The 40,984-nt window shown below is 65.1% G+C and carries 41 protein-coding genes, 1 tRNA gene and 1 pseudogene; 27 read left to right on the plus strand and 16 right to left on the minus strand.

The window, feature by feature from the left end; translation table 11 throughout:
* Positions 1-135: 135 nt before the first annotated feature.
* The 8 genes and pseudogenes from trmB to DK874_RS10390 all read left to right on the plus strand — a co-directional run bounded on the left by trmB (position 136) and on the right by DK874_RS10390 (position 6,396).
* Positions 136-1,071: a tRNA (guanosine(46)-N7)-methyltransferase TrmB gene (gene trmB / locus DK874_RS10355; protein ID WP_114313953.1), complete on the plus strand. Its 936-nt coding sequence runs from the start codon at positions 136-138 to the stop codon at positions 1,069-1,071.
* Positions 1,072-1,085: 14 nt separating this feature from the next.
* Positions 1,086-2,447 (plus strand): bifunctional UDP-N-acetylglucosamine diphosphorylase/glucosamine-1-phosphate N-acetyltransferase GlmU, encoded by a 1,362-nt coding sequence (gene glmU / locus DK874_RS10360; protein WP_114313954.1) that lies wholly within the window; start codon positions 1,086-1,088, stop codon positions 2,445-2,447.
* Between the two features lie 94 nt (positions 2,448-2,541).
* A pseudogene (locus DK874_RS11910) lies at positions 2,542-2,751 on the plus strand (TatA/E family twin arginine-targeting protein translocase); the annotation flags it as partial.
* A 107-nt stretch (positions 2,752-2,858) separates the two neighbouring features.
* A complete protein-coding gene (gene tatC, locus DK874_RS10370; RefSeq protein ID WP_114313956.1) occupies positions 2,859-3,602 on the plus strand; it encodes a twin-arginine translocase subunit TatC in 744 nt (247 codons plus the stop codon).
* A gap of 33 nt (positions 3,603-3,635) precedes the next feature.
* Positions 3,636-4,700 (plus strand): bifunctional 3-deoxy-7-phosphoheptulonate synthase/chorismate mutase, encoded by a 1,065-nt coding sequence (locus tag DK874_RS10375; RefSeq protein WP_114313957.1) that lies wholly within the window; start codon positions 3,636-3,638, stop codon positions 4,698-4,700.
* A complete protein-coding gene (locus tag DK874_RS10380) occupies positions 4,701-5,642 on the plus strand; it encodes a 4Fe-4S dicluster domain-containing protein (RefSeq protein WP_114313958.1) in 942 nt (313 codons plus the stop codon).
* Between the two features lie 9 nt (positions 5,643-5,651).
* On the plus strand, positions 5,652-6,053 hold the full coding sequence (gene mce, locus DK874_RS10385; RefSeq protein WP_114313959.1) for a methylmalonyl-CoA epimerase: 402 nt from the start codon (positions 5,652-5,654) through the stop codon (positions 6,051-6,053).
* A 40-nt stretch (positions 6,054-6,093) separates the two neighbouring features.
* A complete protein-coding gene (locus DK874_RS10390; RefSeq protein WP_114313987.1) occupies positions 6,094-6,396 on the plus strand; it encodes a VanZ family protein in 303 nt (100 codons plus the stop codon).
* Here the strand turns inward: DK874_RS10390 and DK874_RS10395 are convergent.
* From DK874_RS10395 to DK874_RS10435, 9 genes are all read right to left on the minus strand, one after another.
* Entirely contained in the window at positions 6,350-7,033 is a 684-nt protein-coding gene (locus DK874_RS10395) for an SDR family NAD(P)-dependent oxidoreductase (RefSeq protein ID WP_114313960.1), read from the minus strand. The genes DK874_RS10390 and DK874_RS10395 overlap by 47 nt on opposite strands.
* A 3-nt stretch (positions 7,034-7,036) precedes the next feature.
* Positions 7,037-8,044 (minus strand): hypothetical protein, encoded by a 1,008-nt coding sequence (locus DK874_RS10400; protein ID WP_240307657.1) that lies wholly within the window; start codon positions 8,042-8,044, stop codon positions 7,037-7,039.
* Positions 8,041-10,551 (minus strand): LPS-assembly protein LptD, encoded by a 2,511-nt coding sequence (locus tag DK874_RS10405; protein ID WP_439144808.1) that lies wholly within the window; start codon positions 10,549-10,551, stop codon positions 8,041-8,043. Before DK874_RS10405 ends, DK874_RS10400 begins: the two co-directional genes overlap by 4 nt.
* Positions 10,548-11,591 carry an LptF/LptG family permease gene (locus DK874_RS10410; protein WP_114313961.1) on the minus strand — a complete coding sequence of 348 codons (1,044 nt, stop codon included), beginning with the start codon at positions 11,589-11,591 and terminating at the stop codon, positions 10,548-10,550. The genes DK874_RS10405 and DK874_RS10410 overlap by 4 nt, the downstream gene beginning before the upstream one ends.
* Positions 11,588-12,598, minus strand: a complete 1,011-nt coding sequence (locus DK874_RS10415) for an LptF/LptG family permease (RefSeq protein ID WP_114313962.1) — start codon at positions 12,596-12,598, stop codon at positions 11,588-11,590. Before DK874_RS10415 ends, DK874_RS10410 begins: the two co-directional genes overlap by 4 nt.
* 162 nt (positions 12,599-12,760) lie before the next feature.
* Positions 12,761-13,171, minus strand: coding sequence for a hypothetical protein (locus DK874_RS10420; protein ID WP_114313963.1), 411 nt, complete (start codon positions 13,169-13,171; stop codon positions 12,761-12,763).
* Positions 13,172-13,451: 280 nt separating this feature from the next.
* Positions 13,452-14,486, minus strand: coding sequence for an alcohol dehydrogenase family protein (locus DK874_RS10425; RefSeq protein ID WP_114313964.1), 1,035 nt, complete (start codon positions 14,484-14,486; stop codon positions 13,452-13,454).
* Positions 14,483-14,875, minus strand: coding sequence for an SCP2 sterol-binding domain-containing protein (locus DK874_RS10430; RefSeq protein WP_114313965.1), 393 nt, complete (start codon positions 14,873-14,875; stop codon positions 14,483-14,485). Before DK874_RS10430 ends, DK874_RS10425 begins: the two co-directional genes overlap by 4 nt.
* A gap of 80 nt (positions 14,876-14,955) precedes the next feature.
* Positions 14,956-16,881 (minus strand): DNA topoisomerase subunit B, encoded by a 1,926-nt coding sequence (locus tag DK874_RS10435; protein WP_114313966.1) that lies wholly within the window; start codon positions 16,879-16,881, stop codon positions 14,956-14,958.
* Positions 16,882-17,069: 188 nt separating this feature from the next.
* Here DK874_RS10435 and DK874_RS10440 point away from each other — a divergent pair, with 188 nt between their 5' ends.
* On the plus strand, positions 17,070-17,411 hold the full coding sequence (locus DK874_RS10440) for a hypothetical protein (protein WP_114313990.1): 342 nt from the start codon (positions 17,070-17,072) through the stop codon (positions 17,409-17,411).
* Here the strand turns inward: DK874_RS10440 and DK874_RS10445 are convergent.
* Both DK874_RS10445 and DK874_RS10450 read right to left on the minus strand, forming a co-directional pair.
* A complete protein-coding gene (locus tag DK874_RS10445) occupies positions 17,398-18,612 on the minus strand; it encodes a TaqI-like C-terminal specificity domain-containing protein (RefSeq protein WP_114313967.1) in 1,215 nt (404 codons plus the stop codon). The genes DK874_RS10440 and DK874_RS10445 overlap by 14 nt on opposite strands.
* Positions 18,613-18,633: 21 nt before the next feature.
* The gene (locus tag DK874_RS10450; protein WP_114313968.1) at positions 18,634-19,821 is read right to left on the minus strand and encodes a glycine C-acetyltransferase; all 1,188 of its coding nucleotides are present in this window, start codon (positions 19,819-19,821) and stop codon (positions 18,634-18,636) included.
* A gap of 188 nt (positions 19,822-20,009) precedes the next feature.
* Between DK874_RS10450 and DK874_RS10455 the strand changes: the two genes are divergently transcribed.
* The 7 genes from DK874_RS10455 (at position 20,010) to trpD (ending at position 26,904) form a co-directional block, all read left to right on the plus strand.
* Entirely contained in the window at positions 20,010-20,492 is a 483-nt protein-coding gene (locus DK874_RS10455) for a CsgG/HfaB family protein (protein WP_275887336.1), read from the plus strand.
* A gap of 89 nt (positions 20,493-20,581) precedes the next feature.
* Positions 20,582-21,244: a GntR family transcriptional regulator gene (locus DK874_RS10460; protein WP_114313969.1), complete on the plus strand. Its 663-nt coding sequence runs from the start codon at positions 20,582-20,584 to the stop codon at positions 21,242-21,244.
* Positions 21,241-22,164 (plus strand): proline dehydrogenase, encoded by a 924-nt coding sequence (locus DK874_RS10465; RefSeq protein ID WP_114313970.1) that lies wholly within the window; start codon positions 21,241-21,243, stop codon positions 22,162-22,164. The genes DK874_RS10460 and DK874_RS10465 overlap by 4 nt, the downstream gene beginning before the upstream one ends.
* A 12-nt stretch (positions 22,165-22,176) precedes the next feature.
* Positions 22,177-23,727 carry an L-glutamate gamma-semialdehyde dehydrogenase gene (gene pruA / locus DK874_RS10470; RefSeq protein WP_114313971.1) on the plus strand — a complete coding sequence of 517 codons (1,551 nt, stop codon included), beginning with the start codon at positions 22,177-22,179 and terminating at the stop codon, positions 23,725-23,727.
* A gap of 161 nt (positions 23,728-23,888) precedes the next feature.
* The gene (trpE, locus tag DK874_RS10475) at positions 23,889-25,277 is read left to right on the plus strand and encodes an anthranilate synthase component I (RefSeq protein ID WP_114313972.1); all 1,389 of its coding nucleotides are present in this window, start codon (positions 23,889-23,891) and stop codon (positions 25,275-25,277) included.
* Entirely contained in the window at positions 25,274-25,927 is a 654-nt protein-coding gene (locus DK874_RS10480; RefSeq protein ID WP_114313973.1) for an anthranilate synthase component II, read from the plus strand. Before trpE ends, DK874_RS10480 begins: the two co-directional genes overlap by 4 nt.
* On the plus strand, positions 25,915-26,904 hold the full coding sequence (trpD, locus tag DK874_RS10485) for an anthranilate phosphoribosyltransferase (protein WP_114313974.1): 990 nt from the start codon (positions 25,915-25,917) through the stop codon (positions 26,902-26,904). Before DK874_RS10480 ends, trpD begins: the two co-directional genes overlap by 13 nt.
* 74 nt (positions 26,905-26,978) lie before the next feature.
* On the opposite strand, the gene DK874_RS10490 is transcribed toward trpD, so the two are convergent.
* From DK874_RS10490 to DK874_RS10510, 5 genes are read right to left on the minus strand one after another with little or no spacing between them, the layout of a single operon-like run.
* Positions 26,979-28,205, minus strand: a complete 1,227-nt coding sequence (locus DK874_RS10490; protein WP_114313975.1) for an adenylosuccinate synthase — start codon at positions 28,203-28,205, stop codon at positions 26,979-26,981.
* A 10-nt stretch (positions 28,206-28,215) separates the two neighbouring features.
* Positions 28,216-28,884 carry a queuosine precursor transporter gene (locus DK874_RS10495; protein ID WP_114313976.1) on the minus strand — a complete coding sequence of 223 codons (669 nt, stop codon included), beginning with the start codon at positions 28,882-28,884 and terminating at the stop codon, positions 28,216-28,218.
* Complete coding sequence (gene hpt / locus DK874_RS10500; protein ID WP_114313977.1) at positions 28,881-29,426, minus strand: hypoxanthine phosphoribosyltransferase; 546 nt, start codon at positions 29,424-29,426, stop codon at positions 28,881-28,883. Before hpt ends, DK874_RS10495 begins: the two co-directional genes overlap by 4 nt.
* Positions 29,423-30,133, minus strand: coding sequence for a pseudouridine synthase (locus DK874_RS10505; protein ID WP_114313978.1), 711 nt, complete (start codon positions 30,131-30,133; stop codon positions 29,423-29,425). Before DK874_RS10505 ends, hpt begins: the two co-directional genes overlap by 4 nt.
* A gap of 2 nt (positions 30,134-30,135) precedes the next feature.
* Entirely contained in the window at positions 30,136-30,921 is a 786-nt protein-coding gene (locus DK874_RS10510; protein WP_114313979.1) for an enoyl-CoA hydratase/isomerase family protein, read from the minus strand.
* 45 nt (positions 30,922-30,966) lie between these two features.
* On the opposite strand from DK874_RS10510, the gene truB reads away from it, so the two are divergent.
* From truB to fusA, 11 genes are all read left to right on the plus strand, one after another.
* Positions 30,967-31,905 carry a tRNA pseudouridine(55) synthase TruB gene (gene truB / locus DK874_RS10515; RefSeq protein WP_114313980.1) on the plus strand — a complete coding sequence of 313 codons (939 nt, stop codon included), beginning with the start codon at positions 30,967-30,969 and terminating at the stop codon, positions 31,903-31,905.
* A gap of 1 nt (position 31,906) precedes the next feature.
* Complete coding sequence (gene ald / locus DK874_RS10520) at positions 31,907-33,016, plus strand: alanine dehydrogenase (RefSeq protein ID WP_114313981.1); 1,110 nt, start codon at positions 31,907-31,909, stop codon at positions 33,014-33,016.
* A 1-nt stretch (position 33,017) separates the two neighbouring features.
* A complete protein-coding gene (locus tag DK874_RS10525; protein WP_114313982.1) occupies positions 33,018-33,359 on the plus strand; it encodes an Asp23/Gls24 family envelope stress response protein in 342 nt (113 codons plus the stop codon).
* A complete protein-coding gene (locus DK874_RS10530) occupies positions 33,352-34,917 on the plus strand; it encodes a DAK2 domain-containing protein (RefSeq protein WP_114313983.1) in 1,566 nt (521 codons plus the stop codon). The genes DK874_RS10525 and DK874_RS10530 overlap by 8 nt, the downstream gene beginning before the upstream one ends.
* Positions 34,918-34,980: 63 nt before the next feature.
* Positions 34,981-35,805 carry a hypothetical protein gene (locus DK874_RS10535; protein ID WP_114313991.1) on the plus strand — a complete coding sequence of 275 codons (825 nt, stop codon included), beginning with the start codon at positions 34,981-34,983 and terminating at the stop codon, positions 35,803-35,805.
* 200 nt (positions 35,806-36,005) lie between these two features.
* Positions 36,006-36,434 (plus strand): 3D domain-containing protein, encoded by a 429-nt coding sequence (locus tag DK874_RS10540; protein ID WP_205387581.1) that lies wholly within the window; start codon positions 36,006-36,008, stop codon positions 36,432-36,434.
* Between the two features lie 18 nt (positions 36,435-36,452).
* The gene (locus DK874_RS10545; protein WP_114313984.1) at positions 36,453-37,574 is read left to right on the plus strand and encodes an ABC transporter permease; all 1,122 of its coding nucleotides are present in this window, start codon (positions 36,453-36,455) and stop codon (positions 37,572-37,574) included.
* A gap of 41 nt (positions 37,575-37,615) precedes the next feature.
* Positions 37,616-37,690: transfer RNA gene (locus tag DK874_RS10550), tRNA-Thr, on the plus strand.
* A gap of 204 nt (positions 37,691-37,894) precedes the next feature.
* Complete coding sequence (gene rpsL, locus DK874_RS10555; protein ID WP_019551715.1) at positions 37,895-38,308, plus strand: 30S ribosomal protein S12; 414 nt, start codon at positions 37,895-37,897, stop codon at positions 38,306-38,308.
* Positions 38,309-38,315: 7 nt separating this feature from the next.
* Positions 38,316-38,786 (plus strand): 30S ribosomal protein S7, encoded by a 471-nt coding sequence (rpsG, locus tag DK874_RS10560; protein WP_114313985.1) that lies wholly within the window; start codon positions 38,316-38,318, stop codon positions 38,784-38,786.
* 3 nt (positions 38,787-38,789) lie between these two features.
* Positions 38,790-40,865, plus strand: coding sequence for an elongation factor G (fusA, locus tag DK874_RS10565; protein ID WP_114313986.1), 2,076 nt, complete (start codon positions 38,790-38,792; stop codon positions 40,863-40,865).
* Positions 40,866-40,984: the final 119 nt, after the last annotated feature.

Consider the following 40,984-nt stretch of genomic DNA (forward strand, 5'->3'; position numbering starts at 1 on the left):
AAGAGGGTTTCTGCGTCAAGATAGTAGAGGGGGTGCTCACGATCGTTGCGCATGGCACCCCCCCTTATCTCTCATGTCTGCTAGTGGTGTCAAGTAGCAAACGAAGGGATTTGAAAACGCCTATAATCTTCCTCCGTGTTGGTGCGGCCTGCCCTACTTCCCTCTTGGCCCCCGAAGGTAGGGGATCTATTCGGTCGGGAAGGGCCTCTGGTCCTCGAGGTGGGCTTTGGCGATGGCCGTTTTACCGCGGAGCTGGCCAAGGCCCACCCCCACTGGCTCATCCTGGGGGCCGAGGTTTCGGCGGCCAGCGTCCAAAGGGCCTACCGGCGCCTGAAGCGCGAAGGGATAGGAAACGTGCGCCTTTACCACGGACAAGGCCCCTTCGCCCTACGGAACCTGGTGCCGCCGGGAAGCCTTAGACGGGTGATCGTCAACTTCCCCGACCCTTGGCCCAAAAAGCGCCACCAGAAGAAGCGCCTTTTGCAGGAGGGCTTTTTCCGCAGGCTTTCCACCCGGCTTGGGGAGGGCGGGGACCTCCTTCTCACCACCGACCACGAGGAGTATTTCCGCTTCGCCCTGGAGGAGGCGGAACGAACCGGGCTTTACCGGGTGGAGGTGAAGGACCCTCCCGAGGCCCATCTCCGCACCAAGTACGCCCTCAAGTGGCGGGAGGCAGGCCGCACCTTTTTCCATGCGGTCTTCACCAAGGTGGCCGAGGATCCCACGCCTTGGCCGCCCATAAGGAGGTATCAGGTGGCCCATGCCCTCTTAAGGGGAAATCTTCCGGAAAAGTTCGTCTTGGTTAAGGCCCCCGTGGTGGTTCCGGGCGGGGTGGCCGTCTTTTTGGAGGTGGCCCGGGGGGAGGAGGGCGTTTATGTCCTCACCCATGTGGAGGAGGAGGACCTCACCCAGGACGTGCTCTTGGAGGTGAGAAGAAGCGCCAAAGGGGTCTTTGCGGGGGTGAGCCGCTTCGGTAGCCCCCTCATCACCGAGGGGGTGAAGGCGGTGGTGCGGGCCTTGGTGCGGGAGCTGGAGGGGGTGGGCCTCGAGGTGGTTCAGGACCACACCTAGCCTAAAATGACCCTATGCACGCCCATGTGATCCTGGCCGCGGGGCAGGGGACCCGCATGAAGTCCCGCCTGCCCAAGGTGCTCCATCCCCTTTTGGGCAAGCCCATGCTGGCCTATGGGGTAGACACGGCCTTGGCCTTGGCTCCGGAGAAGCTGGTGGTGGTGGTGGGCCATGGGGCCGAACAGGTGGTGGAGGCCTTAAAGGGCTATCCGGTGGAGGTGGCGGTGCAAGGGGAGCAGCTGGGTACCGCCCACGCCCTCTTGCAGGCGGAAGCCTTCTTGAGGGGATTCCCTGGGCCCATTTTGGTCACCCAGGGGGATACCCCCCTTCTGCGCCCGGAAACCCTTAGGGCTCTTCTGGAGAGGGTAGAGGAGGGGGCGGGGATGGCCCTCCTCACCGTGGAGCTAGAAGACCCCACCGGCTATGGCCGCATCCTGCGCCAAGGGGAGGAGGTCTTGGGCAACGTGGAGGAGAAGGACGCTACCCCGGAGGTGAAGGCCATCAGGGAGGTGAACGCCGGAGCCTACGCCTTTGACGGCCTCCTCTTCCAGGCCCTTAAGGAGGTGGGGAACGAAAACGCCGCCCGGGAGTACTACCTGCCCGATCTTATCGGCATCTACCGGAAAAAGGGGCGGAGGGTGGTGGCGGTAAAGGGGGTGGCGGAGGAGGCCCTGGGGGTGAACACCAGGGAGGAACTGGCCCGGGTGGAAGGGGTACTCCTGCACGCCTTGCGCCGGGAGTGGATGCGAAGGGGGGTGCGGATGATCCTGCCCGAGAGCATCTACCTGGAGGCCAGCGTGGAACTGGCCCCCGATGTGACCCTTTGGCCGGGGGTGGTGCTTAAGGGTAAGACCCGGATCGGCGAGGGGGCGGAGGTGGGGCCCTATGCCATTCTGGAAGACACCCTCTTGGAACCCGGGGCCCGGGTCCAGGCCCACACCGTGGCCCAGGGGGCGGTGATCGGCAGCGGGGCCGACGCTGGGCCCTTTGCCCGGCTACGCCCGGGGGCGGTCCTTAAGGAAGGGGTCCACGTGGGCAACTTCGTGGAGGTGAAGAATAGCCTCCTCCACCCCGGGGTCAAGGCGGGGCACCTGGCCTACCTGGGGGATGCTGAGGTGGGGGAGGGCACCAACATCGGGGCCGGGGTCATCACCGCCAACTACGACGGCAAGCGCAAGCACAAGACCTTCATCGGCAAAGGGGCCTTTATCGGATCCAATAGCGTCTTGGTGGCCCCGGTGCGGGTGGGGGATGGGGCCATGGTGGGGGCGGGAAGCGTGGTCACCCACGATGTGCCCGAGGATGCCTTGGCCATCGCCCGGGAGCGGCAGCGGAACCTATTGGGCTATGCCCGCAAGAAACGGGAGGAGGGCTGATCCCAGCCCGGTGCCACCCCTTTCCCAAGGCCGGGGTGGGGAAGGATAAGAAAGGCTTCACCCTCATTTCAGGCCAGGTGGTAAACTGGGGAGTATGAACCTGGGCATGCCGGAAATCCTGGTGATCCTGGTGGTGGCCCTCCTCATCTTCGGGCCCAAGAAGCTTCCCGAGCTGGGCCGCTCTTTGGGCCAGAGCATCCGCGAGTTCAAGCGGGGGGCCCAGGAGATTCGCGAGGAGCTGGAGAAGAGCGTGGACATACGGGAAGATAAGGGCCCCGAAGGGGCTAGGCTGGCTAGGGAGGATAAGGGCCCCGAAGGGGCTAGGTTGGCTAGGGAGGAGCTTAAACCGGTGTCCGAGGCCCCTTCCAGCAAGGCCCCCGAGGTTTCCGAACCCCAAGAGGAGCGTAAGGTTTGAAGGAAGCACCCCTGGTTGAACACCTCGAGGAGCTCCGGACCCGCATCCTCTGGTCCCTGTTGGCCTGGGTGGTGGGCACGGGGGTGGCCTGGAGCTTCCGGGTCCAGCTCCTGGAGTGGCTGAAGAGGCCTTTGGACCTGGCGGCCAAGCAGAACAACATTCAGGTGAACCTCATCGTCTTGGATATCACCGAGCCCTTCTTGGTCTCCTTGAAGGTGGCGGCCTTTGGAGGGCTCGTTCTGGCCCTGCCATTTATCGTCTACCAGGTCTGGGCCTTCATCGCCCCCGGGCTTTACGAGCACGAGAAGCGTTTGGCGGGGCCCTTTTTGCTGGGGGCTGGGTTTAGCTTTGCCTTAGGAGCCCTTTTCGCCTACTACGGCTTCCTGCCCTTCGCCATCCCCTTCCTCCTGGGTTTTCTGGGGGGTGTCATCACCCCGCAGATCTCCATCGGCCGCTACATGGGCCAGGTTCTCATGATGATGACCGTCATGGGCCTGGTCTTTGAGATGCCGGTGGTGAGCTACCTGCTGGCCCGGCTCGGCATCCTTTCCTCGGCCTTTTTGGCCCGCAACTGGCGGATCGCCGTGGTCCTCCTCCTTACCCTGGCGGCGGTCATCACCCCCACGGTGGACGTGGTTTCCTTGGCCATCGTCACCGGGCCTCTTCTGGTCCTGTATTGGATTTCCGTGGTGGTGGCCCGGGTAGCGGAGCGGGCTAGGCCTAAAGAGGAAGCCGCTTGACACCCCAAGGGGCTTTGCCCCATAGAATAACCCATGGACGAGCGCATCCTGGCCCTGCGCAAAGAGGTGGACCGGGTGAACCGGGAGATCCTGCGCCTGCTTTCCGAAAGGGGGAGGTTGGTGCAGGAGATTGGCCGCATCCAGACCGAGGTGGGCCTACCCCACTACGACCCCAAGCGAGAGGAGGAGATGCTGGCCTACCTCACCGCGGAGAACCCCGGCCCGTTCCCTGCGGAAACCATCCGGAAGCTATTTAAAGAGATCTTCAAGGCCAGCCTGGACCTCGAGGAGCGCCAAGATCAGAAAAAGTTCCTCTACTCCCGCAAGCACAAGCCCGAGCCCACCCGGGTGCGGGTGGGGGAGGTGGTCTTTGGGGAAAAGCCTCTCCTCATCGCCGGCCCCTGCTCCATAGAGTCCGAGGAGCAGATGTGGGAAACGGCCCGCTTCCTTTCGGGTAAAGGGGTCAGGGTGCTAAGGGGTGGGGCCTTTAAGCCCCGGACGAGCCCCTATGGCTTCCAGGGCCTGGGGGTGGAGGGGCTTAGGCTGGGGCGCAAGGCGGCGGATGCCTTTGGCATGGTCTTCGTCACCGAGGTCATGGACACCCGGGATGTGGAGGTGGTGGCGGAGTATGCGGATATCCTCCAGATAGGGGCTCGGAACATGCAAAACTTCGCCCTCCTTAAAGAGGTGGGCCGCTCGGGCAAGCCCGTTCTCCTGAAGCGCGGGCTTGCCGCCACCATGGAGGAATGGTTCTATGCCGCCGAGTACATCCTTAGCCAGGGGAACGAGCAGGTGATCCTGGCGGAAAGGGGGATCCGCACCTTTGAGCGCTGGACGCGAAACACCCTGGACCTTTCCGCCGTGGCCTTGGCCAAGCAGGAAACCCACCTGCCGGTGGTGGTGGACGTGACCCACGCCGCCGGGCGCACAGATCTTCTAGCTCCCCTGGCCCGGGCGGCCTTGGCGGTGGGGGCGGATGGGGTGCACGTGGAGGTCCACCCTAACCCCAAGGTGGCCCTTTCCGACAACCAGCAGCAGATGGACTTCCGCCAGTTTGAGGACTTCCTGCGGGCCATAGAGGACCTCCTGGGAGCGTAGATGGGCTTTTTGGATAACCTCCTGAACGCCTTCCTCAAGGCCACCGACCCTAGGCCCCGTTACACCGAGGCCCGTTGCCTCCTCTACAAGAACAGCGTGGGGGGGTGTGACCGCTGTTACCAGGTCTGCCCTAAGGGAGCGGTGCATCTGGAAAGCTTCCGGGTGGAGCTGGATGAGGTACTCTGCACCGGGTGCGGCCTGTGCACGGGGGTGTGCCCGGGGGTGGCCCTGGAGTACCCTTTGGGGGGTATTCAGGAGGCCCTGATCCGGGGCAAGGGGCAGATCCGTTGCTCCAAGGCGGAGGGCAAGGGGGAGGAGGTCTTGTGCCTGGGCCGCCTGACCCCAGGGCTTTTGGCGGAGGCGGGAAGCCGCTTTGGCAGGGTTGTTCTGGCCCGGGGGGAGTGCGCTAGCTGTAGGATCGGGGGGCCTTTCGTGCCCGAGCACCTCCAGCGCATGGTGGAGGAGGCTCAGCGCTACCACCCCGTGGAGGTGGAAATCCTGGAGGGGGAACTCCCCGGGGAGAAGGTGGGCCGTAGGGAGCTTTTCCAGGCCCTTTTGGGAAGCGCCAAGCGCACCGCCGCCGACCTGGTGCCCGAGCCTCCCCTGGCCGCGGAACCGGAGGAGAAGGGCCTGCCGGCGGAGCTTCGCCTGCGCCTCCTTGCGGCCAAGCGGGCAGAGGAGGTGCGTTGGCCCAGGATCCGGGTGGAGGAGGGGTGCACCCTTTGCCCAGTCTGCACCAACGTCTGCCCCACGGAGGCGGTCTATAGGGTGCGGGAGGGGGAGGAGTATGTGCTCAGGCTCAAGGTGGAGGCGTGCACGGGGTGTGGGGCCTGCGTGGAAAGCTGCCCGCCCCAGGTGATCCGCCTCGAGGAGGCGGGCAAGGAAGAGATTTTCCAGGAACTTGAGCTTTACCGGGGGAAGCCCCCCTGGTACGACCTATAGAATCTTCCCATGCGACTTCATCACGTGGGCATCGCCGTGGAGGACTTGGAGGAGGCCAAAGCCCGCTACCTGCTTTTGGGCTATGGCGTGGTGGCGGAAGGGGAGGTGGCGGGCCAGGGGGTGCGGGTAGCCATGCTGAAGGGGGAAGGGGAAGCCCTTTTGGAGCTTTTGGCTCCCCTGGGCCCTGATACCCCGGTGGGGCGCTTTTTGGAGAGGCGGGGTCCTGGGCTCCACCACCTGGCCTTTGCCACCCCCCGAATAGAGGAGGAACTTGCCCGGCTTAAGGCGGAAGGGGCCAGGCTGGTAGACGAGGTGCCCCGGCCCGGCTTTGGGGGCCACCGGGTGGCCTTCCTCCACCCCAGCTTTGGCCTCGGGGTGCTTTGGGAGCTGGTGGAGGAAGAGGGTGCCTAGCCCCTGGCGCCTTCTGGCCGCCCTCTTGGCCCTGGGGGAGATGGGGCTACTCTGGTGGCTTTCCAGCCAGCCCGCCACGGGGGTGGGCCTGCCCCATCCTTGGGACAAGGGGGCCCACTTCTTGGCCTATGGGCTTTTAGGTTTTCTCCTGGGGGTAGCCCTTAGGGACTTCCGCCCCGCCTTTTTCCTGGCGGCCCTCTACGGGGTGGTGGACGAGTGGCACCAAAGCTTTGTCCCGGGGCGGGAGGCCTTCGGCCTAGACCTTTTGGCGGACTTCTTGGGGGCGTACCTGGGGGCTAGATGGGGGGGTAGATGGGAAGCTCCAAAAGCCTTCCCCCCCTAGCGGTGGCGGCCAGGAGGAGGGCCTCGGCCAGAAGTTCGGGGGTGATCCAGCGGCTAGGGTCGGCTTCGGGCATGGCCTTGCGGTTGGCCTCGGTGTCCAGGGTGCCCATGGGGTAGAGGATGAGGAAGCGCACCCCTTCCACCTCCCCTTGCAAGGAGCGGAGGAGGCTTGCCAGGGCGGTTTTGGCCACGGTATAGAGGGCCCTTCCCGGGCCAGACCCCGTCCAGGCGGTTCCGGCGGCGATGGCGGCGAAAAAGCCTTCCCGGCGGGCTTCCATGTAGGGCAAGGTGGCCCTTAGGAGGTTAAAGGTGGTGCGCAGGTTTAGGTCCAGAAGCCAGTCGTAAAGCCCGGGGTCCGAGTCCAAAAAGCGCCCGGCGGCGAACCCGCCCACGGTGTGCACCACCCCGAAAAGGGGGGTCTGGCCCTCCACAAAGCGTGCCAGGGCCTCAGCCTCCTCCAGCCGGGTGAGGTCGGCCACAAAGGTTTGGGCGCCGTACTCCTTTGCCCGTTCCGCCATCCTTTCCCCCCGGGGGTCGGAGAGGAAAAGCCGGGCCCCGCCCCTGTGCAGGGCGGGGATCACCGCCCGGGCCAAGGCGCCCCCCGCCCCCGTGACCAAGAAGGCTTTACCTTGGAGCATGCCTCATTCTACCGGGATGAAGGCCAGGGAAGTGGGGCTAAAGCCCAAACCTTGGTTGCGGAGGAAGAGGGGCGGGGAGGGCACCAGATCGTAGACTTCCAGGGTTTGCCCCTGCACCAGGTAAAGGTAACCGTCCTGGCCCACGAGCCCAGCGGTGTAGGTGCGGAAGGGCGGCTGCACGGGGGACTCTCGGGGAAAGAGCACCTGGAACCCTTGCCCATAGGCCACCCCTCCCCCCACGGGGTCCAGGGCCAGGCGGCTTTCTTGGGGAAAATCCCCCAGAACCTTGCGGCTTGAGAGGGACCCCCCTTCCAGGGTGTAAAGCCGCACCTCGGCCAGGGTGGCGGCAAGCCCGAGAAGCCGTCCCTGAAGGCGGTCTAGCTGGAGGTCATAGGGTCCTTGGCCCGCCTGGGGGTCCAGGGGTTTCTCCAGGCTGGGGGTGCCGGTGGGATTTAGGGCAGGACGGTAGCCCAGGGCTTGTTGGCTCATGTAGGCCAGGAGGTCCAGGGTTCCCTGGGCGAAGAGGGCCAGGCGCACCCCGGGGGGAAGGCCCGTGAGGTCCGCTTCCTCCAAGCCCCCCGTGCCCTCCAGGCTCCAGAGGAAGGCCCGGCCTGCCCTGGGGCAGTGGGCGAGGAGCTGGTTTTGCCCAAGCCGCAAATAGCCCTCCGAGCAGTCCACCCCGTTCGGGAAGGCCGCCGTGGTGGGGGAAGGCTGGGGTGCGGCGCCTTCGCTGAAGCCCTGGGTGGGGTAGGCCTCGAGGCGGTCGGGGAAGAGAAGGTAAAGCCTCTGGGATGCGTTGGTGTAGGCCAGGTCCTGCAGGCCTGGGGTGTCCCAGGTTTCCACGGGCGTGGCCGTACCCCCTTGGAGCTCCCGGGCCCGAAAGAAGCGCACCTCCCCCCCTCCCCCCATGGCCACCAGGGCAGGCAGGGGAGGCTCCTGGCTTCCCGTGCAGGCGCTTAGGAAAAGGGCCAAACTGCCCAAAACCAGGTGGGTAAGCCCTAACCGTTTCACCGGCCACCTCCCAGCTTCACGCCCTCCTCGGAAAGGAGAAGGCCCGCCGCCTGTCCCCCGTAGAGGAAGGCCAGGCCCACACTTCCCCTGGCGGCGTCCAGGGTGAAGCGCATGGCCCAGCAACACCGGTCCAGGACCAGGATAAACCGGGGCTTTAAGGGCTCCCCGGGAAGGTTCTGCGTGAGGAGGGCGGAGAGGTGAAGCTTGGTGTTCTCCCGGCCAAGGAAGGTGAAGGTGGGCCCGAAGTTGCGCAAGGCGAGGCCATACCCCTCGGGCCTTTGCGGTTGGCGCAGGTAGGTGAGGTTCCCCGAGAGGGAAAGCCCGGGGATGGCCCCTTCCCCCCTTTCGTCTGCGGGGGTGGGCTGCCAAAGCTCCATGCCCCCACTGAAGGTGGCGTCCTTGAGGTAGGTTTCCCGGTCCTCCACCTCGGGCAGGTGGAGGTTGGCGCTTAGGCGGAAGGACACCTCGGGCTGGGCCTGGGTAAGGCCAAGGCGCAGGTTCGTGGCCCTAAAGCCCTCCTGGTACCGGCCAGAAAGGGCCAGGTCCAGAAGGGGCCCGGGAAGGCTTCCCGAGCGGTAGCCCAGGGTGTAGGCCAAGGCTGTGGGGTCCCAGGTGGCCTGGAGGGAAAGGCTTTCCGGACCGAAAATGCCCTGCCCCTGGAGGCCCAGGGTGCCCTTCTGCCAGTCCCTAAGGGCCCTTAGGGTGTAGGCGGTGGTCCCTTCCCGTAGGGAGAAGTTGAGGTCCGTGGTGAGGGGGCCTTCCCCGTTAAGGCCGTGGCGGTGGCTGAGGTTCAGGCTTCCTCCGGGGAGGGCGTAGCCCGCCTGGAGGAGGAGGGGGTCAAAGAAGGTCCTTTGGTGGTCAAAGCGGAGGCTCGCCCTGAGGGAGAAGGGGTAGGGGGTGAGGCCCGCCTCCAGGCGGGTTTCCAGGGGGCCTTCCCCCTCGAGGCCCCGCTTGTGGTAGAGGATCAGCCCAAAACCCGGGTCCTGCAGGGAGGCTTGGGCCTCCACGGGGAGGTACCTTCCTTTCTCCAGGTCCCTGCCCCCCTTAAGGCTTAGGTTCAAGGGTCTTTCCTGGAAACCCAAGGCCAGGGTGGCCTGGTGGCTCCGCCTTTGCGGTAAGGCGTCAAAGCGGAAGGGGGTTTCCCCCTCCTGGATGCTTCGGAGATAGCCCACCTCCACGCTGAACCCACCCAAGCTTTGTCGCAGGCTGGCGGAAGTGGCCCAGTCGATCTGCCGCTCGTGCTCGCCATCGGGGTTTTGGGTGGTGTAGTAAAAGCCCCGGAAGCGGTTTTCCGCCCTGAAGGTGGCCCCAGGCCAAGGGTAAAGGAAAAGGCTTTCCGTGTGGGTGAGAAGAGCCCTTCCCGCCTCGGCATAGGGCCCAAGGGCCCGGGCGGAGCGGTTTAGGGGGTTGGTTTCCGCCAGGTAGCGGCCTACGATAAGGCCTGCTTGGACGCTGAAGGGGCCTTCCCGGAGCACGGGGCTTTGGGCCTCCGCCTCGGGTAGGCGCTGGAGGGTGCGGGGGGGCGGGGTAGTGGGGTCGTGGTCCCAAAAGCCCTCCGCCCTTACCAGGTAGCGCCAGTCCTGAGGGGTGGGGGTACCGGGCAAAAGGGCTTCCAGGCGGAAGCGGCTGAGTTTATCCCGGGTGTCGTCCCGCTCCAAAAGGGCGCTTAGGGAGAAGTCCTGCCGCTTTAGGGCGTACTCCCCCCGGTACTGGAAGGTATCCGGGGGGGTGTGGAGGAAGAAGTAGCGTTCCTTGGCCTCCCCGGTGCCGTAGTGGTCAAAGCCGAAGCCGTAGCCCCGGCCCTGGTAGTAGGAAAGGAGGGTGAACCCCAGGCCGAACTCGGCCACGTAGGGCAAGGCGGCCTTCAGGTAAAACCCGCCGTCGTCCTGGCCCACCTCAAACCGGGGTTGGCGCTCCGATAGGAAAAGGAGGAGGACCGGAAGCTCCAAAACGGGCTTTTCCTGAATCAGGAGCACCACCCCCCGGGCCACCACCCGGTCCCCCAGGTAAAGGACGATCTCCCGGGCACGGAAGGCGTAGTCGGGCACCTCTTGGCCGCAAGGGACACAGGGGGTGGCGTAGCCCCGTTCCAGGAGGATGGCCCCCGCCACCCGTTGGCAAAGGGGGCCGGTGAGGAGGAGGTCCTTGGCCTCGATGCGCACCTCGAGGGCGTCAAAGCTTTCGTCGGAGAGGCCTAGCTGGAGCTCCTCCGCCTCCACGAGCCTCCCCTCCCGGTCCCGGTAGCGTACCCCCTCCGAGAGGAAAAGGAGCTTTCGGGTGCGGAAATAGATCACCCTTCCCGCCTCAATGGCCTCCCCATCCCGTTCCAGGCGCACGGGACTGCCCGTGAGCACGTAGACCTCTTCGTCTCCTTCTTGCCTAAGCTCCAGCTTCTCCGCTTCCAGGACCTTCAAGACCTTCCCAGGATCCGGGCTTTGCCCCTGACCCTGGGCCCAGACAGGACTCCAAAGGCAAAGGAGGACCAGGGCCAGGGCAAGGACCTTCACCTCCGCCCTCCCAGGAAGAGAAGGAGGCCCAGGAGCCCGTAGACCAGGTTGGGCCCCCAGGCGGCCAGAAGGGGGTTTAGGGCGTTTTGCTCCCCCATGATCCGCCCCACGCTCCAGGTGGCGTAGTAGAAGAAGGTGAGGACCGCCACCCCCACAAGCCCCAGGCTCCTGGACCCCCCTAGGAGGTAAAAGGCAAGCCCCACGGCGAAAAGGGCGAAGATGAGGCTGGCGGCGGGTTCAGCAAAGCGGCGGTGGTAGGTGGTGGCCTCGAGGCCCGCCTTCACCCCCGCCTGCTTAAGCCTTTCCACCTCCTGTTTTAGCTCCCTTAGGGTCATGCGGTTGGCGGGGTTCTGCCAGGGCTCAAAGGTGAGGTCCTTAAGGACCAGCTCCCCTTCCTGGAAGTGGGTCAGGGTTCTGGGCCTGTTCCCCTCGTAGGTAACCCTTAAGCCCTTTTCCACCTGCAAGACCCCTCCTTGGAACCTTCCCTCCTCCGCCAGGACCACCTCTTCCTGCGAAAGGATTCTAAGCTTTCCGATCCTGTCCCGGGCCACCTCCCCCACGTAGACCACCCTACCCCTGGCGTCCTGGAAGGTGGTGCCCGGGGTGAGCAGGGTCCTGGGCTTTTCCAGCACCTGCCTGCGGAGGAGGTCCTGCCCCGCTGCCAGGGCCTTGGGCACCAGGCTTTCGCCCATGGCGAAGCCCAAAAGGGCCAGAATCCCTCCCAGGGCCAAGAAGGGGAAGAGGACCCGTTCCCGCCGGATGCCCAAAGCGAGAAGGGCTTTTAGTTCCGAGTCCTCGGCCAGGCGGGAGAGGAGGAAGAGGAGGGCGAAGAGGTAGGCTACGGGGGCCCCCCGTACCAAGGCCTCGGGGGTGCGGTAGAGGAGGTAGAGAAGAAGGGTGTAAGGATCCGCACCCTTGGCCACCAGGGGGGCCAGCACCTCGTAGACCGCACCTGCCAGGAAGAGGAGGACGATGATGGCAAGCCCCACGCTGAAGTGGGCCAGGACCTCGCGCAGGAGGTAGCGGTCCAGGGTCGTCATCTAAGCCTCCAGGTCAGGGAAAGGGCCAAGGCGGCGAAGAAGGCGTTGGGGAGGAAGGCCAGGAGGGGGTTCACGTCGTAGCGGGCAAGCTGGGCGCTCAGGGTCCAAAGCACGTAGTAGCCGAAGATGAGGAGGACGATGCTAAGGAAAGCCCAGGCGGCCTCCCGGAAGGAAAGGCCCAAGGCGGCCGCCACCAGGCCCAGGAAGAAACCCCCCAGGGCATCCGCCAGCCGGCGGTAAAAGGCAAAGCGGGCCCCGCTTTCCACCCGGCTTCGCTCCCAAAGCTCCCTCAGGGTGGTGGAGTCATAGGGATCGCGGGAGCCCAGGCTTTCCTTGGGGCGGAACTGGGTGGGAAAGGGGAGGGTGCCGGCAAAGGGCTTGGGCTTTCCCCCCTCCAGGACGTACCCGCGGAAGTGCCACCCTTCCTTGTCCCACACCCCTTCCTGGCCGCTATAGACCCGGCCCCCCTCGTCCACCACCCGGATGCCGTAAAGGCGGTTTTGCCCCACCTCGGGCCGGACCTCTTCCGCATAGTAGACTCCAAGGCCTTCCGCCGCGTAGAGCTGCTTGCGCAACACCCCGCTTAGACCTCCTTCCCCGTAAAGGAGCCGGGCCAGGTGTTGGTCGTAGGCCTCGAGGGCCCTGGGGCGAAGCTCCGCCAGGTTGAGGAGGTTGAAAAGACCCACCAGCAGGGCCAAAAGCGCCAGGGGTTTCAGAAGGGCCCAGGGGGGTACGCCGGCGGCGTAGGCCGCCTTCAGCTCCGAGCCTCGGATGAGGCGGGCCAGGCCCACCAGGATGGCGAAGACCAAGCCCAAGGGAAGGGCCAGGCTCAGGGTCCAGGGGAGGCGGTAGAGGATGAGGGTCAGGATGGCCCCTGCACCAGCCCCTCGGCTCAGGAGCACCCCGGAGAGGCTGGAGAGGAGATCAAAGGTGAGGAGGGCCACGAAGAGCAAGACCCCCACCAGGTAGGGGACCAGGACCTCTTTCAGGACATAACGGCCCAGCACCAGGCCGAGTATACGGGGCCAGGATGAGAAACAAGCGTGGGAGGCGGGAGAGGGGATTCATACCCTCTCCTCCTGTTGCGTTCTCTAAGCCGCAACGAGATGATGCCTACCGGAGGCCCTTTCCGGGGTCCCCGCCCTGGCGCAAGCCAGGGTGGGGTGGTATCAGTGGGCGATCACGTGGATCACGGGTAGGCCGAAGCGCTCCGCCTGGCTGTGCACGTCCAGGCGGAGCCAGCGGGAAAGCCCAGGGGGCAAGGTGGCCAGGACGATGGCCTGGTACTCTTCGGGATGGGCCATGAGCTCCTCCTCCAGGGCCAGGATGGGGGAGACGTCCCCGGGCTTGGCCTCCTCTATGGGAATGCCCTGGGCCTCGAGGGCGGCCTTGGCCGCTTCGGCTTCTTTCCTCGCCCGCTCCTGGATTTCGTTCTCCTCATAGACCCAGCCCCCAGGAGGCGCGGCGGGCACCAAGAGGACGAAGCGGGCCTCGGGGTCTTGATCCCGGATCTCTAAAAGTTTTTGCGCCAGCGCAGGGCTTTTGGCCGTGCGATGGGCCACCACCAGATACCGGGCCATGGACTTGACCTCCTTTCCCCTGCCTTAAGGGTAGCCCGGTTTCCGAGAAGGGCCGGGAGCAAGGTTACATTGTCAGAGCTTCTGCCCCAAATGCGAAACCCTTCCAGCTGGGCATCCTAAACCCCTAGATTCCCTGCCCAGCCGGTCCTAAGAAGGGGTGCCTGAAAGCTCACCGCCCCGTTGGGAGCGGGTTTTTCTGCATACCCCTTTACATATCGGTAAACCGTGGTATAATGAAGGAGTCAGAGGAAAAAGCCGCCTGCGGGCGGCGGTTTTGCTTTTAAGGCACCAGGGCCACCTTGGTGGCTTGCCGCTCGTGGAAAAGCCGGTACCCCTCTGGGGCCTCCTCGAGGGGCAGGCGGTGGCTGAAAACAAAGCTTCCCTTAAGCCTCCCCGCCCTTTGCAGGGCCAGGACCTCCTCAATCCAGCGGGGGATGTTGGCTAAGGCGCTTTTCAGGGTGATGCCCTGGCTGAAGGCGGAAAGCCAAGGGTATTCCAGCTTCTCCGCGGTGGGCACCCCTAGGCTGGACACGATTCCCCCGGGTCCGGCCAGGCGAAGGGCCAGCTTTAGCGCCTCCCCATCCCCGCCCACCGCTTCCACTACCAGGTCCGCTCCCAGGCCATGGGTTTCCTTCCGTACCCGGGCCAGGGGGTCTTCCGCTTTGGGGTTTAGGGGCAGGCTTCCTAGGGCCGTGGCCTTTTCCAGGCGGGATTCCTCCGGGTCTAGGGCGTAGACCCGTCCAGCCCCCAGGGCGTGGGCCACCATCTGGGCCATAAGGCCCACGGGCCCTGAACCCACCACCGCCACACTCATCCCCGGAGCGAGAAAGGGCCTCACCCCCCCGTAGGCGGTGGTGAGGATATCCCCCGCCAGGATGGCCTCCTCTGGGGGAAGGTCCCCAATGGGAAAGAGGCTATGCCGGGCGAAGGGAACCCGCACCCTTTCCGCCTGGGCTCCTTGGAGGTTGCCCAGGGCCAGGCCGAAGCCGTAGACTCCTCCCTTCAGGCAGGCGAAGTACTGCCCCTTGCGGCAGGCTACGCATTCCCCGCAAGCCACCTGGAAGCTTCCCACCACCCTTTCGCCCAGAGGGAAGGGCACCAAGGAACCCTTCTCCACGATTCGCCCCACGAACTCGTGGCCTAGCACGGTTCCCGGCAATACCCCGGCGATCTTGCCGTGGTAGATGTGCAGGTCCGAGCCGCAGATGGCGGCCAGCTCCACCTGGACGATGGCGTCGGTTTCCGCCTCCAGCTTGGGCTCGGGTACCTCCTCCACCGCCACCTGGAAGGGTCCGCGGTAGACGAGGGCTTTCATACCAACTCTCGGGCCACCTTGACCAGCTCCTGGGCGGCCTGGGCGTAAGGGGCCAAGGCGGCGATGGTACCCTTCTTCAATTCCAAAAGGCCTCGCATGAGGGCGGTGAGGGGCTCGAGGCGGCCCTCCAACACCTCCTGCCAGGTGGCCAGGTCGGCCTCGATGACGAAGTCGGCCTCCGCCTCCCCCTCCACCACCTTCACCCCCCGGCACGCCCCGTGCCACAGCTCCAGGACCACGGCCACCCCATTGGGGAACCCCAGGGCAGGATCCGGGCGCACCGCCAGGGCCAGGCTTCCCTCCCAGGTGGCGGCGGCCTTCCGGTAGGCCTCGCTTTCGTTCAGCTTCTGGCAGTAGGCTTGGGCCCAGGCTTCCTGAAAAAGCTCCATGGCTTCCCCCTTTGCTTACACCGAGTATAAACCCAGTCCCCTGGCCCTGGGTAGGGGGTGCTTAGGGTCTTCCGGCCAGGCTAGATGTCCAGCTCCGCGTAGCGGGCGTGCTCCTCGATGAACTCCCGCCTGGGGGCCACCTCCTGTCCCATGAGCTTCTCAAAGAGCTCGCTGGCCTCGAGGGCATCCTGGAGACTCACCCGTTTCAGCACCCGCTTTTCGGGGTTCATGGTGGTCTCCCAAAGCTGCTCGGGGTTCATCTCCCCCAGGCCCTTGAAGCGCTGCACCTCGTAGGTTTTGTCCCCCAGCTCCTTCAGGCGGGCGGAAAGCTCCTCGTCGGAGTAGAGGTATTCCACCTTCTTGCCCACCTGCAGGCGGTAAAGGGGAGGCTGGGCGATGTACACGTACCCCTTTTCGATCAGGGGCCGCATGTAGCGGTAGAAGAAGGTGAGGAGGAGGGTGCGGATGTGGCTCCCGTCCACGTCGGCGTCGGTCATGATGATGATCTTGTGGTAGCGGAGGCCCTCCAGGTCAAAGTGGGCTCCCAGGTGGCCGTCCTGACCCTCCCCCAGGCCCCCAATCCCCACCCCGATGGCCGCCACCATGGCCCGCACCTCGGCGTTTTTCAGGGCTTTGGAAAGCCCGGCCTTTTCCACGTTGAGGATCTTGCCCCTCAGGGGCAAAATGGCCTGGAAGCGCCGGTCGCGGCCCTGCTTGGCGCTCCCCCCAGCCGAGTCCCCCTCCACGATGAAAAGCTCGGCTTCCTCAGGGTTTTCCGTCTGGCAGTCGGCCAGCTTTCCGGGGAGGTCGTCGGACTCCAGGGGGTTTTGCCTTCGCACCAGCTCCCGGGCCTTCCGGGCGGCTTCCCGGGCCTGGGCGGCCCGCAGGGCCTTCTCGTAGACGGTCTTGGCGATGCGGGGGTTTTCCTCGAGGGCCTCCAGGAACTTCTCGTAAACCACCTGGCTTACCGCGCTTCCCGCCTCGAGGTTCAGAAGCTTCCCCTTGGTCTGGCCCTCAAACTGGGGCTGGGGTAGCTTCACGCTCACCACCGCGTAAAGCCCCTCCAGAAGATCGTCCCCCGTGGGCTGGGGACCCTTTTCCTTGTTGAGCCCTGCCTTCTTGGCGTACTGGTTCAGGGCCCGGCTGTAGGCGGATTTAAAGGCGGTGAGGTGGGTGCCCCCATCCCGGGTGGGGATCATGTTGGCGTAGGTGAGGATCTCGGCGGTGTAGCCCTTGGTGTGGATCAGGCCCACCTCCACCTCCACATCCCCTTCCTGCCCCCGGAAGAGGAAGGGCTTTTCGTAAAGAAGCTCCTCCTCCGCTGCCAGGGCCTTGGCAAAGGAGGCCACGCCGCCTTTGTCCAAATAGACGTCCTCCCGCCCATGGATCAGGTCCCTAAAGACCAGCTTGAGCCCCGCCACCAGGTAGCTCACCTCCCGGAGGCGGGCCCTTATCTTGCTGGGGTCAAAGGCTTGGTTCCCGAAGATGAGGGGATCGGGCTTAAAGGTGACCCGGGTGCCCCTTTTCCCCTTGGGGGCCGGACCCACCACGGCAAGGGGTTCGGTAACCTCCCCTCGGCTGAAGGCGATGCGGTAGTGTTTTTCCTCCCGGAAGACCTCCACCACCGTCCATTCGGAGAGGGCGTTGACCACGCTGGCCCCTACCCCGTGCAGGCCCCCAGAAACCTTGTAGGCGCTGCTGTCAAACTTGCCCCCGGAGTGCAAGGTGGTGTAGATCACCTCCACCGCGGGCTTGCCCTCCTCGCGCATCACGTCCACGGGAATGCCCCGACCGTTGTCCTCCACGGTGAGGGAGCCATCGGGGTTTAGGGTGGTGACGATCTCCGTGGCATAGCCAGCCAGAGCCTCGTCCACGGCGTTGTCCAGGATTTCCTTGAAGAGGTGGTGGTACCCCTCCACCCCCGTGCCCCCGATGTACATGGCGGGGCGGTGGCGTACCCCCTCTAGGCCTTTGAGTACCTTAATGGCGGAAGCGTCGTAGCTCACCCCCTTAGTATACCACAGGGCGTGGCCTGGGAGTTTTGCCTTAAGGATGGGCTTTGGCGGGATGCGCCTTTTCCCAGCTTCCTGTGTTCATTACCGATTACTGGCCTTGCCTCGGACCCGCACCAGCCTGTAGGATACCCGCCGTGCCGGCCCTGGTTTTCCTTCACTCCCTTTTGGGTGTGGTCCTAATGGTGGCGGTGCTGGGCTTAGCCCTGGTGGGGATCCGGGGTTTTTTCCGGCCCTTGCCGGCACCCTTCTACCGGATTCTAAGGGGTGCCGCCTGGGTGGCCATTCTTCAGGTGGTCCTGGGGTTCGCTCTCCTTTGGGCGGGCCTGAGGCCCAAGGACAGCCTGCACCTTCTTTACGGGCTTCTTCTGGCTGCGGGGCTGCACTATCTGGGGGGCCTCGAGCCGGGGGGCTGGTTCTACCGGGGCCTGAAGGAACCGCCCAAGCGCCCGGAGCTCTTTGTGGCTTTGGGCCTCCTCTTCGCCGTGGGGCTGGTCCTTCGCGTCCACTTCACCGGGCGGTAGCCAAGGGCAGCCGGTCCAGGACCAAATCCTTGGGTACCGGCACCTTTTCCAGCATCCCCCGGGTGAGGTGGGGCACCACTTCCCGGTAAAGCCCCCGGTAGTAGGCCTGCATCTCAGGGCTATTCAGGTAGGCCACCAGGCCCTCCGGGTCCAGCTTTACCCCCTCCTTGGGCAGGAGGTGGAACTCCTCCCGCCAGGGATAACACTCCTTATCCCAGGCGGCCACCACCCGGTAGTGGCGGGTGTGGGCCACCACCAGGTGGCCCGTGGCGTAGAAGGGCTTAAGGAGCCCCACAGCCTCCTTGGGAAAGTAGAGGCCGGAGTGGGGGGTTTCGTAGTCGATCCAGCCCGGCTTCAGGTTCCTCCCCGTGAGCACCGGCACCAGGCCGGGGCCTGGGGCGGTCCGGGTCAGGGGGTGGGCCTTGATCTCGGGGCTACGGGCGGCGAAGTGGATCCCGAAGACCTCCCCCAAAGGCACCCCTTCCCGCTCCATGGCCAGGGCCTGGGGATCGGGGAAGCGGATGGGCTCCCCTTGCCAGGAGGGGTCCTCGAGAAGGGGTATAGGGTTCATGAGAAGGGGCTCTTCGGCGTCATAGAGCCTCAAGCCCCTTCCCTCCTTGCGGAAACGGATCACCGTGGCCACCACCTTGGCCTCCGGAAAGGGGCGGCCCAGGTAGTAGACCTCCACCTCCCCCTCCCGGGCCAGGAAGGCCCTTAGCCTCCCAAACTCCAAAAGGAGCATCCATGAGGCAGGGACTACAAAGACCAGCATCCCCCCTGGGGCCAAGAGCCGCACCCCCTTCTCCAAGAAGGCCCCGTAGAGGTTGTAGCGCCCGTGCCAGGTGGCAAAGCGCTTTCGGTAAAGCCCGCGCCTTTCCGCGGGGAGCCTGGCCCCGGCCCCCAGGGCGCCGTATGGGGGGTTCCCCAGGATGAGGTCAAAGGTTCCGTCCGGCTCCCAAAGGAGGAAGTCCGCCACCTGGCCTTCGGCCCACGGGGGCGGGTCAAAGGCCAGGGGGTCCACCTCCACCGCATGGAAGCGGTACCCGGTGCCGTGCGCTTCCCGGAAGGCCCGGAGGAAGGGGGCGTGGGCGGCGGCGGGCTCCAGGACCTTCCCCCCCTTGGGGGCCTCCGCCAAGGCCACCATGAAGGCCACCAGGGAGGGAGGGGTAAGGACCCGGCCCAGGGTGCGGCTTACCGGCATGGCAAGGGCGCCCAAGGGGGGTTAGCGGATGACCCCAAGCTTCCGGCCCACCTTGGCGTAGGCCTCGAGGGCCTTGTCCAGCATCTCCTGGGTGTGGGCGGCGGTGACGATGTTGCGGATGCGGGCCTTTCCCCGGGGCACGGTGGGGAAGCCGATGCCCACGGCGAAAACCCCCTCTTCCAGGAGGAGGCGGCTGGCTTCAAAGGCCAAGGGGGCTTCCCCGAAGAGCACCGGGGTGATGGGGGTTTGGCTTCCCAGGGTGTCGTAGCCCAGGCGGGCCAGCTCCCTCTTGAAGTAGCGGGTGTTCTCCCAGAGCCTTTCCACCCGTTCCGGTTCCTTTTGGATGAGCTCCAAGGCCCCCAAAAGGGCCCCCACCACCGCCGGGGGGTGGCTGGTGGAGAAGAGAAAGGGCCGGGCCTTGTTGATGAGGAGGTCCTTGAGCTCTGAGGCTCCGGCGGCGTACCCCCCCACCACCGCCCAGGCCTTGGAAAGGGTGGCCACCTGGATCACCTCGGGGTCCTGGTGGAAGCCGAAGTGGTGCACCGTACCCTTGCCCATCTCCCCCAAGACGCCGCTTCCGTGGGCGTCGTCCACGTAGACGATGGCCCCGTACTTCTTGGCCAGGGGCACGATGCGGTCCAGGGGGGCGATGTCCCCGTCCATGGAGAAGACCCCGTCGGTGACGATCAGCTTGAGGCCTTGGGTGTCGTGGGCCTTGAGGAGTTCCTCCAGGTGGGCCACATCCCCATGGCGGTAAACCAGGCGGGTGGCCTTGGTGAGGCGGAGGCCGTCGATGATGCTGGCGTGGTTCAGCTCGTCGGAGAAGACCAGGTCCCCTTCCTGCAACAAGGCCCCCAGCACCCCCTGGTTGGCGGTAAAGCCTGACTGCAGGACCAAGGCGCTTTCCGTGCCCTTGAAGCGGGCCAGGGCCTCCTCCAGCTCCAGGTGGTAGGTGAAGGTGCCGGCGATGGTGCGCACCGCCCCGCTTCCCGCCCCCCACTTTTCCAGGTACTGGCGGGCCTTTTCCTTCAGGTAAGGGTGGTTGGCGAAGCCCAGGTAGTTGTTGGAGGCCAGGTTCACCACCTCCCGCCCCTCCACCCGGGTGACGGGTTCCTGGGGGGCCTCGAGGACCTTGGGGCGGATGTACAGCCCTTCCCGCTTTAACCTTTCCAGTTCGCTTTCCACGCGGGCGCGCAAGGATAGGCTCATGGCCTTATCTAACCCCGTGGATGGATTTATGGCAAGCCATGCGTGGGTAGGGGCACGTGATAACCAAGCCTGGCGACTGGAAAATGATACCGAGCGTTTAGAGCAATGGGCACGGCTTCACCAGGTTTAGCACCGTATCCTGGAGGAGTTCGATGCCCTGCTGCACTTTGACTGGGCCCTAGCCTTTCATTGTCTATGAGCGCTCGGTTCTTGAACAGTTGCAAAAAGAAGCCGGGATTGGCAATCAAGTTCAACAACTTCAAGGTGCTGAGATCCTCATAACAGGGACCATCACTGCCTTCGAACCCGATTCTGGTGGAACCCGCGGGGGTGGAGGGGGATTGTTGGGTGGTTTATTAGGAGCAGTCACGGGTAGCCAAAAGAAAGCGTATGTGGCTGTAGATTTTCGTGCGGTAGATGTTCGTACCGGAGCGGTGGTCGCCGCTTTCCGTGTGGAGGGAGAGGCTTCGGACACGGATTTTGGCGGTTTGCTTGGCGCCTTGGTGCCTGGGGCGGCCCTCGGTGGAGCTCTGAGCCAATATCAGAAGACCCCTATGGGCAAGGCCCTCGCGGTTATGGTTGGCAAAGCGGTAGAGGAACTGATACGACGGATTCCCTCTTCTTACTTCAAGTATGGCCCTGACGGTCAACCGGTGCCCCAGAAAGGCTGAAACAACGTACGGGGATTGATAGGGGCAGCCACTTTGGTGGCTGCCTTTTACTTGACAAGGCAAGCCTTGTGGGGCATCCTGTATACAGGATGCAGACGTTAGGCTTCCGCCGGCCCAACCAGGTGCGGGAGGCGGTGTATCGGCACCTGAAAGACCTCCTTCTCTCCGGGCGTTTCGCCCCCGGGGAAAGGCTTTCCGAGCCCCTCTTGGCCCAGGAGCTGGGGGTTTCCCGCACCCCCGTGCGGGAGGCCCTCATGCGCCTTGCTGAGGAGGGCCTGGTGGAGCTGGTGCCGGGCCGGGGGGCCCGGGTGCGCATCTTCAGCCCGGAGGAGGTGGAGGAGGTCTACGGGGTGCGGGCCCTTCTGGAGGGGGAGGCGGCAAGGGAGGCGGCCCTTAGGGCCACCCCTTGGGAGATCGCGGACCTCGAGGCCCACCTCAGGGCCATTGACGAGGTCCCCAAGGAGGACTACCCCGAGCAGATGCGCCGGGATTTGGAGTTCCACCGGGCCTTGGTGCGGCTTTCCGGCAATAGGACCCTCTACCGCCTTTACGAGGACCTGCTTTCCAGCCTGGCCCTAGTGAGGGGTGCCCTCCCCACCCTCTCCCAGGAGGAGGCTACCCGCAAGGAGCACCAGGCCATCCTAAAGGCCCTGAAGGGGCGGGACCCGGAAGGGGCCAAAAAGGCGGTGGAGGCCCACGTGTACCGCTTCCGCGACCTGGTGGTGGCCAGGCTTAGGAAAGGAGGGGTATGAACCTGGACCTCATGTATCGGCAGGCGGTGCTCTCCGTGGCGGAAAACCCCAGGGTGGAGGCCCTGATCAAGGGGCGGGCTAAGAGCCTGGTGCGGCGCTATGTGGCGGGGGAGACCTTGGAGGAAGCCCTTTTGGCGGCGGAGCGCCTCGAGGCCCAAGGGGTCCACGCCATCTTGGACCTCCTGGGGGAGATGGTAAGAAGCGAGGAGGAGGCCCGGGCCTTCCAGGGGGGCATCCTGGAGCTGGTGCGGAGGGTGGCCGAGTACCCTTGGCCCAAGTACATCTCCTTGAAGCTCACCCAGCTGGGGCTGGACCTTTCCGAGGCCTTGGCCCTGGAGCTCCTCCGGGAAATCCTGAAGGAGGCTGAGCCCAAGGGGGTCTTCGTGCGGATAGACATGGAGGACTCCCCCCGGGTGGAAGCCACCTTGCGCCTCTACAGGGCCCTGCGGGAAGAGGGCTTCAGCGGGGTGGGACTGGTCCTGCAAAGCTACCTGTTCCGCACGGAAAAGGACTTCTGGGAGCTCCTTCCTTACCGGCCCAACCTGCGCCTGGTCAAGGGGGCCTACCGGGAGCCCAAGGAGGTGGCCTTTCAGGATAAGCGCCTCATCGACGCTGAGTTTTTGCACCTGGGAAAACTGGCCCTTAAGGAGGGGCTTTACGTGGCCTTCGCCACCCACGACCCCCGGCTCATCGCCGAGGTGAAGCGCTACACCGAGGCCATGGGCGTACCCAAGGATCGCTTTGAGTTCCAGTTCCTCTATGGGGTGCGTTTCCAGGAGCAAAGGCGCCTGGCGGAAGAGGGTTACACCGTGCGGGCCTACGTGCCCTACGGCACCCACTGGTACCCCTATCTATCCCGGCGCATCGCCGAAAGGCCCGAGAACCTGGGATTAGTGCTAAGAAGCCTCTTAGGGGGCTAAAGGAGGTACGGCATGACGGTGGAGCCTTTTCGCAACCAGCCCATAGAGACCTTCCAGACGGAGGAGGCCAAGCGGGAGATGCGGGAAGCCCTTAGGCGGGTCAGGGCCGAGTTTGGCCGCCACTATGGGCTTTACCTAGACGGGGCCTGGGTGGACACCCAGGAGAGGATCCTATCCCTTAACCCCTCGGCCCCCAGCGAGGTGGTGGGGAGCACCGCCAAGGCGGGGGTAGCCGAGGCGGAGGCGGCCCTGGAGGCGGCCTGGCGGGCCTTTAGGACCTGGAAGGACTGGCCCCAGGAGGACCGCAGCCGCCTCCTCCTCAAGGCGGCGGCCCTCATGAAGAGGAGGCGGCGGGAGCTGGAGGCCACCTTGGTCTACGAGATCGGCAAGAACTGGCTCGAGGCCAGCGCCGAGGTGGCGGAGGCCATAGATTTCCTGGAGTACTACGCCCGCCAGGCCCTCAAGTACAAGTACCCCTCGGTGGAGGTGGTGCCCTACCCCGGGGAGGACAACGAAAGCTTTTACATCCCCTTGGGGGCGGGTGTGGTCATCGCCCCCTGGAACTTCCCCATCGCCATCTTCACCGGCATGATCGCCGGGCCCGTGGCCGTGGGGAACACCGTGGTGGCCAAGCCTGCGGAGGACACGGTGGTCATCGCCGCCAAGGTCTTTGAGATATTCCACGAGGCAGGCTTTCCTCCCGGCGTGGTGAACTTCCTGCCCGGCAAGGGGAGCGAGGTGGGGGCCTACCTGGTGGAGCACCCCCAGACCCGCTTTATCAACTTCACGGGGAGCCTCGAGGTGGGGCTTTGGATCCACGAAAGGGCGGCCAAGCTGGCCCCGGGCCAGCGCTGGATCAAGCGGGTCTTCCTGGAGCTGGGCGGCAAGGACGCCATCGTCGTGGACGAGACCGCCGATTTTGACGCCGCCACCGAGGGCATCCTCATCTCCGCCTACGGCTTCCAGGGGCAAAAGTGCTCGGCAGCAAGCCGCCTCATCGTCACGGAGAAGGCCTTTGAGCCTTTGATGGAAAGGGTGTTGCGGCGGGCGGAGCGCCTGGTGGTGGGCCCTGCGGAGGAGAACCCCGACCTGGGCCCCGTGGCCAGCAAGGCCCAGGAGGAAAAGGTCCTCTCCTACATGGAGATCGGCAAAGGGGAAGGCCAGCTGGTCCTGGGGGGGAAGCGCCTGGAGGGGGAGGGCTACTTCCTTGCCCCCACCATCTTCACCGAGGTGCCCCCCACGGCCAGGATTGCCCAGGAGGAGATCTTTGGCCCCGTGCTTTCCGTGATGCGGGTGAGGGATTTTGGCGAGGCCCTCGAGGTGGCCAACAACACCGTATACGGCCTCACCGGTGGGGTCTATTCCCGCAAGCGGGAGCACCTGGAAAGGGCAAGGCGGGAGTTTCACGTGGGCAACCTCTACTTCAACCGCAAGATCACCGGGGCCTTGGTGGGGGTCCAACCCTTTGGCGGCTTTAACCTTTCCGGCACCGACACCAAGGCCGGGGGGCCCGACTACCTTCTCCACTTCCTGCAGATGAAGACGGTGGCCGAAAGGTTCTGATGCGGCCTTGATGCCCGGCTCCCCCTGGACGCTAGGGGGGGCTTGGGCTATCCTGGGAGCATGAGCCCCCTTCCCGCCCTTTGGTGGCCCGGTTAGGCCCCGGGGCGGATGGGCGTGTTTCCCCGGGGCTATAGGCCCCGGGGCTTTTTGTAAGGAGAGGCATGGAAACCATCAGGCCCTTTCGCAAAACCCTCCTGGCGGACCTGGAAACCCCGGTGACCGCTTACCTGAAGCTTTCGGAAAAGGCCCCGGTGAGCTTTCTTCTGGAGTCGGTGGAGCGGGGAAGGCAAAGCCGCTTCTCCATCATCGGGGTAGGGGCAAGGCGCACCTTTCGCCTAAAGGATGGGGTCTTCACCATCAATGGCCAACGGGTGGAAACCCAGGACCCCTTGCGCACCCTTTACCAGGCGGTCCATGCCCCTTTAGAGCGCCACCCCGACCTGCCCCCCTTCTTTGGGGGGGTGGTGGGGTATGCCGCCTACGACCTCATCCGCTCCTACGAGCGCCTGCCCTCCCTTAAGCCGGATGACCTGGGCCTTCCCGACCTTCTTTTCGTGGAGCCCGAGGTGGTGGCGGTCTTTGACCACCTGAAAAACCTCTTGCACCTGGTGGTCCCCGCGCAGGACCTGGAGGAGGCGGAAGACCGCCTCCTTTGGGCGGAAAAGAGGCTTAAAGGTCCTCTGCCGGGGGTACCTGGGGAGCGCCCGGGGGGAAGGGCCCGCTTTGCGCCCGACATGAGCCGGGAGGAGTACCTAAAGGCGGTGGAAAAGGCCTTGGACTATATTCGGGCTGGGGATATCTTCCAGGTGGTCCTCTCCTTGCGGCTTTCCTCCCCCCTCACCGTGCACCCCTTTGCCCTGTACCGGGCCCTTAGGAGCGTGAACCCAAGCCCCTACATGGGCTATCTGGACCTGGGGGAGGTGGTCTTGGTCTCGGCAAGCCCCGAAAGCCTCCTCCGCTCCGACGGCCGCAAGGTGGTCACCCGGCCCATCGCCGGCACCCGCCCCCGGGGGAAGGACGAGGAGGAGGATGGGAGGCTTGCGGAGGAGCTTCTTAGGGACGAAAAGGAAAGGGCTGAGCACGTGATGCTTTTGGACCTTTCCCGCAACGACATTGGCCGGGTGTCCGCCTTCGGCACGGTGCGGGTCCTGGAGCCCATGCACGTGGAGTACTACTCCCACGTGATGCACCTGGTGTCCACGGTGGAGGGCATTTTGGCCGAGGGCAAGACCCCTTTGGACGCTTTGGCCAGCGTGCTTCCCATGGGCACGGTCTCGGGGGCCCCCAAGATCCGGGCCATGGAGATCATTGAGGAGCTGGAGCCCCATCGTCGGGGGCCCTACGGGGGAAGCTTCGGCTACCTGGCCTACGATGGGGCCATGGATGTGGCCTTAACCTTGCGTACCTTTGTCATCGCAGGGGGAAGGATGCACGTGCAGGCGGGGGCGGGCATCGTGGCGGACTCGGTGCCGGAAAGGGAGTACGAGGAGTGTTGGAACAAGGCGAAGGCCCTTTTGAAGGCGGTGGAGATGGCGGAGGAGGGGTTATGAGGGTGTTGGTGATCGATAACTACGACAGCTTCACCTACAACCTGGTGCAATACCTGGGGGAGCTTGGGGCAAGCCCTGTGGTGTGGCGGAACGACCAGTTTGCCCTCGAGGACGTGGAGGCCCTAAACCCCGACCGCATCCTCATCAGCCCTGGCCCCTGCACCCCCTTGGAGGCGGGGCTTTCCCTCCCCCTCATCGGGCGCTACGCCCCCCGCTACCCCATCCTGGGGGTCTGCCTGGGCCACCAGGCCATCGGCATGGCCTTTGGGGGCAAGGTGGTTCCGGCCCCGGTGATCATGCACGGCAAGGTGAGCGAGATCCACCATGACGGCACCGGCCTCTTCCGCGGACTTCCCAGCCCCTTTCCCGCCACCCGCTACCACTCCTTGGTGGTGGAGGAGGTTCCGCAAGACCTCTTGGTGAACGCCTGGGTGGTAGAAGAGGGCCCCGAAGGGGCTAGGTTGGCTAGGGAGGAAAAGGGCCCCGAAGGGGCTAGGTTGGCTAGGGGGGAGGCGGGAGGAAGGACGGTGATGGGCTTCCGCCACCGCCAGTATCCCACCCACGGGGTGCAGTTCCACCCGGAAAGCTACCTTACGGAGGTGGGTAAGATCATCCTCAGGAACTTTCTGGAGGACCCATGGAGGCAGTGAAGAAGGCGCTTTTGGGCGAGGTGCTGGGCGAGGAGGAGGCCTATGGCCTCATGCGGGCCATGATGTCGGGGGAGGTTTCCCCGGTGAAGGTGGCGGGGGTGCTCACCGCCATGGCCTTAAGGGGGGAGACCCCTTCGGAGATCGCCGCCATGGCCAAGGCCATGCGGGAGGCGGCCTTGGCCCTAGAGGTGAACCGCAGGCCCCTTTTGGACATCGTGGGCACCGGGGGGGACCACAAGGGGCTTTTGAACCTCTCCACCCTGGGGGCCCTGGTGGCGGCCGCGGGAGGGGTGGCGGTGGCCAAGCACGGGAACCGGGCGGCCAGCTCCAAGGCGGGCTCGGCGGATCTCCTCGAGGCCCTGGGGGTCAACCTGGAGGCCCCGCCCGAGCGGGTGGGGGAGGCCATTGAGACCTTGGGCTTCGGCTTCCTCTTTGCCCGGCTTTTCCACCCCGCCATGCGCCACGTGGCCCCGGTAAGGGCCGAGCTGGCTATCCGCACCGTCTTTAACCTCCTAGGTCCCCTCACCAACCCGGCAGGGGCCGACCGGTACGTGCTGGGGGTCTTTAGCCCCCGTTGGCTTACCCCCATGGCCGAGGCCTTGGAACGCCTGGGGGCCCAGGGGATGGTGGTCCACGGGGAAGGGGCGGATGAACTGGTCCTCGGGGAGAACCAGGTGGTGGAGGTGGGGAAGGGGGCCTATGCCCTCACCGCCGAGGAGGTGGGGCTTGAGCGGTTCCCCTTGGAGGCCCTAAAGGGGGGGTCTCCGCAGGAAAACGCCCAGCTGGCCACAAGGATTCTCAAGGGCGAGGAAAAAGGCCCCCACGCCCAAGGGGTGGCCCTGGCGGCGGGGGCGGGCTTCTACGTGGCGGGCAAGGCAGCCTCCCTGCGGGAAGGGGTGCGGCTTGCCCAGGAGGTCCTGGTCTCCGGGGAGGCCTACGGGCTTTTGGAGCGGTACGTGGCCTTCTTAAGGGGGTAAAGTGCGATTGGCAAAGGGCTTGACCGGGGCCTCCACCTGGACGAAGGCCCAGGTGGGGTGGCGTGACGGGGGTATTAGACCCAGCTCACCGCCCCGAAGGTGTCCTCCCTCCTGGGGCTGGTGGAGAAGAGGACCACGGGCACCCCGGTGTACTCCTCAATGAGCTCTAGGTAGCGCCTTAGGGAAGGAGGAAGCTCCTCCCGGCTTCGCACCCCGGCAAGGTCCCCCCAGCCCTCCAGCTCCAGGTAGCGCACGGCCTCGGGGCTCGCCTCCCCGGGCCGGGCCCCGTCCAGGTACTCCACCGCCACCCTTACCTTTTCCAGGCCGGAAAGCACGTCCAGCTTGGTGATGGCTAGGCCGTCAAAGCCATTCACCTCACAGGCGTACTTGAGGGCCACCAGGTCCAGCCAGCCCACCCGCCGGGGCCTGCCCGTGGTGGTGCCGTACTCCCCGCCCTTTTCCCTAAGGTGGTGGGCTAGGTCCCCATGAAGCTCTGTAGGGAAAGGGCCCTCTCCCACCCGGGTGGCGTAGGCCTTGGCCACCCCGTAGACCTTGGTGATGGCCTTGTGGTTAAGCCCCGTGCCCACCAGGATGCCCCCCACCGTGGGATGGGAGCTGGTCACGTAGGGGTAGGTGCCGTAGTTGAGGTCCAAAAGGGTGGCCTGGGCCCCTTCAAAGAGGAGGCGCTTGCCCCGCTTGAGGGCTTCCCGCAGGAGGCTCCCCGTGTCGGCCACGAAGGGGGCCAGGATCTCCCGCATCCGGTAGAGGTCGGCTAGGGCCTTTTCCTCCGTGTCCCAACCGGCCTCCCGGGTGGAGTTGGGCTTTTCCAGGAGGAGGCGGCGCACCCGTTCCCTTAGGACATCCTCCTCTAAGAGGTCCCCGGCTCGGATGCCCACCCTTCTTGCCCGGTCGGAGTAGGCGGGGCCTATGCCCCGGCCGGTGGTGCCCACAAAGTTGTGGCGGCTTTCCACGTGCTTGTGGTGGGGAAGGACCAGGTGGGCCCGTTCGGAAACCCGCACCTGGGGGTTAAACCCCTCCTTCCTTAGGGCCTCGAGCTCCTCCTGGAAGCGGAAGGGGTCTATCACCATGCCATCCCCCAGGATGTTCACCGCATGGGGGTGGATGACCCCCGAGGGCAGGAGGTTCAGCTTAAACACCCGCCCCTCGGCCACCACGGTGTGGCCGGCGTTGGCCCCCCCTTGGTAGCGGATCACATAGTCGGCTTCCTGGGCGAGGGCGTCCACCACTTTCCCCTTGCCCTCGTCCCCCCACTGGGCTCCAATGATGGCGACTCCCGGCATCCCCTAAAGCTTACGCTAAGCGGAAGGGGTTGAAGTCCGTGTCCCGGTCGTAGACGTCAAGCCCCTCCACCCGCTTGAGGAAGCCCACCACCCCGTAGGTGGCGGGGAGCATGAGGGCCTCCACCCCCACCTTGAAGACATAGTTGGAAAGGAATACGGCAAGGAGCACCTCCGGGGGGAAGACCCCATAGAAGGCCACCAGGAGGAAGATGCCCGTGTCCAGCCCCTGGCCCACCAGGGTGGAGGTGAGGGCCCTTAGCCAGAAGAAGCGCCCCTCGGTCTTCACCTTCAGCTTGGCCAACACGTAGGCGTTGGCGAACTCCCCCACGAAGTAGGCCAGGAGGCTTCCCAAGACGATCCTGGGGGTAAGGCCCAGAAGGAGGCCAAAGGCCTCGGCGAAGCGCTGGCTTTCCCCGTCCTTGGGGGCGGGGAGGGCGGCCACCCCTTGGAAGGTGAGGGTGGCCAAGAGGAGGGCGAAAAATCCCAGCCAGATCACCCGGCGGCTACGCCGGTAGCCGTAGACCTCGGTGAGCACATCCCCGAAGATGTAGGCCAAGGGGAAAAGCAGGGTGCCGCCGTCAAAGGTGAAGGGCCCTAGGATCACCAGCTTGGTGGAGGCCACGTTGGAAACCAAGAGGACGGCGGCGAAGAGAACGGCAATGAGGTCCAGGTACTTCATTCCTCCTCCGGACGAAGGGATGTGATAAAGGGCAGGTTGCGGTCAAACTGGGCCCGGTCCAGGCCGTAGCCATAGACGTAGGCGTCCTCAATCTCAAAGCCCAGGTAGTGGATGGGCACCTCCACCTGACGGCGGCTGGGCTTGGAGAGGAGGGCCGCCACCCGCACCGAGGCGGGTTTGCGGGCCTCGAGGTAGTCCAGCAAGTAGGAAAGGGTAAGCCCCGTGTCCACGATGTCCTCCACCACGATCACATCCCGGCCATGGATGGGAAGGCGCAGGTCCTTTAGGAGTTCCACCTCGCCGCTTGTGCGGTAGGCGTTGCCGTAGGAGCTGATGGAGATGAAGTCCAGGGTGAGGGGAAGGGGGATGGCCCGCACCAGGTCGGCCATGAAGATGAAGGCCCCGTTCAGCACGCAGATGAGGTGCGGGGTTTTTCCCTGGTAGTCCTGGGCGATCTGGGCTCCCAGCTCCTTTACCCGGTTTTCTATGGCTTCGGCGGGGATCTGCACGGGTCCGTTTCCCGCGGTGAACATGGCCCTCATTCTACCGAAGTTTCCTGGAAAAGGGCCTCTACCTCCTCCGGCGAAAGCCGCCGCCACTTGCCCGGGGGAAGCTGGCCCAAGCGGATGGGCCCCACCTGGAGCCTTAGGAGGCGCTTTACCGGGTAGCCCACCTTCTTCAGCATCCTGCGCACTTCCCGCTTCCGGCCCTCCGCCAGGGTGAGGAGGGCCCCCCCCGGGGCGGGGCGGCAGGCGATGGCCCTAGCCAGGCCATCCTCCAGCTCCACCCCCTCTAGAAGCCTCTGGCAGACGGACCTGGGCAGGGTACCCCTTTCCGTGTAAACCCGGTAGACCTTCTTGACCCCATACCGGGGATGGGTGAGGCGGAGGGTCAGGCTCCCGTCGTTGGTGAAGAGGAGGAGCCCCTCGGAATCCCGGTCCAGGCGGCCTATGGGGTGGAGACCGGGGATAGGGGGCAGGAGGTCAAAGACCGTCTTTTGGGCGTGGGGGTCATGGCGGGTGGTGGTGTAGCCCCGGGGCTTGTTTAGGGCCAGGACCACCCTCTCGGCCAAGGGTTCCACCCGCTTGCCGTCCACCTCCACCACGTCCTTTGGGCTCACCTTCTGTCCCAAGGTGGCCAAGGCCCCATTCACCCGCACCCGGCCCTGGCGGATCAGCTCCTCTGCCTTCCTGCGGCTCGCCACGCCCGCCCGGGCCAGGAAGGTCTGGAGGCGCAAGGGTTTTTCCATGCCTAAAACCGGGGTTTTCGCTTTTCCCTAAGCGCCCTTAAGCCCTCTTCCAGCTCCTCCCCTTGGAACCCCAAAAACTCCAGGGCCAAGGAGACCTCAAAATGGGGCAAGAAGGTGCGGAACCAGTGGTTTAGGGCGTGCTTGGTGAAGCCCAGGGCCTCCTTGGGGCCTTCGGCCAGGCGGGTGGCCACCTCGAGGGCCTTCGCGTACACCCTCTCATCCTCCACCGCCAGGGCCACCAGGCCCAACCTTTCCGCCTCCTCCCCGGTGAGGGGTTCGCCCAGGAGGAGGTGGTACTTGGCCTTGGCCATGCCCAAAAGAAGGGGCCAAAGGAGGACCGCATGGTCCCCGGCGGCCACCCCAAGCCGCAGGTGGCCGTCCAGAAGCCTGGCCCCCTTGCCCGCCACCACCACGTCGCTGGCTAGGGCCAAGGCCAGCCCCGCCCCCACCGCCACCCCTTCCACTGCGGCCACCACGGGCCTGGGGAAGTCCAGGGGTCCTAGGACCAGTTCCCGGGCCTCCCAAAAGACCCGCAAGAGGGCCCGGTGGGAGGCCCGCATCTCCTCAATCAGGGCGAAGGAGCCCCCGGCGGAAAAGACCCCACCCTCCCCCCTTAGGAGTACGGCCCTAACCTCTTCCAGCTCCCGGAGGTCCCGCCAGATCCGGGCCAGGTCCCGGTGGGCCCCTGGGCCCAAGGCGTTCAGCTTCTCACCCTTCAGGGTGATCTCCAGCACCCCGGGCCGGGGCCAGGTGAAGGCGAGGCTGGGGTAACGGCCTTCCAGGTCCATGCCTCCATTCTTCCCCCCACCGGGTGGTGATACAATCCCCTAGGCATGGCCCTCTATGCGGTGGACAAGCCCCTCCACCTCACCTCCCATGATGCGGTGGAGGAGGCGAGGCGCCTTCTCTCTACCCGCCGGGTGGGGCATACCGGCACCCTGGATCCCTTGGCCACGGGCCTTCTCCTTCTGGTTTCCGAGGAGAGCACCAAGCTGGTTCCCTTCCTCTCGGGGGAGGAGAAGGAGTACATCGCCTGGGTTTCCTTCGGGGCCACCACCCCCACCTTGGATGCGGAAGGTCCCATAAGCGAGGAGGCCCCGGTGCGCTTTGACCGCAAGGACCTGGAGAGCGTGCTCCCTTCGTTTTTGAAGCTGAAAGAGCAGGTGCCTCCCCTCTACTCCGCCATCAAGGTGGGGGGCAAAAGGGCCTACGAGGCCGCTCGGGAAGGGAAGCCCTTGGAGCTTGGCCCAAGGCCGGTAAAGTACCTGGAGGTGGAACTCCTGGCCTTGGACCTCGAGCCCATCCCCCATCCCATTGCCCCCTCGGCCAAGGGCTGGCGGCTTGCGGAAAAGGGTGGGCGCAAGGTGGAGCTTCCGAGGCCCTTGGGGCCCTACCCTACCGCGGTGATCCGCTTGGTGGTGGGCCCCGGCACCTACGTGCGGGCCTTTGCCCGGGACCTGGGGGAGACACTCAGGACCAAGGCCTTTCTCTCCGGGCTTGTGCGCACGCGCATCGGCAAGGTGGGGTTGGAGCGGGCGGTGAAGCTTTCCGAACTCTCCCCGGAAAAGGCCATCCCCGAGACCGATATCTTGCCCTTTCCCGTGGTGGAGCTTTCCCACACCGAGGCCCGGCGCGTTCTGGAAGGGGTTCCCTTGCCCATCCCCGCCCTGGGCTATGTGGCCTTGGTGGATTCCCGAAGAAGGCTTCTGGCCATCGCTGAGGGCGACGGCTTCAAGCTCAAGATAAGGCGTGTCTTTGTAAAGGAGGCGTAGTATGGTGATCGGCGTACCCAAGGAGATCAAGACCCTGGAAAACCGCGTGGCCATGACCCCGGGTGGGGTGGAGAGCCTGGTCAAAAGGGGGCATACCGTTTTGGTGGAGCGGGGGGCGGGCGTGGGTTCCGGCCTATCCGATGCCGAATACCAGCGGGCAGGGGCCAGGCTGGTGAGCCGGGAGGAGGCCTGGGGGGCGGAGATGGTGGTAAAGGTAAAGGAACCCCTTCCCGAGGAGTACCCCTTCCTGCGACCCGGGCTTATCCTCTTCACCTACTTGCACCTGGCCGCGGATCGTACCCTCACGGAGGCCATGCTGCAAAGCGGGGTCACGGGTATTGCCTATGAAACCGTGCAACTTCCCGATGGTTCCTTGCCCCTCCTGGTACCCATGAGCGAGGTGGCGGGGCGCATGGCCCCCCAGGTGGGGGCCCAGTTCCTGGAGAAGCCCCATGGGGGGCGGGGGGTGCTTCTGGGTGGGGTTCCCGGGGTGGCCCCGGCCAGCGTGGTGATCCTGGGGGGTGGCACCGTGGGCACCAACGCCGCCAAAATCGCCTTGGGTATGGGGGCCCAGGTGACCATCCTGGACGTGAACCACAGGCGCCTTCAGTACCTGGACGATATCTTTGGGGGCCGGGTGGTCACCCTCACCGCCACGGAGGCCAACATCAAGAAGAGCATCCAGCACGCCGACCTTCTCATCGGGGCGGTGTTGGTGCCGGGGGCCAAGGCTCCGAAACTGGTTACCCGGGACATGCTCCCCCTTATGAAGGAGGGCTCGGTGATCGTAGACGTGGCCGTGGACCAGGGGGGGTGTGTGGAAACCATCCGCCCCACCACCCATGCCGAGCCCACCTACGTGGTGGAGGGGGTGGTGCACTATGGGGTGGCCAACATGCCAGGGGCGGTGCCCAGAACCAGCACCTTCGCCCTCACCAACCAGACCCTGCCCTATGTGCTGAGGCTTGCGGAGAAAGGCCTGGAGGCCCTCCTGGAGGATAGCGCCCTCCTCAAAGGATTGAACACCCATAAGGGGCTTCTCACCCACCCCGGGGTGGCGGAGGCCTTCGGCCTGCCCTATACTCCCCCCGAGGAGGCCCTGAGGAGGTAGGATGCCAGGACGGGTGACGGTAACCGAGGGGGCCTTGGCCTCCTTGTTGGCCCTGGCGGCCCACGAGGTGCCGGGGGTGGTGGGGATGGCCCCGGCGGGGCTTAAGGAGCAGGTGGTGCGCATCCTAGGCCGGCAGGAGGCCAGCGAGGGCGTGGTGGTGCGCCAAGACCCAGCCCACCCCGGGAAGTACACGGCCGATTTCTACGTGGTGGTGGCGGTGGGGACCCGCATCCCCACGGTGGTGGAGTCCCTGGCGGAGCGGGTGGCTTTTGCCGCCAAGAGGCTTGCGGGGGTGGAGCTTTCCCAGGTGCGGGTGCACGTGGTGGGGGTGGGGCGTGGCTAGCCTGAGGCCTGAGGAGCTGGCCGAGGCCTTCCGCTACGCCACGGACTGGTTTTCCGTGTTCGTGGAGGAGCTCAACGCCCTCAACGTCTACCCGGTTCCCGATGGGGATACAGGGACCAACATGCACCTTACCCTCCAGTCGGCCCGGCGGGAGCTGGACCTGGCGGACACCTCCAAGATGCCCGAGGTGGCCCGGGCCATTGCCTACGGGAGCCTTCTTGGGGCCCGGGGAAACAGCGGGGTGATCCTTTCCCAGATCCTGAAGGGGTTCAGCGAGGCCATCCGCCAAAAGGAGGTGCTGGATGCCCCCGCCCTGGCCGAGGCCCTGCGCCTGGGGGCGGAAACCGGCTACAAGGCGGTGATGAAGCCGGTGGAGGGGACCATCCTCACCGTGGCCCGGGCTGCGGGGGAGGGGGCCATAGGGGAGGCCCTCGAGGAAGTCCTGGAAAATGCCCTTAAGGCCGCCCGGGAGGCCTTGGAAAAGACCCCAGAGCTCCTTCCCGTTTTGAAGCAGGCGGGGGTGGTGGACGCTGGGGGTGCGGGGTACGTGCGCTTTCTGGAGGGTGTCCAGGGGTATATCCGGAGACTTCCCCTGCCCGAGCCCCCTAAGGTGGAGCGCTACGCCCAAACCGCCTTCGCCACCGAGGAGTTCGGCTACTGCACCGAGTTCCTCATGGAGGGGGTGGAGGTGCCCATTGAGAGGATCCGGGAGGCGGTGGCCCCTTTTGGGGACTCCCTTTTGGTGGTGGGGGCCGAGGGGTACGTGAAGGGGCACATCCACACCGACGACCCCGATGGCCTCCTGGCCACCGTGGCCCGCTTTGGCCGCATGGTGCGCACCAAGGTGGAGGACATGACGGAGCAGCACACGGAGATCCTGGCCATGGCGGGGGCGGGGGAGGAGGCTCCCCCTCCCACGGGCCTAGTGGCCGTGGCCCTGGGGCATGGGCCCACCCGGGCCTTCCGTAGCCTAGGGGCCCGGGTGGTGGCGGGGGGGCAGACGCAAAACCCCAGCGTGGAGGACCTGCTGGCCGCCATCAGGAGCGTGGCGAGCCCCAAGGTGATCCTTCTTCCCAACAACCCCAACGTCTTCCTGGCGGCGGAAAAGGCGGCGGAGCTGGCCAAGGGATTGGGCAAGGAGGTGCACGTGCTCAAGACCCGCACCCTGGGCCAGGGCCTAGCGGCGGCGGTGCGCTACCTTCCCGAGCTGGAGGCGGAGGAGCTCCTTCCCGAGATGGAGGAGGCCATGAGGGGGGCGGTGACCCTCGAGGTCACCTGGGCCAGCCGGGATGCCGAGGTGGACGGGGTTAAGGTCTTGAAGGACAAACCCATCGGCCTCTTGGATGGGAGGCTGGTCCTGATGGGGGAAACCCCAGAGGAGGTGTTGGAGGGCCTCCTCCGCCTGGCCGGGGAGGGCAAGGAGGTCCTTACCCTTTTCCTAGGCCCCAACACCGAGAGGGAAAGGGCGGAGGAACTGGCGGGCAAGTTCCCGGGCCTGGTGGTGGAGATCCTCCCGGGAGGCCCCGACCTTTACGCCTACCTGGGGGTTTTGGAGTAGCTAAAGGAAGCCTAAGCCCTTTCCCCCCTTTCCCGGGCTATGCTGAAGGGAAAGGGGGGTTTTATGTGGCGGATGAGCAAAGGGGTGTTCCTAGGCTTGGCGGTTCTTGCCCTTGGCGCCTGCAACCTCCAGGGCACCCCGCCGGTGAGCGGGGAGCTATCTGTGGGGGGGTACGTCATTGCCCCACTTCCCCCTGCCCAGGAAATCGGTGGGGAGCTCCGCCCGGGGGTGAGGGTCTACCGCATCCTCCTTTCTCAGGATGGAGCGGTGCAGGTGAGTGCGGTTTCCAGCGATTTGCAACTAAGGGCCAGGCTCCGCCTGGTGCTTTTGGACGACAAAGGGGTGGTGCAGGCGGTGAGCGTGGCCCGCAACTGGTTCGCCGCCCGTTTGGAGCTTACGCCCCTTTCCCTGCGGCCCCAGATTACCACCGACCCCGGGTACCGCCTGAACTTTAAGGGGCAGAAAGACCAGGTCTTTTACCTCCAGGTGGAGAACTACGCCTTAAGCCAGGACCAGGTAACCCTGTACGCCGATCCCTTCACCCCCAATTCGGCGGGAACTCCCAACCCTAATGAAATCGGGGAGCCCTTTACCTCAGGGACCAAGCAAGGGGCCATAGAGTTTGTGGACGAGTTTGACCGATACAACGTTTCTTCTGCCACAGGGTACCTCAGGTTCACCTATTCCGGCCCCCTAGACCTGGTGGCCCTCCTTTACCTCTCCCCTCAAGACCCTAGCCCCTTGGTCCTGGACCCGGTGAGGAACTGCGCCCCCGTTTCCCCGGCCACCCTTTTGGTGGTGCGGGATCGGGACCTTTCCCGGGCGGGGTTTGACGAGGAGAATAGCGGCCGGTATCGCCTGGAGATCTCCTCCACCCCCTGCCCCTAGGGTTTGGGTGGGAGCAGATTGAGGGCTAGCTAAAGGGCCTTAAGGCTTTTCTAATCTTGTATTTTCCGATAACGTCCCTTGGCGGGGCAGCCGCTTAGTGATCGGAATGGTTCCATGACCCTTGGGGGCTGGCTTGGATGAGCCGGCCCCCTCATCCTTCTCAGGAAGCTAAAGGGTTTACCCGCATACTCAAGGGCGCTATGCGGGGTTTCCTGGTTTTGCTCCTCTTCGCCCTGGCCGTTGCCGGGGCTTGGGCCCAGTCTGGGGTACGAAGGAGCATGCTCCTCGAGGCCACCGCCTACACCTCCAGCGTGCGGGAGACCGACTCCACCCCCTTCATCACCGCCACCGGCATGCGTACCCGCCTGGGGGTTCTGGCGGTGAGCCCCGACCTCCTCAAGGTGTTGCCCTACGGCACCAAGGTGCGGCTTCGGGACCTGGGTTCGGTCCATGGCCGCGGCCGGGGGCAGTTTGATTACCTCTTCCGGGACCGGGTCTTCGTGGTGGCCGACGTGATGCACCCCAGGATGCGGGAAAAGGTGGACGTTTGGCTTCCCGACCGGGCCACCGCCTTGCGCTTTGGCCGGAGGCTGGTGGAGCTGCAGGTGGTGGAGTACCCCAGGCGCTAAAGTCCGTATCCTAAGGGCGTGCGCTTTGCCCTTTTCCTCGCCCTGGCCCATCTGCGGCGCAGACCCCTGCAGACGGGGCTGGCTCTTTTGGGGGTAGGGGTGGGGGTGGCGGTCCTCCTCACCGCCCTTTCCCTCACCAACGGTTTTGTAAGCGGCCTGGTGCGGGCCACCTTGAAGGCCTATCCCCACTTGGTCCTCTTTAGCCAGAGCGAGGAGCTGCCTCCTTTTCCCGGGCGGGATCATCCCGGGGTGGAGGCCTACGCCCCCTTTGCCGCCACCAAGGCCCTTTTAACCCGCCCGGCGGAGGGCGCCCGGGGCCCGGGGGTGGACTTCGCCACCCTGGTGGGCCTGGGCGAAGGCGGGGAGGCCCTTTACCCGGAGCTGGGCCTAAGGCTGGAGCCCGGGGGCATCTACCTGGGCTCGGCCCTGCAGCAGTCTTTGGGGGCCTTTGTGGGGGATAGGCTTTACGCCATGTCCGCCACCCAGGAGCGGGTGGAGCTTAAGGTTTTGGGGGCTTTTCGTACCGGTAACTATCTCCTGGATTCCGCCTACGCCTTTGTGGACCTAAGGACGGTGGAAAGGCTTTCCGGGATAAGGGCTCAAGGGTACCAGGTGCGCCTCAAGGACCCCTGGCGGGCCAAGGAGCTGGGTGGGGAACTGGCGGGTACCCGCTTCTTCCCCCAGGCCTGGCAGGACACCCAGCGCACCCTCTTGGAGCAACTCTCCTTGCAGAAGAGGGTTTTGGGCATCCTCATCTTCTTGATCGTGGCGGTGGCCGCCCTGGGGGTGGCCAACCTCTTGGTGCTCAAAGTGGTGGAGAAGACCCCGGAGATCGCCCTCCTTCGGGCCATGGGCGCCTCCAGGCTCACCGTGGGCTTGGTCTTTGCCCTCGAGGGGGTCTTTTTGGGCGTGGGCGGCGTGCTTTTAGGCAACCTCCTCGGCTATCTCCTTTCCCTTTACCTGTCCCTCCGCCCGGTGGACCTTCCCGGGGAGCTTTACTTCCTCACCCACCTGCCCGTGGAGATGCGCCTGTCCGACTTCCTCTGGGTGAGCGGCGCAAGTCTGGCCGCCACCTTTCTTTCCGCCCTTTTGCCCCTCTTCCGTGCCCTCAGGGTCCAGCCCGGGGTGGTCTTGCGGTAGTTGCGCGAAAGGGGACTCCTGCCCTAGACTCTTTAGGGCGGGCCGGTGTAGCTCAGCGGTAGAGCAACCGCCTCGTAAGCGGTAGGCCGCCGGTTCAAATCCGGCCACCGGCTCCAGAACCCCCCAGCCCCTCGAGGGCTGGGTTTTTCTTCGCCCCCCGGCTTGCCAAAAGAGGCTTAGCCCTGTACACTAATCAAGTTGAGGGCCCTCAGGGCCAGCCCCTGGCCCTGAGGGTGGTGCCCTGTATGGGCAAAAGCCGGGGGAAGATGGCTCCCCCGGGTGGATCTTGAGAACACGGGGGCAAGTCCAAGAAGAAGGGAGTGGTGGCACTGCCGACGATCAACCAGCTGGTCAGAAAGGGCCGCGAGAAGGTCCAGAAGAAGAGCAAGGTTCCGGCCTTGAAGGGGTCGCCTTTCCGCCGGGGAGTGTGCACCGTGGTGCGCACCGTAACCCCCAAGAAGCCCAACTCCGCCTTGCGTAAGGTGGCCAAGGTGCGCCTTACCTCCGGGTACGAGGTTACCGCCTACATTCCCGGCGAGGGGCACAACCTGCAGGAGCACTCCGTGGTCCTCATCCGGGGTGGCCGTGTGAAGGACCTGCCGGGTGTGCGCTACCACATTGTGCGTGGGGTCTACGACACCCAAGGGGTGAAGGACCGCAAGAAGAGCCGCTCCAAGTACGGGACCAAGAAGCCCAAGGAGACCAAGGGCGCGGCTCCGGCCAAGAAGAAGTAGGTGAACTATGGCACGGAGAAGAAGAGCAGAGGTACGCCAACTCCAACCCGACCTGGTCTACGGGGATGTGGTGGTGTCGGCCTTCATCAACAAGATCATGCGGGAGGGCAAGAAGAACCTGGCCGCCCGCATCTTCTACGATGCCTGCCGCATCATCCAGGAAAAGACCGGGCAGGAGCCTTTGAAGGTCTTTAGGCAGGCGGTGGAGAACGTGAAGCCCCGGATGGAGGTGCGTTCCCGCCGCGTGGGTGGGGCCAACTACCAGGTGCCCATGGAGGTCTCCCCCAGAAGGCAGCAGTCCTTGGCCCTGCGCTGGCTGGTCCAGGCGGCCAATGCGCGTTCCGAGCGGGGGGCTGCCGTGCGCATCGCCCATGAGCTCATGGACGCAGCCGAGGGCAAGGGCGGAGCGATAAAGAAGAAAGAGGACGTGGAGCGCATGGCCGAGGCCAACCGCGCCTACGCCCACTACCGGTGGTAAGCCATGGCGGTTAAGGTAGAGTACGACCTAAAGAGGCTCCGCAACATCGGCATCGCCGCCCACATCGATGCCGGTAAGACCACCACCACCGAGCGCATCCTCTACTACACCGGCAAGATCCACAAGATCGGTGAGGTTCACGAGGGTGCGGCCACCATGGACTTCATGGAGCAGGAGCGGGAACGGGGCATCACCATCACCGCCGCCGTGACCACCTGCTTCTGGAAGGACCACCGCATCAACATCATCGACACCCCGGGCCACGTGGACTTCACCATCGAGGTGGAGCGCTCCATGCGGGTTTTGGACGGGGCCATCGTGGTCTTCGACTCCAGCCAGGGGGTGGAACCCCAGTCGGAAACGGTTTGGCGCCAGGCGGAGAAGTACAAGGTTCCCCGCATTGCCTTTGCCAACAAGATGGACAAGACGGGGGCCGACCTTTGGCTGGTGATCCGCACCATGCAGGAGCGCCTGGGGGCCAGGCCGGTGGTGATGCAGCTTCCCATTGGCCGGGAGGACACCTTCTCGGGGATCATCGATGTCCTCAGGATGAAGGCCTACACCTACGGCAACGACCTGGGTACGGATATCCGCGAGGTGCCCATCCCCGAGGAGTACCTGGCCCAGGCCCGGGAGTACCACGAGAAGCTCATCGAGGTGGCCGCCGACTTTGATGAAAACGTGATGCTCAAGTACCTGGAGGGCGAGGAGCCCACCGAGGAGGAGCTGGTGGCGGCCATCCGCAAGGGCACCATTGACATCCAGATCACCCCCGTGTTCCTGGGTTCTGCCCTTAAAAACAAGGGCGTACAGCTCCTTCTGGATGCGGTGGTGGACTACCTCCCTTCCCCCTTGGACATCCCCCCCATCAAGGGCACCACGCCCGAGGGGAACGAGGTGGAGATCCATCCCGACCCCGAGGGTCCCCTGGCGGCCTTGGCCTTCAAGATCATGGCCGACCCCTACGTGGGCCGCCTCACCTTCATCCGGGTTTACTCCGGCACCATCACCTCCGGCTCCTACGTGTACAACACCACCAAGGGCCGCAAGGAGCGGGTGGCCCGGCTCCTAAGGATGCACGCCAACCACCGGGAGGAGGTGGAGGAGCTTCGGGCCGGGGACCTGGGGGCGGTGGTGGGCCTTAAGGAAACCATCACCGGGGACACCTTGGTGGGTGAGGATGCGCCTCGCGTCGTCCTGGAGTCCATTGAAGTCCCCGAGCCCGTCATTGACGTGGCCATTGAGCCCAAGACCAAGGCGGACCAGGACAAGCTTTCCCAGGCCTTAGGCCGCCTGGCGGAGGAGGACCCCACCTTCCGCGTTTCCACCCACCCCGAGACCGGGCAGACCATCATCAGCGGGATGGGGGAGCTCCACCTGGAGATCATCGTGGACCGCCTGAAGCGGGAGTTCAAGGTGGACGCCAACGTGGGTAAGCCCCAGGTGGCCTACCGCGAGACCATCACCCGCCCCGTGGACGTGGAGGGCAAGTTCATCCGCCAGACCGGTGGCCGTGGCCAGTATGGCCACGTGAAGATCAAGGCCGAGCCTTTGCCTCGAGGCTCGGGCTTTGAGTTCGTCAACGCCATCGTGGGTGGGGTGATCCCCAAGGAGTACATCCCTGCCGTTCAGAAGGGGATTGAGGAGGCCATGCAGTCGGGCCCCCTGATCGGCTTCCCCGTGGTGGACGTGAAGGTCACCCTCTACGACGGCTCCTACCACGAGGTGGACTCCAGCGAGATGGCCTTCAAGATCGCCGGCTCCATGGCCATCAAGGAGGCGGTGCAGAAGGGGGATCCGGTGATCCTCGAGCCCATCATGCGGGTGGAGGTCACCACCCCTGAGGAGTACATGGGCGACGTCATCGGCGACCTGAACTCCCGCCGGGGCCAGATCCTGGGCATGGAGCCCAGGGGGAACGCCCAGGTGATCCGGGCCTATGTCCCCTTGGCGGAGATGTTCGGCTACGCCACCGATCTGCGTTCCAAGACCCAGGGTAGGGGCTCCTTCGTCATGTTCTTCGACCACTACCAGGAAGTTCCCAAGCAGGTGCAGGAGAAGCTCATCAAGGGGCAGTAAGGATGCCTTTCGGGTAGGCCTTAGGGCCTACCCCGCATGGAGAAAGGAGAGCGAAGATGGCCAAGGGCGAGTTTATCCGTACGAAGCCTCACGTGAACGTGGGGACGATTGGGCACGTG

This window comes from Thermus caldifontis, from assembly GCF_003336745.1.
GTDB classification, from domain to species: Bacteria; Deinococcota; Deinococci; order Deinococcales; family Thermaceae; genus Thermus; species Thermus caldifontis.

What these genes read in the sequence shown, in the direction of transcription:
- ald (WP_114313981.1), top strand. Translation starts at nt 31,907, where the DNA reads ATGGTGATCGGCGTACCCAAGGAGATCAAGACCCTGGAAAACCGCGTG.
- pruA (WP_114313971.1), top strand. Translation starts at nt 22,177, where the DNA reads ATGACGGTGGAGCCTTTTCGCAACCAGCCCATAGAGACCTTCCAGACG.
- DK874_RS10430 (WP_114313965.1), bottom strand. Translation starts at nt 14,875, where the DNA reads ATGGAGCTTTTTCAGGAAGCCTGGGCCCAAGCCTACTGCCAGAAGCTG.
- DK874_RS10495 (WP_114313976.1), bottom strand. Translation starts at nt 28,884, where the DNA reads ATGAAGTACCTGGACCTCATTGCCGTTCTCTTCGCCGCCGTCCTCTTG.
- DK874_RS10525 (WP_114313982.1), top strand. Translation starts at nt 33,018, where the DNA reads ATGCCAGGACGGGTGACGGTAACCGAGGGGGCCTTGGCCTCCTTGTTG.
- DK874_RS10460 (WP_114313969.1), top strand. Translation starts at nt 20,582, where the DNA reads ATGCAGACGTTAGGCTTCCGCCGGCCCAACCAGGTGCGGGAGGCGGTG.
- truB (WP_114313980.1), top strand. Translation starts at nt 30,967, where the DNA reads ATGGCCCTCTATGCGGTGGACAAGCCCCTCCACCTCACCTCCCATGAT.
- fusA (WP_114313986.1), top strand. Translation starts at nt 38,790, where the DNA reads ATGGCGGTTAAGGTAGAGTACGACCTAAAGAGGCTCCGCAACATCGGC.
- rpsG (WP_114313985.1), top strand. Translation starts at nt 38,316, where the DNA reads ATGGCACGGAGAAGAAGAGCAGAGGTACGCCAACTCCAACCCGACCTG.
- DK874_RS10420 (WP_114313963.1), bottom strand. Translation starts at nt 13,171, where the DNA reads ATGGCCCGGTATCTGGTGGTGGCCCATCGCACGGCCAAAAGCCCTGCG.
- DK874_RS10390 (WP_114313987.1), top strand. Translation starts at nt 6,094, where the DNA reads ATGGGGCTACTCTGGTGGCTTTCCAGCCAGCCCGCCACGGGGGTGGGC.
- DK874_RS10440 (WP_114313990.1), top strand. Translation starts at nt 17,070, where the DNA reads ATGGTGGCGGTGCTGGGCTTAGCCCTGGTGGGGATCCGGGGTTTTTTC.
- mce (WP_114313959.1), top strand. Translation starts at nt 5,652, where the DNA reads ATGCGACTTCATCACGTGGGCATCGCCGTGGAGGACTTGGAGGAGGCC.
- DK874_RS10375 (WP_114313957.1), top strand. Translation starts at nt 3,636, where the DNA reads ATGGACGAGCGCATCCTGGCCCTGCGCAAAGAGGTGGACCGGGTGAAC.
- hpt (WP_114313977.1), bottom strand. Translation starts at nt 29,426, where the DNA reads ATGAGGGCCATGTTCACCGCGGGAAACGGACCCGTGCAGATCCCCGCC.
- trpD (WP_114313974.1), top strand. Translation starts at nt 25,915, where the DNA reads ATGGAGGCAGTGAAGAAGGCGCTTTTGGGCGAGGTGCTGGGCGAGGAG.
- DK874_RS10490 (WP_114313975.1), bottom strand. Translation starts at nt 28,205, where the DNA reads ATGCCGGGAGTCGCCATCATTGGAGCCCAGTGGGGGGACGAGGGCAAG.
- DK874_RS10425 (WP_114313964.1), bottom strand. Translation starts at nt 14,486, where the DNA reads ATGAAAGCCCTCGTCTACCGCGGACCCTTCCAGGTGGCGGTGGAGGAG.
- DK874_RS10535 (WP_114313991.1), top strand. Translation starts at nt 34,981, where the DNA reads ATGTGGCGGATGAGCAAAGGGGTGTTCCTAGGCTTGGCGGTTCTTGCC.
- DK874_RS10445 (WP_114313967.1), bottom strand. Translation starts at nt 18,612, where the DNA reads ATGCCGGTAAGCCGCACCCTGGGCCGGGTCCTTACCCCTCCCTCCCTG.
- DK874_RS10395 (WP_114313960.1), bottom strand. Translation starts at nt 7,033, where the DNA reads ATGCTCCAAGGTAAAGCCTTCTTGGTCACGGGGGCGGGGGGCGCCTTG.
- DK874_RS10465 (WP_114313970.1), top strand. Translation starts at nt 21,241, where the DNA reads ATGAACCTGGACCTCATGTATCGGCAGGCGGTGCTCTCCGTGGCGGAA.
- DK874_RS10505 (WP_114313978.1), bottom strand. Translation starts at nt 30,133, where the DNA reads ATGGAAAAACCCTTGCGCCTCCAGACCTTCCTGGCCCGGGCGGGCGTG.
- DK874_RS10450 (WP_114313968.1), bottom strand. Translation starts at nt 19,821, where the DNA reads ATGAGCCTATCCTTGCGCGCCCGCGTGGAAAGCGAACTGGAAAGGTTA.
- DK874_RS10380 (WP_114313958.1), top strand. Translation starts at nt 4,701, where the DNA reads ATGGGCTTTTTGGATAACCTCCTGAACGCCTTCCTCAAGGCCACCGAC.
- DK874_RS10540 (WP_205387581.1), top strand. Translation starts at nt 36,006, where the DNA reads ATGCGGGGTTTCCTGGTTTTGCTCCTCTTCGCCCTGGCCGTTGCCGGG.
- trpE (WP_114313972.1), top strand. Translation starts at nt 23,889, where the DNA reads ATGGAAACCATCAGGCCCTTTCGCAAAACCCTCCTGGCGGACCTGGAA.
- DK874_RS10480 (WP_114313973.1), top strand. Translation starts at nt 25,274, where the DNA reads ATGAGGGTGTTGGTGATCGATAACTACGACAGCTTCACCTACAACCTG.
- DK874_RS10510 (WP_114313979.1), bottom strand. Translation starts at nt 30,921, where the DNA reads ATGGACCTGGAAGGCCGTTACCCCAGCCTCGCCTTCACCTGGCCCCGG.
- glmU (WP_114313954.1), top strand. Translation starts at nt 1,086, where the DNA reads ATGCACGCCCATGTGATCCTGGCCGCGGGGCAGGGGACCCGCATGAAG.
- DK874_RS10410 (WP_114313961.1), bottom strand. Translation starts at nt 11,591, where the DNA reads ATGACGACCCTGGACCGCTACCTCCTGCGCGAGGTCCTGGCCCACTTC.